Source organism: Pseudoalteromonas sp. S3260 (genome assembly GCF_005886925.1).
GTDB classification, from domain to species: domain Bacteria; phylum Pseudomonadota; class Gammaproteobacteria; order Enterobacterales; family Alteromonadaceae; genus Pseudoalteromonas; species Pseudoalteromonas tetraodonis.
Map to the genome: position 1 here is coordinate 1 of NZ_PNCV01000013.1, position 45,591 is coordinate 45,591.

General features: G+C 39.8%; 37 protein-coding genes and 1 pseudogene. 12 read left to right on the forward strand and 26 right to left on the reverse strand.

Going from position 1 to position 45,591, the window contains the following annotated elements; translation table 11 throughout:
• Positions 1 to 53: 53 nt before the first annotated feature.
• Positions 54 to 731, reverse strand: a complete 678-nt coding sequence (locus CWC14_RS02960) for a DUF4272 domain-containing protein (RefSeq protein ID WP_083238643.1) — start codon at positions 729 to 731, stop codon at positions 54 to 56.
• 242 nt (positions 732 to 973) lie between these two features.
• Here CWC14_RS02960 and CWC14_RS02965 point away from each other — a divergent pair, with 242 nt between their 5' ends.
• Positions 974 to 1,942 (forward strand): integron integrase, encoded by a 969-nt coding sequence (locus tag CWC14_RS02965; protein WP_076921749.1) that lies wholly within the window; start codon positions 974 to 976, stop codon positions 1,940 to 1,942.
• A gap of 173 nt (positions 1,943 to 2,115) precedes the next feature.
• Here CWC14_RS02965 and CWC14_RS02970 read toward each other — a convergent pair whose 3' ends face one another.
• The 5 genes from CWC14_RS02970 to CWC14_RS02990 all read right to left on the reverse strand — a co-directional run bounded on the left by CWC14_RS02970 (position 2,116) and on the right by CWC14_RS02990 (position 11,430).
• Entirely contained in the window at positions 2,116 to 4,371 is a 2,256-nt protein-coding gene (locus CWC14_RS02970; RefSeq protein ID WP_138561194.1) for an acyl-CoA dehydrogenase, read from the reverse strand.
• A 291-nt stretch (positions 4,372 to 4,662) separates the two neighbouring features.
• Entirely contained in the window at positions 4,663 to 5,688 is a 1,026-nt protein-coding gene (locus CWC14_RS02975) for a zinc-binding dehydrogenase (protein WP_138561196.1), read from the reverse strand.
• An 8-nt stretch (positions 5,689 to 5,696) separates the two neighbouring features.
• Complete coding sequence (locus CWC14_RS02980) at positions 5,697 to 7,109, reverse strand: TolC family protein (protein ID WP_138561198.1); 1,413 nt, start codon at positions 7,107 to 7,109, stop codon at positions 5,697 to 5,699.
• Positions 7,102 to 10,251 (reverse strand): efflux RND transporter permease subunit, encoded by a 3,150-nt coding sequence (locus CWC14_RS02985; protein ID WP_138561200.1) that lies wholly within the window; start codon positions 10,249 to 10,251, stop codon positions 7,102 to 7,104. The genes CWC14_RS02980 and CWC14_RS02985 overlap by 8 nt, the downstream gene beginning before the upstream one ends.
• A 9-nt stretch (positions 10,252 to 10,260) precedes the next feature.
• Positions 10,261 to 11,430 carry an efflux RND transporter periplasmic adaptor subunit gene (locus tag CWC14_RS02990; protein ID WP_138561202.1) on the reverse strand — a complete coding sequence of 390 codons (1,170 nt, stop codon included), beginning with the start codon at positions 11,428 to 11,430 and terminating at the stop codon, positions 10,261 to 10,263.
• 118 nt (positions 11,431 to 11,548) lie between these two features.
• Between CWC14_RS02990 and CWC14_RS02995 the strand changes: the two genes are divergently transcribed.
• The gene (locus CWC14_RS02995) at positions 11,549 to 12,487 is read left to right on the forward strand and encodes a LysR family transcriptional regulator (RefSeq protein WP_138561204.1); all 939 of its coding nucleotides are present in this window, start codon (positions 11,549 to 11,551) and stop codon (positions 12,485 to 12,487) included.
• On the opposite strand, the pseudogene CWC14_RS03000 reads toward CWC14_RS02995, so the two are convergent.
• Positions 12,484 to 13,447 (reverse strand): annotated as a pseudogene (locus tag CWC14_RS03000) (GGDEF domain-containing protein). The gene CWC14_RS02995 and the pseudogene CWC14_RS03000 sit on opposite strands and share 4 nt — an antisense overlap.
• Before the next feature lie 168 nt (positions 13,448 to 13,615).
• A complete protein-coding gene (locus CWC14_RS03005) occupies positions 13,616 to 14,479 on the reverse strand; it encodes a DUF6279 family lipoprotein (protein ID WP_138561206.1) in 864 nt (287 codons plus the stop codon).
• A 316-nt stretch (positions 14,480 to 14,795) separates the two neighbouring features.
• Between CWC14_RS03005 and CWC14_RS03010 the strand changes: the two genes are divergently transcribed.
• Positions 14,796 to 15,521, forward strand: coding sequence for a tetratricopeptide repeat protein (locus CWC14_RS03010; protein WP_138561208.1), 726 nt, complete (start codon positions 14,796 to 14,798; stop codon positions 15,519 to 15,521).
• A gap of 63 nt (positions 15,522 to 15,584) precedes the next feature.
• Here the strand turns inward: CWC14_RS03010 and CWC14_RS03015 are convergent, their stop codons facing one another.
• The 11 genes from CWC14_RS03015 to dnaK form a co-directional block, all read right to left on the reverse strand.
• Positions 15,585 to 17,003, reverse strand: coding sequence for a coniferyl aldehyde dehydrogenase (locus tag CWC14_RS03015; RefSeq protein ID WP_138561209.1), 1,419 nt, complete (start codon positions 17,001 to 17,003; stop codon positions 15,585 to 15,587).
• A gap of 188 nt (positions 17,004 to 17,191) precedes the next feature.
• Positions 17,192 to 18,667: an SLC13 family permease gene (locus tag CWC14_RS03020; protein ID WP_036983914.1), complete on the reverse strand. Its 1,476-nt coding sequence runs from the start codon at positions 18,665 to 18,667 to the stop codon at positions 17,192 to 17,194.
• 11 nt (positions 18,668 to 18,678) lie between these two features.
• Positions 18,679 to 19,635 carry a porin gene (locus CWC14_RS03025; protein ID WP_036983913.1) on the reverse strand — a complete coding sequence of 319 codons (957 nt, stop codon included), beginning with the start codon at positions 19,633 to 19,635 and terminating at the stop codon, positions 18,679 to 18,681.
• 174 nt (positions 19,636 to 19,809) lie between these two features.
• Positions 19,810 to 21,171, reverse strand: coding sequence for a sigma-54-dependent transcriptional regulator (locus CWC14_RS03030; RefSeq protein WP_036983912.1), 1,362 nt, complete (start codon positions 21,169 to 21,171; stop codon positions 19,810 to 19,812).
• Positions 21,164 to 22,894, reverse strand: a complete 1,731-nt coding sequence (locus CWC14_RS03035; RefSeq protein ID WP_138561210.1) for a sensor histidine kinase — start codon at positions 22,892 to 22,894, stop codon at positions 21,164 to 21,166. The genes CWC14_RS03030 and CWC14_RS03035 overlap by 8 nt, the downstream gene beginning before the upstream one ends.
• 171 nt (positions 22,895 to 23,065) lie before the next feature.
• A complete protein-coding gene (locus CWC14_RS03040) occupies positions 23,066 to 23,329 on the reverse strand; it encodes a CBU_0592 family membrane protein (protein WP_008112375.1) in 264 nt (87 codons plus the stop codon).
• Between the two features lie 163 nt (positions 23,330 to 23,492).
• Positions 23,493 to 23,744 carry a hypothetical protein gene (locus CWC14_RS03045; protein WP_013463170.1) on the reverse strand — a complete coding sequence of 84 codons (252 nt, stop codon included), beginning with the start codon at positions 23,742 to 23,744 and terminating at the stop codon, positions 23,493 to 23,495.
• Between the two features lie 136 nt (positions 23,745 to 23,880).
• On the reverse strand, positions 23,881 to 24,249 hold the full coding sequence (locus CWC14_RS03050; protein WP_138561211.1) for a response regulator: 369 nt from the start codon (positions 24,247 to 24,249) through the stop codon (positions 23,881 to 23,883).
• 182 nt (positions 24,250 to 24,431) lie between these two features.
• Complete coding sequence (ybaK, locus tag CWC14_RS03055) at positions 24,432 to 24,893, reverse strand: Cys-tRNA(Pro) deacylase (protein WP_036983909.1); 462 nt, start codon at positions 24,891 to 24,893, stop codon at positions 24,432 to 24,434.
• A gap of 105 nt (positions 24,894 to 24,998) precedes the next feature.
• Positions 24,999 to 26,138 (reverse strand): molecular chaperone DnaJ, encoded by a 1,140-nt coding sequence (gene dnaJ, locus CWC14_RS03060; RefSeq protein ID WP_138561237.1) that lies wholly within the window; start codon positions 26,136 to 26,138, stop codon positions 24,999 to 25,001.
• A 215-nt stretch (positions 26,139 to 26,353) separates the two neighbouring features.
• A complete protein-coding gene (gene dnaK, locus CWC14_RS03065; RefSeq protein ID WP_036983907.1) occupies positions 26,354 to 28,270 on the reverse strand; it encodes a molecular chaperone DnaK in 1,917 nt (638 codons plus the stop codon).
• Between the two features lie 239 nt (positions 28,271 to 28,509).
• Here dnaK and CWC14_RS03070 point away from each other — a divergent pair, with 239 nt between their 5' ends.
• Positions 28,510 to 29,319, forward strand: a complete 810-nt coding sequence (locus CWC14_RS03070) for an acyl-CoA thioesterase (RefSeq protein ID WP_036983906.1) — start codon at positions 28,510 to 28,512, stop codon at positions 29,317 to 29,319.
• A 21-nt stretch (positions 29,320 to 29,340) separates the two neighbouring features.
• On the opposite strand, the gene CWC14_RS03075 is transcribed toward CWC14_RS03070, so the two are convergent.
• Positions 29,341 to 29,883, reverse strand: coding sequence for a type 2 periplasmic-binding domain-containing protein (locus CWC14_RS03075; protein WP_138561212.1), 543 nt, complete (start codon positions 29,881 to 29,883; stop codon positions 29,341 to 29,343).
• Positions 29,884 to 29,898: 15 nt separating this feature from the next.
• On the reverse strand, positions 29,899 to 30,090 hold the full coding sequence (locus CWC14_RS03080; RefSeq protein ID WP_138561213.1) for a hypothetical protein: 192 nt from the start codon (positions 30,088 to 30,090) through the stop codon (positions 29,899 to 29,901).
• A gap of 130 nt (positions 30,091 to 30,220) precedes the next feature.
• Between CWC14_RS03080 and CWC14_RS03085 the strand changes: the two genes are divergently transcribed.
• The 3 genes from CWC14_RS03085 to CWC14_RS03095 are packed head-to-tail and all read left to right on the forward strand — an operon-like array spanning position 30,221 to position 33,709.
• The gene (locus CWC14_RS03085) at positions 30,221 to 31,453 is read left to right on the forward strand and encodes a paraquat-inducible protein A (protein ID WP_036983904.1); all 1,233 of its coding nucleotides are present in this window, start codon (positions 30,221 to 30,223) and stop codon (positions 31,451 to 31,453) included.
• Positions 31,446 to 33,101, forward strand: a complete 1,656-nt coding sequence (gene pqiB, locus CWC14_RS03090) for an intermembrane transport protein PqiB (RefSeq protein WP_036983903.1) — start codon at positions 31,446 to 31,448, stop codon at positions 33,099 to 33,101. The genes CWC14_RS03085 and pqiB overlap by 8 nt, the downstream gene beginning before the upstream one ends.
• Positions 33,101 to 33,709 carry a PqiC family protein gene (locus tag CWC14_RS03095; protein ID WP_138561215.1) on the forward strand — a complete coding sequence of 203 codons (609 nt, stop codon included), beginning with the start codon at positions 33,101 to 33,103 and terminating at the stop codon, positions 33,707 to 33,709. The genes pqiB and CWC14_RS03095 overlap by 1 nt, the downstream gene beginning before the upstream one ends.
• On the opposite strand, the gene CWC14_RS03100 is transcribed toward CWC14_RS03095, so the two are convergent.
• Complete coding sequence (locus tag CWC14_RS03100; protein ID WP_138561217.1) at positions 33,706 to 34,221, reverse strand: GNAT family N-acetyltransferase; 516 nt, start codon at positions 34,219 to 34,221, stop codon at positions 33,706 to 33,708. The two genes, CWC14_RS03095 and CWC14_RS03100, sit on opposite strands and share 4 nt — an antisense overlap.
• A 303-nt stretch (positions 34,222 to 34,524) precedes the next feature.
• On the opposite strand from CWC14_RS03100, the gene CWC14_RS03105 reads away from it, so the two are divergent.
• On the forward strand, positions 34,525 to 35,907 hold the full coding sequence (locus CWC14_RS03105; RefSeq protein ID WP_138561219.1) for a Na+/H+ antiporter NhaC family protein: 1,383 nt from the start codon (positions 34,525 to 34,527) through the stop codon (positions 35,905 to 35,907).
• A 102-nt stretch (positions 35,908 to 36,009) separates the two neighbouring features.
• Here the strand turns inward: CWC14_RS03105 and CWC14_RS03110 are convergent, their stop codons facing one another.
• Entirely contained in the window at positions 36,010 to 38,892 is a 2,883-nt protein-coding gene (locus tag CWC14_RS03110; protein ID WP_138561221.1) for an insulinase family protein, read from the reverse strand.
• Between the two features lie 153 nt (positions 38,893 to 39,045).
• On the opposite strand from CWC14_RS03110, the gene CWC14_RS03115 reads away from it, so the two are divergent.
• Positions 39,046 to 39,465 (forward strand): MAPEG family protein, encoded by a 420-nt coding sequence (locus tag CWC14_RS03115; RefSeq protein ID WP_138561223.1) that lies wholly within the window; start codon positions 39,046 to 39,048, stop codon positions 39,463 to 39,465.
• A 40-nt stretch (positions 39,466 to 39,505) separates the two neighbouring features.
• Here the strand turns inward: CWC14_RS03115 and CWC14_RS03120 are convergent, their stop codons facing one another.
• Complete coding sequence (locus tag CWC14_RS03120) at positions 39,506 to 40,249, reverse strand: peptidylprolyl isomerase (protein WP_138561225.1); 744 nt, start codon at positions 40,247 to 40,249, stop codon at positions 39,506 to 39,508.
• A 295-nt stretch (positions 40,250 to 40,544) separates the two neighbouring features.
• Here CWC14_RS03120 and CWC14_RS03125 point away from each other — a divergent pair, with 295 nt between their 5' ends.
• Positions 40,545 to 40,736 carry a hypothetical protein gene (locus CWC14_RS03125; RefSeq protein ID WP_138561227.1) on the forward strand — a complete coding sequence of 64 codons (192 nt, stop codon included), beginning with the start codon at positions 40,545 to 40,547 and terminating at the stop codon, positions 40,734 to 40,736.
• A gap of 79 nt (positions 40,737 to 40,815) precedes the next feature.
• The gene (gene ushA / locus CWC14_RS03130; RefSeq protein WP_138561229.1) at positions 40,816 to 42,435 is read left to right on the forward strand and encodes a bifunctional UDP-sugar hydrolase/5'-nucleotidase UshA; all 1,620 of its coding nucleotides are present in this window, start codon (positions 40,816 to 40,818) and stop codon (positions 42,433 to 42,435) included.
• A 125-nt stretch (positions 42,436 to 42,560) separates the two neighbouring features.
• Here ushA and CWC14_RS03135 read toward each other — a convergent pair whose 3' ends face one another.
• Positions 42,561 to 43,508 carry a hypothetical protein gene (locus CWC14_RS03135; RefSeq protein ID WP_138561231.1) on the reverse strand — a complete coding sequence of 316 codons (948 nt, stop codon included), beginning with the start codon at positions 43,506 to 43,508 and terminating at the stop codon, positions 42,561 to 42,563.
• 2 nt (positions 43,509 to 43,510) lie between these two features.
• Positions 43,511 to 44,377 (reverse strand): type 2 periplasmic-binding domain-containing protein, encoded by an 867-nt coding sequence (locus CWC14_RS03140; RefSeq protein ID WP_138561233.1) that lies wholly within the window; start codon positions 44,375 to 44,377, stop codon positions 43,511 to 43,513.
• 236 nt (positions 44,378 to 44,613) lie between these two features.
• Here CWC14_RS03140 and CWC14_RS03145 point away from each other — a divergent pair, with 236 nt between their 5' ends.
• A complete protein-coding gene (locus CWC14_RS03145) occupies positions 44,614 to 45,468 on the forward strand; it encodes a S1/P1 nuclease (protein ID WP_138561235.1) in 855 nt (284 codons plus the stop codon).
• Positions 45,469 to 45,591: the final 123 nt, after the last annotated feature.

A 45,591-nucleotide genomic window follows, 5' to 3' on the forward strand; every position in this document is an offset into this window, starting at 1 on the left:
AGATGGGTGTCTGTTTTAGTGCTCTTCCCAGGTATCCGTCTTCATTTTCTTTGTTAAGTATCTGTCGTAATTTCATCCCATTCCTGCCCACAGTAACCTATCAGCCAATTTATAGCATGATGTCTCTCTTGCACAATACTTGAATCTATTTCTACTGGTATGGGTTGATGATTGATTGTAGCGTCTCTAACTTTCCAATGAGAATCATAAATTAGTTCATTTGCATCAAATATCTCATCATCTGAACGTAACTCAGCGTTTTCTATAAAATTTTTGGATTCTTTCAAGTAAAAGTCACAAGCATTCTTTATAGCGTCGAGATCGCATAACTCACTGAAGTTATTGAATGCTGGTAGCTTGTAGAGCGCCCATAGCAATATAGCCAATGATTCTATTCTCCAAGTAGCATTAATAACACTTCGCTTAGTGAGCTGTTGAGATTCAAAAAATGCTTTTTCTTCTTCGGTAACGTACTCCCAAAGAGCTTCTTTTTTTAGCCAAGCTACAATTGCATCGCGATCTTCGCCATTACCTGCTGACACAAGTCCGAAAAGGATTACACTCCGTTGAGCGCACTCAACGCTGCTGCGGATTTCGTCTTCCGTTTCAAGTTCGTCATCATTCTCTTCAATCAACTGTAAAACGTATGAATTATCAAATCCGCAGCAATCACACACAGGATCTTTTAACGATAGACTATCACTTTCTTTGTCGCAGTTAGTGCAGAACAAACAACCTCCTAAAGATACTTAACAATTTTATAGTGCGCTCGTCGCGTATATTTCTACCAACGTTACGCTAATATATTTATTAATTACTTTTTAACAAATAACTTAACTCATTACCAGCTATAATTTTTTCTTGGTACTAAATAGAATAAGAAAGAAGAAAGTGCGCTCGGCGCGCATTTTCTTGAATATGTGAGCAAAACAACTAAGCTGTATATAAACACAGTATTCTTATTGGTGAAAATATGAAAACGCGTTCCCCATTTTTAAATTATATCGCTGAATATATGTTAGTGCGTCAGTATTCATTACGTACCGTAGATACTTACCTGAGGTGGATTGCATCTTATATTCATTTTCATAATAAGCGCCACCCCGCCTCAATGGGAGACAATGAAGTCGAACGCTATCTAGAACACTTAGTGTTAAAGCAAAATGTTGCACCACGAACGCAAGCCACAGCACTTAATTCATTGTCATTTTTATACAAGCACATAATAAAAAGTGAATTATCGTTAAACTTAAATTTTGCCCACAGTAAAAAACAAGCAAAGCTCCCTGTAGTTATGACCCCAGAGGAAGTTAAGCTGCTTATGACTCATTTAAATAAGCGCTATTATCTTATTGCAGGCCTTATGTATGGTAGCGGTTTAAGAGTAATGGAAGCGGTGCAGTTAAGGGTGAAAGATATTGATTTTGATTATAAGTGTATTCAAGTATGGAATGGGAAAGGTAATAAACACCGTATTGTAACGCTGGCCACAGAGCTAATTCCTATGCTGAGAAATCAAATTTTGAACGTTGATGACTATTTAAAACTTGATTTAAATAATACGGAATATGCGGGTGTGTGGATGCCATATGCTTTAACAAAAAAATTCCCTAGCGCCTCAAAATCACTTGCGTGGCAGTATTTATTTCCTTCTCATATATTAAGTTCAGATCCTCAAAGTGGTGAAATAAGACGACATCATTTTCATCACTCTTGTATTAGAAAAGAGGTTAAAAAAGCCGTCCAAAAATCAGGATTAACAAAAATTATAACACCGCATACCTTGCGTCATTCATTTGCAACGCATCTATTGCAAAATGGCGCCGATATCAGAACAGTTCAAGCTCAGCTTGGCCATTCTGATGTTAAAACCACACAAATATATACCCATGTACTGCAACAAGGTGCCAACGGGGTTGTTAGCCCTTTTTCAAGATTATAAGCGTCTCTTTTTAATCCTCTATGCATACATATTCGCTTTAAGACCAATACCGCTATCTATTTCTACTTTGAAAAACATAAAAAAGCCCCGCTTGATGTTACTCAAGCAGGGCTCCACACTAATTTTGTATCAATAAAAGCGCCTAAACTGCAGGCGCTTTGCATTATTGAATTTTATTGGTTAACCACGCTTTTAAGCGGATTAACTGGCTGTGCGTTGTCGTCTAGGATGTTCATATCGAAGTCGAACTCATCAACACGAATCGCTTTTTCACGCTTTTTGTTGTAATCACTTAACTGAACAAATTCAGCGTCGTTAATTACTTTTGCAGCAAGTGCATTTTCAAGCGTGATTGAAAAACGCGTACCCGGCTTAAAGGTTTTAGCACGTAGCGCTTTTTTCACTTTAGCTAATAGCTCAAGTGACGCCATTTTAGCTTTGTAAGCTTGCTCATTGATGTGATGACCATCACCTTCAATTGGCTTAACTAAATGCGTTATTTGCGCTTTAAATGCCGTATCAAGCTGAGCTTGTTTTGCTAATTCACGAATTAAATCATCGCTAATTTTTGGCATTTTAGTTGAGTAGTTCATGGTAATAAGACGAATGAACTTACGAGTACCACTTGCAGGGAAGTTGTCTAAGAACTTGTGCAATGCTTCTTCTGCACTTTGTAGTGCAAAACGAGTCGCATAATGGAAGTAAGGAGCCGCTTGCTCACGCTCGCTGCTTGCTACTTTTTGCTCGTAATACTTAATAGATGCCATAGCTGCATACAAGAAGCTCATTACATCGCCTAAACGTGCTGAAAGCATTTCAGCTTGCTTTAATTTACCGCCAAGTACTAGTAACGAGAAGTCAGCATAGACAGCTAATTTAGCTGATAGTTTATGTACTGCTTTTTCGTAGTCACGTACTTCTGGTAATGCAGAGCTTGCGCCAGCAGTAAATGGTAGTACACCTAAACGGAATGCACGTAAGCTATTTGCTGTGCTGTAACCAACCGTTTTACGTAAAATACCGTTAAATTCTGCATCTGCGTTTTTGTCATCGCTGTGGATAGACTCAACCATAGACTGTAGGTATGGGTGACAACGCATGACACCTTGACCAAAGATCATCAGGTTACGGGTAAGAATGTTCGCGCCCTCTACCGTAATGGCAATTGGCTGCGCCACATAACCGCTAGCAAGTGTATTTTGAGGACCGTTCTGAATTGCTTTACCCGCTTGAATATCCATTGCTGAGTCAAGTACATCACGACCAAGCTCTGTCATATGGTATTTAGCAATTGCAGTTACTACCGATGGTTTTAAGCCCATGCCTAAGCCTTCAGTTGTCAATACTCGCATTGCTTCTTGTAGGTATGTTTTACCTGCAATGTCAGCTAGCTTTTCTTGAATACCTTCAAATTGACCAATTGATAAACCAAACTGTTCACGCACTGCTGCGTACTCAGAAGCAGATTTAAATGCAACTTGTGCTGTACTTACACCTAATGCTGGTAATGAAATACCACGACCAGCGCCTAAACAGCTAACTAGCATTTGCCAACCGCGACCGATGTTTTTCTGACCACCGATAATAAAGTCCATTGGTACAAATACCTTGTTACCACGTGTAGTACCGTTGTAAAAACGGATACCCATAGGATCATGACGGTTACCAAGTTCTACACCAGGGTGCTCTTTTGGAATAAGTGCACAAGTAATACCTAGGTTTTCTTTGCCACCTAGTAGACCATCAGGGTCAACTACTTTAAACGCTAAACCAAGTACAGTAGCAATTGGCGCGAGTGTGATGTAGCGCTTGTCCCATGTAATTTCTAGGCCAAGTACTTCTTCACCGTTATACATGCCTTTAGTAACAGTACCTACATCAGGAATACCGCCTGCATCAGAACCTGCTTCTGGGCTGGTTAATGCAAAACATGGAATGTCTGTACCATTTGCTAAACGTGGTAAGTAATGTGCTTGTTGCTCATCTGTACCGAAGTGAAGTAGTAACTCACCCGGGCCCAACGAGTTTGGTACCATTACGGTTACCGCAACCGCTGAGCTTTTAGTAGCAATTGTACCTACAATTGTTGAGTTAGCGTATGGGCTGAACTCTAAACCGCCAAACGATTTAGGGATGATCAGCGAGAAGAAACGCTCTTTTTTCAAAAACTCTAAAATGTCGTTTGGTAAATGAATACCATTTTGAATGACTGAATCGTCAATCATGCCAAGTAATTCTTGTACTGGGCCATCTAGGAACGCTTGCTCGTCTGCGGTTAATTTAGCCGCAGGTACGTCGCGTAGCGCGCTGAAATCTGGTTTACCTCGATAGATAGACCCTTCTAGCCATACATCACCAGCGTCTAACGCTTCTTGCTCAGTAACTGAAATGCTTGGTAGTACTTTTTTTAATTTTGTACGTAAACTCATAACGAACTCATCCGACCAGATAAATAATACCTACATTACGTCATAAAAATCGCTTTAGATCAATTACTCTATTCAATTAATTAACAGTTTTTGCAATTTATTTTCTTTACCTGAACGTAAACTGTTGAAATAAAAAGGCTTGCACCTGTACGCTGAATTGTTATTTTTTTTGTTAAAAATTTAATAATTCTGGTTGTTGGCGCCGCAAATACGGATTTGGTAATAAAGTAGAAACAAAAAAACGCAGCCTAAAATTAGGCTGCGTTTTTTAATACAAGAATTTGGGTGAAATTAGCTTATTTTAACCACTTGTTTACCTGTAAAACCACCTGCTAACTGATTGTTTAATGCAGCCGAAACAGCCTTTGCGTTAAAATCAACAGCTAATACTTCTGGAGGAATTATCTCGCCATTTGCTACCTTTTCAAGCAACAAATTGCCCATAAAACTCATCCGCTGCTGCGCACATAAGCTGTTAGCTAGCCACGCACCTCCTAAGGAGACAATACTAATATTAGGCGCACGCCGATACATTAGCTGCTGTTCAAAGTTAGGAAGTGGATTTAAACAAGCAATACGACCACAAAAACGCATTAGTTCGATATTTTGAATGGTCGATTCCCCCCCCATAATATCAATAATAGCGTCAAACCCTTGTGGACCTAACTCTCGACGAATTTTGTCACATAAGGCTTTATCGTTGTAATCAAAGACCACATCGGCGCCGAGTTGCTTAACTAACTTATGATTGCGCTTAGAGGCGGTGGTAAATACATCTGCACCGCGCTGCTTGACAAACTGAATAGCAAATTGCCCTACAGCGCCAGCGCCACCTTCAACAAAGAGCGTATCGCCCTCAGTTACTGATAGTTTATCTAAGCTGATCAATGCCGCCATTCCGGCGCAGGGTAAAGTTGCAGCTTTGTCACTGGCTAATTGCTGAGGAAGGATAGACACCGCATAATTAGGCACTTTTGCGTATTCGCTCAGTACCCCTTGCTCACCTACGCTGGCGTGCCACATAACACGCTCCCCTACCCCCGGAAAAATACCTTTGCCCGCTTTAACCACTGTCCCCACTGCATCCAAACCTAAAACATGCGGGTATTGCCACGTACAAAAGCCAGACTTGGCAAATTGTGCATCCACCGGGTTTAAACCAACGTACTCTACTTTTACTAATAACTCATTCCCTGTGCACTGAGGCACAGGTAACAGAGTATCCGATAAGTTAATATCCTCATTGGGCTCATTTAACACAATAGAGCGCATTAATGTAGGAATAGTATTTGGGTTTGTATCTGCAGTATTAGGCATCAAAAACTCTACTTGTTAGTATTACTTAACGCGTAACTCCATCGCCCATTAAATGACTGGTAGGCATTTACTTTGGCAAGTAGCGATGAAATAGTTGAATCAACGGCATTTTCTTGCGCTATTAAAACATCCTGACGCGCATCTAACAACTCTAAGTAAGGAATTTGCCCTTCTTCGTACATTGCTTGTGCTTGTAAAAATGCATTATTAGCAAATTGATAACGCTCATCAGCAAAGCGCGATTGCTGTGCTTGATTGGCCAATAATTGCAGAGAAAGTTCACTCTCGTTAATCGCTTTTAATACCACTTGCTGGTAGTCAGTATACGCTGCTTGGCTTAAAAACTGCTGCGCATCGCGTTGTGCTAAAAGCGCAGGGTAACTTAATAATGACCACTGCAATTGCGGCGCTACTTGCCATTGCTGCTGGGTATCACTAAAACCGTTGCTCCCTAAACTTAACACGCCTGCAAAGCCGCTTAAGCTAATATCCGGCAATAAAGCTTTACTGGCTGCTACACTCAGGCTATTTGCCTGGCTAAAATCAAATAAAGCACGACTTATATCAGGTCTTAGTGCTATTGCATCATTAGGCTTTGCCAATGACACCGCAAATGCCTTAGTTAATATAGTACGTTCATCATTAATGATCAGTGATTGCGTAGTTTGCGCGCTTAATACGGCCAAAGTAGATAAGTCACGGTACTTCGCATATTTAATTGCCGGCACCAAGGCTTGCTGCTGCCTAAGTTGCGCCATAGTGCGGTTTAAGTCGAGCTCATTGGCCACACCTTCATCAACTTGGGCCTGCAGCACTTGAATGCTTTGTTCAAGCGCTTCTATTTGCATTTCAATAATTTGCTGCTTTTGCAGATTACCTTGATAACTCACAAAGCCTTTAACCACAGCCGACACCACTTCAATTTGCAATAACCTAACTTGCTCAGCTTGGCTCATTGCTTGAGAATTCGCGGCATCGACTAACGCAGTAATTCGACCAAATAAGTCGAGCTGCCAATCAAGTGCTACATTCGCACTTGATTGTCGGCTATTGGTATTGCCTAGCCCGCTTCGCTTTGCACCAACCTCAACACCGCCTTGCGGTAAGTATTGCGCTTGTTGCTCGCCAATACGCGCCAAAGCGCTTTTTAATACCAGCTGACTTGTTTGTAAGTCGTAATTATTAGCAAGTGCGTTGCTCAGCAGTTGGTTTAGCTGCGCTGAGCCCAGCTTATGCCACCAGTTTTGCTCATCTTCACCCATAAACTGCTCTGCAGATATTGCCTTGGCAACAAACTCATCAACCTGTTGTTGCTGAGCAGCTGTGTCAATTTTACTCGCACAACCTGATAACACAGCAACCGCTAATGCAGAACTCAACCATGGCGATAATTTAAGGGCGCTTAAGTTAAATTTAGTCATGCGAAGACTCCTTAACGCGCGGCTTTTTTACCACCAGCATATAAAACACCGGTGTAAATAATAGTCCAAACACAGTTACTCCAATCATGCCTGAGAATACTGCGTTACCCATTGCGTGTCGCATTTCGGCGCCCGCACCGGTGGCAAGTACTAACGGTACAACACCTGCTGTAAATGCAATTGACGTCATTAATATTGGGCGCAAGCGCATACGACATGCCTCAAGTATTGCCTCTAAGTGCGATAAGCCTGAGTCGTGTCTGTCTTTTGCAAACTCAACCATCAATATTGCATTTTTAGAAGCCAACGCGACCAGTACTATTAACGCTATTTGGGTGAATATGTTGTTGTCAGAGCCGACAAACCACACACCTAACAAGGCTGAGAAAATAGTCATTGGTACAATTAATATAATTGCCAGTGGTAAACGTAAGCTCTCGTACTGCGCTGCAAGTACCATAAATACAAGTAATACAACTAACGGGAATACATAAACCATGGTGTTACCGGCAAGTACTTGTTGGTACGTTACTTCAGTCCACTCATATTCAATACCTGTTGGTAGTGTGTCTGCGAGTACTTTTTCAATAGCAACTTGTGCTTGATCAGAACTATAACCTGGCGCTGGGCTACCATTTAGTTCTGCACTTGGGTATCCGTTGTAATGCATAACACGGTCAGGACCAATTGTTGGTGTTACTGTTAATACAGAGCCTAATGGCACCATATTACCTGAGCGATTACGTACTTTTAAATTAAGTATTTGATCAGGGTCTAAGCGGTAGTCAGCATCAGCCTGTGCATTTACTTGGTACGTACGACCAAACATATTAAAGTCATTTACGTACACAGAGCCTAAGTAAATTTGCAGTGCATTAAATACTTCATCAAGTGGAATACCTTGAATAAGCGCTTGTTCGCGGTCAATATCAATATCCATTTGTGGAACTTGGATACGGAAACTTGAGTACAGACCCATTAATGCAGGGTCTTGTTGCGCTTTACCAATAACGGCTTGCAGGCTATTAAATAGTGCTTCAAACCCTTTATTAGCTCTGTCTTCTATTTGCAGTTTAAAACCACCTGTAGTGCCCAAACCTTGAATTGGCGGCGGTGGAAATACCGCTACAAATGCCTCATCAATGGCGGCAAAACGTTTATTCAACTGCGCCGCTATCGCCATCGCTGATTGGCTTGGATCGGTACGTTTGTCAAAGCTTTCAAGTGGTATTTCTACAATGCCGCTGTTAGGGCTGTTGGTAAAACCATTAACCGATAACCCCGGAAAGGCAACCGTATGTGCAACGCCGGGCACTTCTAGCGCTATTTGTTGCATTTGTTTAATAACCGCTTCGGTACGATCTAGGCTCGCAGCATCAGGAAGTTGTGCAATTGCCACTAAATACTGTTTATCTTGCTGTGGAATAAAACCACCGGGTACAGAGTCAAATAACTTAATAGTACCGCCCACTAAAGCAACGTAAGCAACCATGACCACCACGCTCATGCGGATCAGCTTTTGTACCAGTTTTTCGTAGCCTTTAGCACCACGATTAAACACGCGATTAAAGGGTGCAAATAACCAACGGCCAAATAGTTTATTTAACAACCGCGTAAAAGCGTCTGGCTTTGCGTCATGGGGTTTTAATAATAATGCAGCGAGTGCTGGGGATAAAGTCAGCGAGTTAAAAGCTGAAATAATAGTAGAAATAGTAATGGTTAAGGCAAATTGCTTATAAAACTGCCCAGACAACCCGGTAATAAACGCTGTAGGAATAAATACCGCACTAAGTACCAAGGCAATTGCAATAATAGGGCCGGTTACTTCACTCATGGCAACGCGGGTTGCTTCAAGTGGCGACAGACCTTTTTCAATATTACGCTCAACGTTTTCTACCACTACTATGGCATCATCTACCACAATACCTATGGCCAATACTAAACCAAACAGCGACAAGGTATTAATAGACACTCCCAGCAACTGCATCACTGCAAAAGTACCAATGAGTGAAACAGGCACCGCAATCAATGGAATTATAGATGCACGCCATGTTTGTAAAAATACAATCACCACAATAACAACCAATGCGATTGCTTCTAGCAAGGTAGTAATTACCGCATCGATAGAGCCGCGTACAAATACTGTAGGGTCGTACACTATGTCGTATTCAACACCGGTAGGAAAGTCTTTCGCTAAACGCGCCATGGTTTCGCGTACTTGATCAGAGAGCTCAATTGCATTAGAACCCGGGCGTTGGAATATTGGCATTGCAAGTGCCGGTTGATTATCAAGCTCTGCACGCAGTGCGTAAGTGTCTTGGCCTAAATCAACACGGGCTATATCAGATAAACGCGTTAACTGACCTTCGTCGCCTACTTTAATAATAACGTTTTCAAATTCTTCAATACTGTTTAAACGTCCTTTAACGTTTAAGAGTATTTGAAATTGGCTATCGTTTGAAATTGGCTGCGCACCTAAGCTACCCGCTGCAACTTGTTGGTTTTGCGAGCGAAGGGCAGCAACTACATCTGTTGCTGTTAATTCCCGTGCAGCAAGAGCATCTGGGTTTAGCCATACGCGCATTGAGTATTTGCCACCACCAAATAAACGAATATCACCTACGCCTGGTAAGCGTGCAATTTCATCTTTAATGTTTAAATCAGCATAATTAGATAAGTAAGCTGTGTCGTGCGTTTTTTCAGGCGAATATAAGTGCACCACCATGGTTAAATTGGGTGATGATTTTTCGGCTACAACACCTAAACGTTGTACTTCTTCTGGCAAACGTGGCAATGCACTGTTTACACGGTTTTGTACTTGTACTTGAGCACGATCTAAATCGGTACCTAAAGCAAAAGTTACCGTTAGTGTCATGCGTCCATCGCTTGTACCTTGCGAAAACATATACAACATGTTTTCAGTACCGTTAATTTCTTGCTCCAGCGGTGTTGCCACTGTTTGCGCGATAACGGTTGGGTTTGCACCCGGGTAACTTGCAGTCACAACCACTGTTGGTGGTACGACTTCTGGGTATTCACTGACCGGCAGCTGAAATAATGAAATGCTACCTGCAATTAAAATAATCAACGACAGCATGGCCGCAAAAATCGGTCGCTGTATAAAAAAGTGTGAAAATTTCATCTAATAACCTTATTGCTTAGTAACTAAATCGGCAGGGTTAGCACTTAGCGTAAATGCCACGCCTTGGGTATTAATTGCCACTTTATTTGGTGATATCGGCATACCGGGTCCTACACGAGCAGGGCCGTTTACAGCAATAATATCGCCTTGCTCAAGTCCTGATGTGATGGCTCGTAACGATCCATAGCGCTCACCTACTGTTACAAGCTTATACTGCAGCACATTGTTTTCGCCTACCGTTAACACAAAGCGATTTTTTAAATCTGTGCCTATGGCTCTGTCTGGAATAATGACAGTTTCACGCACTGCATTAGCAGCTAACTTAATGCGTGCAAATGAGCCCGAACGCAGCTCGTTACTGCGATCATCAAATACCGCACGAACGCGTAAAGTGCCTGTAGATGCGTTAATTTGATTATCTATAAAGTTAATATGGCCGCTATAGTTAAAATCGTCTTGCCCTACTTTTTGCATTACAACAGGCTGTTTGCTTGCAGCTGTTACTTCGTCAAATGCGCTATTCCAAGTACGTTCATCTACATCAAAGTAAGCGTACATTTTGTCATTAGAAACAATTGAAGTAAGCACGCTTTGCCCTGCAAGTACGTTGTTACCTTTGGTAATATTTGCGCGAGAAATCACGCCATCAATAGGAGAAACCACTGACGTAAACTCTAAACCGAGCTTTGCAGCTTTAAGCTGCGCTTGCAGTGCAGCAAGTTGTGCTTCACGCTGACGCAGAGTCGATGTACGCGCTTGTGCTTGCTCAGTCGAAATGGCTTTTCGCTCAGTTAAGCGTACCGCACGCGATGCTTCGCTTTTTGCTTGTTCAAGTGCTGCTTGAGCACTTTTTACCTGAGCGCTTAAACTGTCAACGGTTGCAGCGAATGAGCGATCGTCTAAACGAAATAATACATCGCCTTGTTTAACGCTATCCCCTTCTTTAAATTCAATTTGCTCAATAATGCCGGATACACGCGGCATTAATGCCACTTTCTGCGGTGACTCTAAGCGTGTTGTATAGGTATGCCAACTTTGAACTGGCTTAACCAAGACTTCGGCTACATCAATAGCTTGTTGTTGCTGTGCGGGGGCTGATTGCGCTGTACTTTCATCGGCACAACCGGCCAGTGTGATTAATGCAACAGATAGTGCTGTAGCAATTAAGTGTTTGTTCATAACGACGCTCCTTTTAATTTAGCATTGCATAATACGGAACATACTTGATGACAAAAACAATAGATTTTTAAATTCATTAGTGCCAAAATGGCATCAATACTCACTAAGTGATGAAATAATGGATACAACCAGTCGACTATTAATGCTGCTTGAAGTGGTAGAGCAAGGCTCATTTGCAAAAGCAGCCGAAATACGAAATATTGACCGCTCAGTGATCTCTAAGCAAATTAGTCGGTTAGAGGATGAACTTGGAGTAAGGCTATTGAACAGAACAACCCGCTCATTCTCTCTTACAGCAGCGGGCGCTGAAATGATAAAAAAAGCAGGTGAGCTACGAAGTCTGCTTGGCGAAACGGTGCGCATGGCAGAAAACTACCACCAAGAGCCACGCGGCGTATTAAAAGTAACCGCATCTACTTTAATTTGTCGGCGTTATTTACAGCCAGTGATCAACGATTTCCAAAAACGCTTTCCGCAAGTGGAAGTAGAACTGCGTTTAGATGACCGATTGGTTGATATTGTATCTGAAGGATTTGATTTAGCGTTTAGAGTGGGTGAACCCAAAGACTCATCATTAATTGCTCGTAAAATTGCCCGTAATCGTTTGTTACTATTAGCCGCGCCAGCGTTTATAGAAACATACGGTATGCCTACAACAATCACTGATTTGGCACAATTGCCAGCGGCCAGTTATGCCAGCAACTCACTGCGGGTAGAGGGCATAAATTACTATAACCACACTGGCGAGCACTGCGCGCAAAAAATAAAAAGTGTGTTTAGAGCAAACGATGCAGAAGTGTTACTGATGAAAACTCTCTCTGGCACCACCTACTTTTTAGCGCCGGCATTTATTTTAGATAAAGAAGTGATTGATGGGCAACTGGTGCCCTTACTTACGGATGTAAAATTAATGGAACATAATGCAATGTATGCTGTATACCCACACCGAGATTTACCGGTAAGAACACGATTGTTTTTTGATGCCGTGCGTGAATACATTGGCAAAGAAAGACCGATTTGGGAGAACAGTATTCCTAATTTTGATCAAATGTATTAAGCCGCATCTGCACAGAGGTTAATATCAGAAAAAACCGCATTGCGCCCCGCATCTTTTGCCTTATAAAGCTGCTTACCTGTTTGCGCTATTAATTCAGCCAAATTTAGTTGTTGGTACTTAACTACGCCAACACGGGCTGTTAAATTTATGGTTATACCATTGGCTTTAATATATTTATTTGCAACAGCTTGTCTAAGATTTTCAGCCATTGCCAGCGCGGGTTGTGCACTATCAAAATTGCTCATTAAAAAAATTCTTCACCCTCCACCCTAAACACATACCCTTTTGCAAAAGTAATCCTAAATAGAGTTGCCAACTCAACCAGTACTTTATCTCCTACATCATGGCCGTATTCATCATTTATTTGTTTAAAGTGGTCAAGATCAATTAAAAACAAGTATAACTGTGACTTGTCTTTTATCTCCACTTCAAAATAATGACTCATAGATAAACGGTTTCCTGCGCCCGTAAGAGGATCAAGTAAAGCCAAGTTTTTAAGTCGCTTAGAAAATTCGGCCCTATTTTCTTCAAAAACATGAGAAATGACCCATATAATAATATAAATAAACAGTAAGTTGAGCGCTTGGTTAAAAGAGGAAAAAGAAGGGCTTGGTAATTTATAAAGCAATACTGATGATTGCATAACCAAAAGTGTGGCCGATAACACAATACCGTATTTTCGACCAAGAAGTAGATAATACAAAATGGGTAAAGAAAACGCCCACAAAAACAAACCATTTTTAAGTGGTGCCAAAAAGGTTCCACATAATATAACGAGCGTTACAGTCATACAAACCGTTATGGCATACCAATTTCGTTGCTTGTTTTTAACCAATGGTATAAAAACATAAAAACAAAGTACGGAAATTACACTTCTAAGCCACCTACAATATAAAAATGATTTTTTGATAGGTTAAACACAGCAAAAATAAATGACAGCAAACCTAAAAATAAACACATCCATTTTAAGACATGCTTACGTAATATTTTTGTACTGTTGAGAGCGGCTATATCCATAAAAAACTTAAATCAAAGCTACTGGTTTAAATTAACCCTGAAATGCAATAATCACAACTTTACGCTTAACAACCGCCTTTAAAATAAGTAAAAAGGACTGGTTAAATGCAGCTATTCTGTAAGCAATTCATTAACTGTGCCAACCAAGTCAGCAAACTCCTCATCAACATGTGCAATTTGTTTAGGGCTTAAGGTTTGATTTAATTTAACCAGCAACTGTGCGTATGCCCTTAAATTTTCCTCATTTCTCTCAATGAGTTCAGCACTCATAAACAGCTCTCGTTCTGTAATGATAGTGCGTAACTGCTGCGCAAATTGGGCATCATCAAGGGTTTGCTGATTAAACAGTGCCTCAAGTGCACCTAACCGAGTTAGTTTATAGTCATACCATAAATTGCTGGTGCTGATATATTCACTGTTGGCTTGTGACACTAGCGTTCGCTGCTCTGAGGTGAGCTTACCAAGCCATTGTTCGTAATAGTCTAGTTGCCTGTCTAAACGAGACTGCTGATGCTCCTCTTTGGTTAATGAAGCGTGCTTTTTTATTTCGTCATTAATTTGATCGCGAATGTTTTCTATCATTTCACTGCGTTGTGATGGAGTTAACGTTTTTGCCAGCTCGATTAAGGGATCACTCGCGTACAAAAGTAAATTGCGCCAATGCTGCTTTACCTGCGTTATTTTTGCCATTAACTGCGCTGTATCGGCTTGTTTATCGAGCAACTGCCTTAAGTCGAGTAAATCGGCTTTATATTTTGGTAACTCAACCTCTCGATGCCAATCTCGGGTGTTATTAATAATCACTTTTAACTGCGTTGATTGGCTTTTGTTTAAGTCGACATAATCGTCTATCCAAAACGAAGACAGCCAACCAAGGTTGTTATAAGCAAAGGAGGTAGAACAACTGGCAATAAACAATAAACTGGTTATAAAAATAATTTTGCTTAGTTTTATATTTTTTAAATTATTTAACATTAACAGACCCCGTTTTATGATGCTTTGGTTGCCAAAAATCATCATAAGTAATTATGTAAGCTATTGCTCGCTTTTATTTTTTTCATTTTTCTATAGAATCGCAAGCTAATGCAATTTATATCATGACTATATGCTTAAGTTTAGAATTTTTGAGCTATAGTTAAAGCTACTTTTTAATACGTTTGTATACCTAGGTTATAAACGTTGGCGTTATTAATTTAGCTCATAATTTTTTACCTATCCCTAATAGATTCACTAGGTAAGTTTTACTTTTATGGCGCTTACATAGAACGACAACTAATTTGGAGACATGCTTATGTCACAGTCTAATTTTAAAGCACTGCTACTGGCCGGTATTATGCTCGCTACCCCTCTTGCCCAAGCTGGACTAGAAGAAGGGATCAGAGCTGCTAATGCGGGTGAATTTGAAGAAGCACTTAAAGAGTTTAATTATTTAGCTGACAAAGGCTATGCACCGGGTATTTACGAATTAGGTAAGCTATACGAAGGTGGCCATGGCGTTACCCGTGATTATTACAAAGCAGCTGAGCTGTACCAACAAGCCGTTAAAAAGAACCATGTAGATTCAATGTTTGCACTTGCGGTTTTATATGACGAAGGCAATGGCGTTAAATTAGACAAACAAATGGCCATAACCTTATTTGAAAAAGCAGCAAATAAGAACCTTCCCGCAGCACAGTATAACTTAGGTGTAATGTACGCAAATGGCGATGGTGTTAGCCAAGATTATAAAGCCGCCAGAACATGGTATGAAAAAGCCGCTGCTAATAATTACACATTGGCGCAGTTTAATTTAGCACTGATGTATTTTGAAGGCTTAGGAATGCCAAAAAATCTTGAAATGTCGTATGTGTGGAATACCATTGCCGAGTATAACGGCAACATGCAAGCCAGTCACAGCCGTAAACTTGATGAACGTACTATGCTTCCTAAAGAGGTAGCTGAGGCCAAAGAAAAAGCCGATGCAATTTATACCAAAATTTTAGCGGGAACGTATGCTGGCGAAGGACGCCTGTTTTAAGTTAGCTATTAAAAAAGCTGAATGAAGTGATTCATTCAGCTTTTTTATTTTAAGTACTACAGGCTATTTTACATAAAGCCACTTTAGCACTTTGATCAGTAATTTATTTTGTTTAAGTAATAAACCAATGCGCGGGTTAACCGAGCCAGAGACTAAGGTATTTTTTGCATGGCTAAAGGTGAGAAAACCTTCTTTGCCGTGATAATGCCCCATCCCCGAATGCCCCACGCCACCAAACGGCACATCATCGGCAGCTACTTGTATTAATGTGTCGTTTACCGCAACTGTTCCGCTAAGTGTTTGCTTAATAATGTACTGTTGCGCCTGTTTATCTTGACCTAAAATGTAAAGGGCTAATGGGTGGTCGCGTAATCGAATATAATTAAGCACGTCCTCTAATTTGTCGTAACTCATAATGGGTAAAATGGGACCAAATAGCTCTTCTTGCATTAATGTCATCTCATCTGTTACGTGTGTAACAATATGCAGACCCATACGATGCTTTTCGCCATCTTGCTGGTTTTGTTCAAGCGGTTTAGTAATTTTAGCGCCTTGCTCTTGTGCTTGCTCTAAATAACCTAACAAACGTTGATAATGTGCAGGGCTTATAATCGAGGTCAGGTTTTTCCCTTCAACACCTTGCTTAAAGTGCTTTTTATAAAGTGTGCACAAAGCTTTAATAAACTGATGTTCTAGTGCTTTAGGAACAAATACGTAGTCAGGAGCCACACATATTTGCCCTGCATTGGCCATTTTGCCAAATAATAGAGCACGCGCGGCTTTATTTACATCGGCTTTTTCTAACACAATGACTGGCGATTTTCCGCCTAGTTCTAAAGTGACTGGTGTTAAATTTTTACTGGCCGCGGCCATAACTAACTTGCCAACAGCCGTCGAGCCTGTAAACAGTAAATGCGCAAACGGCAATGATGAAAACTCACTTGCCACGTCGCTACCACCTTGAATAATGGTGCAGTGTTGCCTTAATTCACCTGCAAATATTTTTTCAATAACGGCATTGGTGTTAGGCGTAAATTCACTGAGCTTTAACATCACCCTGTTACCCGCTGCAATCGCAGTAATAACAGGTACCAATGCTAGTTGAATAGGATAGTTCCATGGTGCAATCACACCCACCACACCAATAGGCTGATAGGTGACACTTACTTTTGAGGGCCATAAGCTTAACCCCGCGCTGCGATGACTAGGCTTAGACCAGCGAGGTAGCTTTTTAATAATATGCGCAAGCCCCTGCATGGTGGGCAAAATATCACCTACTAAGGTATCAAAGGCCGTTCGGTAACCAAAATCTTTAGATACTGCAGCAATTAAGTCTTGCTCTAACGTTACAATGTTAGCGCGTACTTGCTTAAGTAAAGCAAGGCGTTGCTCAATGGGTAAGTAAGGGGTGTCTTCAAAAGAGTGCTTTAGTTCATTAAATTGTGAACGCAAAGTCCCTGTAGATAATGTATCAGTGGTCAAAATAGGCTACTCGATTTATAACGTTTTCAAGACTATAACCTTGATCTGTTACACGAGCAATAAAGAGTGATTTTGCAACATAATGAAAAGCGTTGCAAAAACACTCATAAGGTTGGTTGGAACGCATACCGATGCACTGCTTTTGTGTGCATCGGTTATCTGTTTTGTTAGTTGATTAAAGTGGGTTATTAAAAACCAAAAACCTGAGCTGCTATGGTCATTGTTACTAAGGTAATTAAAACAATAGCGACAATATTTAACACAAAGCCAGCACGGATCATGTCTTTCATTTTAATTTCACCCGAGCCAAACACAATCGCATTGGGTGGTGTGGCTACTGGCATCATAAACGCACAACTACACGCAATCGCAGCTGGAATAACCCACACTAACGGGCTGCCTGTTACTGACTCAGCAACGGGGCCTAGCAGTGGTAAAAAGCCTGCTGCAGTTGCCGTATTACTGGTTATTTCAGTTAGGAACGTAATCAGCGCAACCACAACAAGAATGCTCATTACTAATGGAATAGTACTCGCCCCTTCAATCATATTAGCAATGTAATCAGCTAATCCTGATGACTTTATTTGCGAGGCAAGTGTTAATCCGCCACCAAATAAAAGCAACACACCCCACGGCACTTTAGCGGCACTTTCCCAATCTAAAATACGCGCATCGCTGCCTTTATTTGCCGGTAGTACAAACAGTAGTAATGCTGCAGCAATAGCAATACCGGTATCTGAAATTTTAAGCCCGGTAACATCACCTAATAAAGGTCTAAATATCCAACAAATAGCGGCAAGCACAAATACAAACAACACGCCCTTTTCAGCACGCTGCATTAGACCTAAGTCTTTTAATTGTGAAGAGAATACCGCTTTGGTATCAATACGCTTGTTCGCTTGTACATTCGCATCGACTTTATAAGTGAATTTAGTTAACCAAATCCAGCTGATCAGCAACATACCGAGCGCTAATGGCACACCAACAATCATCCACTCGGCAAAGCCAATTTCAATCTGATAACTGTCTGATAGGTACGCAGCCATTAATGCATTTGGTGGAGTACCAATTAATGTAGCAATACCACCAATACTTGCGCCATAAGCAATCGACAGTAAAAGGGCTTTACCAAAACCTTCATTACTAGGATCTGAGCTTTTAACTAAATGGGTAATAGATAAAGCGATAGGAAGCATCATTACTGCGGTAGCGGTATTAGACATCCACATTGATAAAAATGCAGTCACTAACATCATCGCTAAAATTTGTAAGCTTGGTTTTTTACCTGCATAACGCATTGTTTTTAATGCAATACGCTTGTGTAACCCCCAACGCTCCATCGCTATTGAGATTAAAAAGCCACCTAAAAATAAAAAGATCAGCGGATGCGCATAAGGCGCTGCAACACTTTTTATCGCTGCTATATCAACAATTGGCGAAATCACTAAAGGGAGTAACGCAGTAGCAGGAATAGGCACTACCTCACTCACCCACCACGAGGCCATCCAAAATGCTAAGCCTGCGGTTTTAAACGCTGCCGCCGACATCCCTACTGGCGGCTCAACTAAGCAAGTAAGTAGCATGACACATGGACCAAGTAACAATAACAGCCATTGCATAAATGGCTTTTTATTCGCGTTATTTTCTAAAATACGTTTTGTCATTTGTTTAGCCCTTAAAATTTATATTTAAGACCAAGTGCAACACTGCTATCAGCATTTTCTTCTAGGTCGAGGTCAGTGTATAAAAGGTAAGCTGTGGTTTGCTTGTCAAATACATAATCTACACCCGTGGTCCACTGGGTAGCGTCTGATGTTTGACGTAGTTTTGAATCATCTTTTGCAAATTGTACTTTAGGTACCCATTTGTCTAACTTATAGCTTGCGCTTAGTACATAACCGTTGCCAGACTTAGCGCCGTCAATCGATTCTGAATGCTGGTACAATGCCCCTAATTGTAATTTTTCAAACTTATACACACCCGCAATACGGCTTGCTTTTATGTTATTAAGCGAATCAACATGGCTGATTGAAATAGAGTAAGGTGTTTTATTTAAATTACGGTCGCCGTAAATTAGCGTAGCAGCAAATCCTGCTTCGTTATCTTTGTTGTCATCTTTTGGTGCATAGGTAAATGAAAACTGCGCGTTATGCCAATACTTAGAGGTATAGGTGATGGTATCGCCTAAGCGGTCTTGCCCTGCAATTACTTGAGCAATATCAGCTTGGGTTTCGTTAAAATTATCAAGCTTACCTTCTGAATATTTAAAGCGCGTGTCGTTTCGCCCAACCACCACTTCACCAAATGCGCCTTTTAGGCCCAAGTAAGTATTGCGTGCTGCAAAAGGCTCATTGGTGTCGTCGTGTTCAAAACCTTTTACTTGAACTTCGTATTTAAATACCGCGGTAAAATACTCATTTAATTTATGGTCACCTTTAATGCCAATACGCGAAAAAGGGGCATCTATTTGCGTGCCTTCGTCAGCGTAACGCATTATGCCTGTATCGGTGTTAGCAATTTGTACTTCGGCTTTACCATACACTGTGTAGTCTGCAGCAAAAGTGGTTGCAGGTAACGTGGCAGCACTGCATAACGCAGCAAGTACTGAACCTTGGAATATATTGTTTTTCATTATGTGTCCTAATTATGTGATGCTACTTGTTGTCTGCACCTACAAAGCAAGAACATGACCAACTAAAAAATAATAAATACTTTCAGTAAGTTAAAAAATAAAGGTTTAAAAATAAACATTGAAATGTGCGGGTTTCCACACATAAAAAACACTCAATATCACCATTTCCACCCATTAATCGGTGAACATATCTCGATTAAGGTTATATTTACTCATTTTATCGTAGAGGGTTTTACGCGCTATTTGTAAGGTTGTCATGGTGTCTTTAATGCTGCCATGGTTAAGCTCTAGCGCCTCTTCAATTAAGGAGTGCTCATAAAAGCTGACCTTTTCGGCTAGGCTCAAATCTAATGATAGCGTGCTGTTGCTTGAATCACTTTGTGCAAATGCCAGATCGGGGCCTAGCAATACCGCGCGCTCGGCTTGATTTCTCAATTCCCGCACATTGCCAGGCCAATCGTGCGCTAGTAAACGTTGTTGTAGTTCTATATTGAGCGCCCCTAACGGTTTATGAAAGCGGGTCGCAGCAATAGAACTAAAATGCTTAAATAACAGTGGAATATCTGCCTTTCTGTCTCTCAATGCAGGAATACTGACTTTTACTAAACTCAATCGGTAATATAAATCGGCTCTAAACTCACCTTTTTCTACCAGCGAAAGTAAATCGACTTTGGTGGCTGCGACAATACGAATATCAAGCTCTATCGCTTTATTAGCACCAACGGGGGTTACTTTTCGCTCTTCAAGCACCCGTAGTAATTTAACTTGAAGTGATAAAGGAGTGCTTTCAATTTCATCTAAAAAAACGGTGCCGCCTTGAGCAAACTCAAATTTACCTTTGCGATCGTGTGTTGCGCCAGTAAAGGCTCCGCTAATAGCCCCAAACAGTTCGCTTTCTATTAATTGCTCTGGGACTGCGCCACAGTTAATAGCCACAAACTGACAGCTTGAACGGTTACTATGATCGTGTAAATAGCGAGCAACCAATTCTTTACCTGTGCCAGTTTCACCTTCAATCAGCACATCAGCTGGTGTATCAATCACCGTGTTGAGTAGGTTCATCATGTGCTGCATTTTAAGCGTATCACCTAAAATACGCACACCGGGCGCCGACGTTTTCTCAACCGCGCGCTTCAGCGCTCTGTTTTCCATTACTAAAGCACGTTTATCTGAGGCTCTGGCAATACAATCTAATAAATTTTCGTTCAGTGGTTTTTCAAATAAATCATACGCGCCTAGTTGCATCGCTTTTACCGCAACAGAAACATCAGCATAACCGGTTAAAAATATCACTGGTAGTTCGCTATCGAATGCTTTTACCTGCTCAATAAAGGTTAAACCATCCATAGTGGGCATGTTTATGTCACTAAGTACAATGCCACAAAAACTGCGATTTAAGCGACTTAAGGCAACACTTGCATCACTAAAACACTGTACCTCATACCCCTCGAGCGTTAATAGCTGATTCAATGAATCGCGGATCATCGCTTCATCATCAATAACAATAATCTGTTTGCAAACAACGGCTTCAATCATTTTTAGTGGCCTCTATGCTTGATAAACTAATAATAAATTGCGCACCGCCTTCAGGGCGATTATGTGCAGTTAAGTAACCATTAAATGATTCAATAATTTGCTTTGAAATCGATAAGCCCAGCCCTAACCCGTTACTTGATTTGGTACTATAAAAAGGTTCAAAAATAGACCCCAGCACATGATACTCAATACCAGGGCCACTATCTAATATAGAAAGCTTAACGCGCTCTTCAAAGCATTCAACATCAAAACTGAGCTCTCTAACTGGCTCACCTTTCATTGCCTGTGATGCATTGGTGATCACATTAACCAATACTTGTTCAAACTTTAACGCATCGACCCACACCGTGATCTCTTGCGAAAACTGCGGTGCACTTACGTTAACATCGTCTTGTTTAAGTTGCGGATGGGTGATCATCAACGCATTGTTTAATAACGCCGACAATGGATGAGGCCGAAGTTGCATGGTCGCCGGTTTACTAAAGTGTTTAAGCTGCGCCACTATTTTATGCACCCGCTCTACCAAATTCTCAATAATGATTAAGTTTTCACTTAATGCGTTAAGCCTTCCCTTTTTTAGGAAAATTTTAGCACTGGCTAAATAGGTGTTCATTGCGCTGAGCGGTTGGTTAATTTCGTGATTAATGCCCGCACTCAATTGCCCAATAGTGGCTAATTTTGCCGACTGTACTAATGCGGTTTGGGCTTTTTCGAGTGCTTGAGTACGCTCTAGTACTTCGAGCTCTAAACTGTGACGCGAATACAGTAATTTTTTATACCCGGCAAAGCGTGCCAATAAGCTATATCCAACAAAAATAAACACCCAATAAAATAACACTAGCCATAGTAATCTAGGCACCTGTAAGGCGTTAATGTTTGAAATATCAACAAGCACTGTCATGGTTGCATTCAGATGAGTTAAGGGTCTTGAGGCGGCAACGTATTCATCTTCAGCAATTTTAAATTGCTCAATGCCTTGGCTTTTGTAGCGCTGTTGCTTAATTTGTAGCGGTTGATGATCTAAGTAAGCACGGCGCTGTTTAATATCACGACGCGCGGTAATATCAAGCTCTGTAAAACTATTTAAACGCCATGCGGGTTCATCTGACATGGCAATAATATTATCGGCAAGTTGCAAATAAAAGTGGCTTCCTTTTGAGGTATTTAAAAGCGAACGATCGTTTTCAAATTTAGCGACATTAGTTTTAAGCGCCACCACGCCAATGGCTTTTCCATCTAGGTAAATAGCTTGGGAAAAATAAATTCCGCGCTCTTTTGAGCGCTGACCAAGTGCAAAGTATGCGACCTTTTCACCGGCAAACGCTTGTTTAAAATAAGGTCTAAATGCAAAGTTACTACCTAAAAATGTATAGTCGGTTTGCCAGTTACTACTGGCAATAACATCGCCATGAGTATCTAGTATGTATACATCTGAGGCACCACTGGCTTGTTGAATATCAGCAAGGTAATTGTTAATTGCATTAAAGTGTTGTGATTCATTATTAGTAAAACGAATCAATACGTTATTTTCAATTAGCAGCTGAGGGATAGCCGCAAATCGAGCGAGTTCGTTATCGATATAATTATTTAATTGGATGACTTGTTGATCAGCTTGAATTTTGGCTTGCCCTAAATCATAAGCACGACCAAACGAAAAGGTGATCACCAATAATAGTACTAACAATATACAGGCAAAAATAATTTTTTTGGGGATGGAGAACATAAACGCCTATGACAACTATGATGCCAATAATAAGTAATAGCCAATATTGTAACGAGTTATCCCCCTTTGCAGAAGAAACTTTTTGTTAACAATTATACTGAAACTAAAAAACCGTGAAATATTACATTCCACGGTTTAATCACCTTTTAAGGTGTGCTGTTTTAGCTTAATTTACGCTTTTGCAACGACAGGTTTGTCTTTAAAATATTTGTATAAGCCAATTAATGAGGCTGCAATCCAAAATATTTCAATCACAAAGCTTGCTAAGTTAAAGTTATAACAAAGGCTAATAAGTAACAAAATAGCGCCACTTAAATTCATTAAGTTATACGTTAAACTTTTAGGTGAAACTTTATTTAGTTGCAGCAAAAAAAATGAACCAACCACTAAAAAAGTACCACTCATACCAACAATATCAAATAAAAGTGCGATCACACGTCTATCCTTTTCCATTTTAAAACCCAACTGACTGGCCCAATCCATGGGGAGGGTTTTTTTCAATCATTGAAACAGCAAAACCAGCGAAGCTTACCAGTGAAATAAAAGCAAACAAGGGCTTATGTCCGCCCCGCACTACTTTAGGCTATAAACGAAAGGTTTATTTAAAAGTAACTTTACCACCAATCATTTTATAGGCAGGGGTTCCTCTTATAATTGTAGGGCGGGCAAAAGGTCGTTCACAGCCTGGGCATACGCATTCAGTATGGGTGTGATCTTGGGTTATTCTTTCTATAAAACATTTTACTAAAGCACCTTTGCCACCTTTACGGTATTTGAATAACGGTGCCTTACACGCAGAACAAAATATATCGACCGTTTTTGTAGGCCCTTTTTTATTGGGCTTAGCCATACTTCCTCAATAATTACTTTACGATTAGTTAATAGCATAATGCTATCACATCAGCGGTAGAAAATAATGAATGGCTGTTGCGCTAATATATTTTTTAAACAGTCGGTAGATAACTCTACTTTATAAACGATTCGCTTTAGGCTTTTATCGATAAACGGGTTAATTTAGCTGATAACACATTCATATTAAAAGGCTTTACGATAAAGCCTGACACTTTAGCATTAATCGCTTTTTTGACAGTCGAAGAACTATCTTCACAGGTCACCATAAGTACAGGAAGGTTTTTCAGCTCGGCATCTTTTCTAATATTATCAAGTAAAGTAATGCCATCCATTTTAGGCATATGAAGATCTGTTATAACCAAATCAAACATTTGATTTTGCAGTATGTTTAATGCTTGAAGCCCATCTGTGGCTTCAACAATATCGATATAATCCAACCTCCTTAACATATTAATTAATACATGACGCATTAACGGCATATCATCAACAACAAGTATTTTCATGCGTATGTTTTACCAAAATAGCTGCGAGCAAATTTTCATTAAAACAAAGTAAAGGCGACACGTCAATCCAAAAGGTATTAACAAAAACGTGTTATGTGTAGTAACAACATTAGTTAACAATACCTATTGCCGCAAGTAATCAGATGGATACTTGTATCCCCTTATTTTAGCTAAACAAAAATTTAAAAAATTCCAAACGAAGCTTGGGTTATATGTGCTAAGCTTTTTGCACTTAGTGTTACTTCTAACCCGCGTTTTCCGGCACTAACATATATCATTTCAAAATCTAACGCACTGGAGTGTATGTATGTTTTTAGCCGCTTTTTTTGGCCAACGGGGCTAACTCCTCCCAAAATATAACCGGTACTCGCCTGCACTTTTTGTGGGTCTGCCATCATCACTTTTTTTACTGCACAAAGCTTCGCAAGCTGTTTTAAATTAACCTGCTGAGTGACGGGAGTCACCGCTACAATAAGCTGTTGCTCTGAGGTTTCTAGCACTAGGGTTTTAAATACTTGGGCGCTGTTAAGATTAAGCTTTTCAACCGCTTCGAGGCCGTAATTAGTATTGTTTATATCGTGCTCGTAACTAAGTATGTCAAACTTAATATCGCTTTTTTTTAGCTGCTCTATAGCGGGGGTCATCTGATAAAGTCCAAAAATAAATTTCCCTAATAATTTAGCACATTAAACATAAAAAAACGGCGCTAAAAAAGCGCCGTTTTTACTAAGGTCTATTGATCCTGCTCATTACTTAGTTAAGTCATCAAAAAACTTTTTAACCCCATCAAAAAAGCCTTGCTCTCTAGGGCGGTTTTTTGAGCTGTCTTTGCCCATACTTTCATCTAATTCTTTAAGTAAGGCACGTTGACGCTCGTTTAAATTAACTGGCGTTTCAATCACAACCTTACAAATTAAATCGCCTTGAGCGCCACTGCGTACTGACTTAACACCTTTGCCACGCATACGGAACATTTTGCCCGTTTGTGTTTCTGACGGTATTTTAAGCTTTGCACGGCCATCAAGCGTTGGTACTTCAATTTCACCGCCAAGGCCTGCGGTGGTAAAGCTTATTGGTACTTCACAATATAAATTGTTGGCTTCACGAACAAATATTTTGTGTTCACGAACAGATACTTGCACATACAAGTCACCTGCTGGTGCACCATGCATGCCTGCTTCGCCTTCACCTGATAAGCGAATACGATCGCCAGTATCTACGCCTGCCGGGATTTTAACCGATAGCGTTTTAGTTTTTTCTACACGGCCTTGCCCATGACATTTATTACAAGGATCTGAAATGATCTGACCTTGTCCATGACATGTCGGACAGGTTTGCTGCACGGCAAAAAAACCTTGGCGCATTTGTACTTGGCCTGCACCATTACAGGTTGTACATGTCTTTGGCTTTGAACCCGCTTTAGCACCACTGCCATCACATGGTTCACAACTAACCCAAGTAGGTACTTTAATCTCAACGTCTTTACCACGAACTGCTTCTTCTAAACTTAAGTCCATGTTGTAACGTAAATCTGAGCCACGTTGCTGACGTGATTGACGTCGACCACCGCCGCCACCAAAAATATCACCAAATACGTCACCAAAAATATCACCAAAATCACCTTGGCCGCCGCCAAAGCCACCGTGACCACCGCCACCACCTTGTTCGAAGGCTGCATGGCCGTATTGGTCATACATTTGACGCTTTTGCGCATCAGTCAGTATTTCGTAAGCTTCTTTAACTTCCTTGAATTTAGTTTCAAGGTCTTTATCACCGGCGGTACGATCGGGGTGATATTTCATCGCTAAGCGTTTATACGCTTTTTTTATGTCTCGCTCACTCGCATCTTTGCTTACGCCGAGGACTTCGTAATAATCGCGTTTTGACATATCTATCACACTACTCTTTTCTATTTACAGCGTTAGCTGCTGGACAAACCGATAAATCATATCGATTTATCATTGAATTTTTAAAGCGTTTTATTCGCTTCTCTTTACATGCAAAAGGCGCGTTAAGCTTTAGCCTACGCGCCTCATGTGTTCATCCTAACTCAAACACTTGATTTGGTCATGTGTTTTAAATTAGCGAGAAGCGTTAGCAACAATTACTTGTCGTCTTTAACTTCTTCGAACTCTGCATCAACAACATCGTCATCTTGTTTAGCTGACTGTTGTTGTTCACCAGCGTCACCACCAGCTTGTTGTGCTTTAGCTTGAGCGATTTCCATTAGCTTTTGAGACTTTTCAACAAGCGCTTGCGTTTTCGCTTCAATCTCAGCTTTGTCGTCACTCTTAATCGCTGCTTCTAGGTCAACAACAGCCGCTTCAATCGCGTCTTTGTCTTCGCTTGGCAGAGCATCACCCGCTTCTTCAATTTGCTTACGTGTACCGTGAACAAGTGCGTCAGCTTGGTTACGTGCAGCTACTAACTCTTCAAACTTTTTATCGTCTTCAGCATGCGCTTCTGCATCACGAACCATCTTTTCAACTTCTTCATCGCTTAAACCAGAAGATGCTTGAATAGTGATTTTTTGCTCTTTACCTGTATCTTTATCTTTTGCAGATACATGTAAGATACCATCGGCATCAACATCGAATGTTACTTCGATTTGTGGTGTACCACGTTGTGCCGGGCGGATACCTTCTAGGTTAAATTGACCCAGAGATTTGTTGTCGCTAGCACGCTTACGCTCACCTTGTAACACATGAATGGTTACTGCAGATTGGTTGTCTTCTGCTGTTGAGAATATTTGCGATTTCTTAGTAGGAATCGTGGTGTTTTTCTCAATTAGCGCTGTCATTACAGAGCCCATTGTCTCAATACCTAGCGATAATGGAGACACGTCTAGTAATAGTACGTCTTTCACGTCACCTGCAAGTACACCACCTTGAATTGCCGCACCCACAGCTACCGCTTCATCCGGGTTAACATCTTTACGTGGCTCTTTACCAAAGAACTCAGCAACTGTTTTTTGAACAAGTGGCATACGTGTTTGACCACCTACTAAAATGATATCGTTAATATCATTTACAGATAAATCAGCATCCGCTAATGCACGTTTAAGTGGTTCAATTGACTTAGTTACTAAGTCTTCAACTAATGACTCAAGTTTAGCACGCGTTAGTTTAACGTTCATGTGCTTAGGACCTGATGCATCGGCAGTTACGTACGGAAGGTTAACTTCTGTAGATTGTGCTGATGAAAGCTCAATTTTCGCTTTCTCTGCCGCTTCTTTAACACGTTGCATAGCAAGCGGATCATTTTGTAAATCGATACCTTGGTCTTTCTTAAATTCAGCTACTAAGTAGTTGATTACACGGTTATCGAAATCTTCACCACCTAAGTGAGTGTCACCATTTGTCGCAAGTACTTCAAATGTGTGCTCACCTTCAACTTCATCAATTTCAATGATTGATAAATCGAAAGTACCACCACCTAAGTCGTATACCGCTACTACGTTTTCGCCACGGTTTTTATCCATACCGTATGCAAGGGCTGCAGCTGTTGGCTCGTTGATAATACGTTTTACTTCAAGACCCGCAATACGGCCCGCATCTTTTGTAGCTTGACGTTGTGAATCGTTAAAGTATGCCGGTACTGTGATTACCGCTTCAGTTACTTCTTCACCTAAGAAGTCTTCAGCCGTTTTTTTCATTTTTTTCAATACTTCAGCAGAAATTTGTGGTGCAGCGCGTTTTTCACCGCCTGCTTCTACCCATGCATCGCCGTTATCAGCTTTGATGATTTTGAACGGCATAATACCGATATCGCGTTGTACTTCTTCGTCTTCAAAGCGACGACCAATTAAACGTTTGATTGCAAATAACGTGTTTGTTGGGTTAGTTACCGCTTGACGTTTTGCAGGTTGACCTACTAACGTTTCACCGTCTTGCGTATAAGCAATAATAGACGGGGTTGTGCGATCGCCTTCCGCATTTTCAATAACACGTGCTTTATCACCATCAAGTACTGCAACACAAGAGTTAGTAGTACCTAAATCGATTCCAATAATTCTACCCATGAATCTTCTCCAACTTCTAAATTCGTTAATACATTCGATGACTAGTTAATAGGGATGCCACAAAGTTAATTCAACTGTAAAAATGAAAAAAAACGCATTTTTTTTAATTTATTTACTAAATAACCCTAAAAAGAGTAGGGATTGCTGATTTTTTGTAATTTGGGAGCTTATTTTTTGTCTAGTCTGATGAGTTTGGGTGTGATATAAATTTAGCAAATAACAGCAAAAGGACATTATTTGTGCACTTTGAACAATTATTAAAACAAGCTGCCCAAGCGAGTCAGGAAACTGACCCGTTAACCAATACCATGCAGTTTCCTGCTAACTGGTGCCAAGGTCGTACTGCTTTTGGTGGCCTCTCTGCTGCGTTACTTTATCAAGCAATGCGCAATAAAGTTGATTCATCAAGAAGATTGCTTTCTTTAAGTACAAACTTTGTAGGGCCATTATTGGCTGAAAAACCGTTTTCATTATCGGTAGAAATATTACGTGAAGGTAAAAGCAGTACCCAAGTGCTCGCCAAGGCTATTCAAGATGATGCGGTGTGTGTCATCGTGCAGGCTTGTTTTGCAAAAAATCGTAACTCATCAATTAATGTGCCGGTATCAAAGTCGTTAACCTTACACCCTGTAAACGAAGGCCATTGTTTAGGCTTTGTCCCTGGGAAAATGCCAGAGTTTTTTCAGCATGTTGATTTATGCCCACAGCAAGGCGCCATGCCGTTTAGTAGTGCGCAAACCTCTCACCTTGGTGGTTGGATGCGATTTAAACACAAGCCTGAAGAAATTACAGAAGCTCATGTTATTGCTCTTACTGACGCATGGCCGCCAACATTACTACAAATGTTTAAGCAACCAGCACCGGCTAGTAGCATGTCGTGGTATTTAGAGTTTGTACAAGCGCCTAATTTAGTGCCAGGTGAATGGTTGGGTTTTGAAGCAATCACTCATCATTCAAAAGATGGCTACGGCTTAGAAGATGGCTGTATTTGGTCACAATCGGGGGAGCTTATTGCACTCACCCGTCAAACTGTTGCCTTATTTGATTAATTAAAGAGCAGTGAAGTCGCGCTAAGTATATTGCTTATCTAAGTTAAGCATGATGATGCGATATTCACCACTTTGAATTATGTTGGCCAAGCCTTTATCAAACTGCAGTCTCAGCAAATCATTGTTAAAATACGCAGGCCTTGCCACAGATGGAAAAATAGCATGAATAACAAAATCTTTAGTGGCATTGGCTTTTTGATATTCCTTTAAATAGTGAAGAAATATAAGTCTATCGAGAATAATCGTATCAACCCACCCTGCCATTAAATGGTGTATCTGCGCTTGTTGATTGAATACTTCTTCATAGCCTCTCAAGTTCTCTAAGTTTTGACCAAATTCTTTAGGTAAATAAGCAGGCGCATTTTGAAATGCTAAAACACTTTTAGTCGCCAGATCGTAAATAGCATTAATAGTGAAGTTACTCTTTTTAAGACTCACTACCACATTCTCATAACTAACAACCGATTGGCTTCGATATATGCCAGCAATTAAAATACCCGAGTAATTCAATGCAATATCAACATGGCCTTGGTTCAATAAAGCATCTGCACGCTGATTTGACATGTAATGTACATCAACCTAATTTATGTCTTGATTATTAAGTGCTGTCTTTACAATCTCGAGCTGAATACCTGAATCATTTTCACTTATTACATAAGGCGCAACAGTCGGGTTAGCCGCAATAATGACTTGGTGCTGCTTAATACCATAAACAAATGCAAAACTATCGCCACATAAACACACTAAGGCCAATAAAAATACAATTTTCACTCTTTCACCTAATCCGTTTTTATTTTCAGTTATTGGGGTTACTTTTCTTTAGTAATTTAGCCGCAGCGTTTGTATTTAACTCTTATTTATAGCAATATTTAAATTATTGAATTAATTACAAGCTAACATTTTGCAAACTGCCTGCCCAAGCTGTGATCTTATCATTGATATTCCCGAGATTAATGCCAAACAAGTGGCATTGTGCCCACGCTGTAGCCATAAGATCCGCGGTATTAACATAAACCATGACACTGAAATAGTCGCACTGAGTTTAAGCGCATTATTAATGTTGCTCAGCAGTATGTTTTATCCGTTTATCTCTTTTAGTAGTAATGGCATTACCCAAACTATTACCCTGCCCGACGCAGCACGGATTTTATTTAACTATGATAGTGACCTACTTGGCTTATTTATCGATATCAGCATTATTATTTTACCTATGAGTTTGCTGATTATTTTGATCCCTTTGCATTTAGGCGCACTCAAAGCACTGCCGCAAGCAGTTGCAAGAAAGCTATTAAAATTCACTTTAACGCTGGAGCCTTGGATCATGTCAGAAATATTTTTGATTGGTGTTTTAGTTAGCATGGTAAAAATAATGTCATTGGCTGAGGTTAGCTTTGGTATCAGCTTTTTTGCCTATGTGGGATTTGTTATTTTTTATATTAGTGCATTAACGCGTTTAAATCGTGCTAGGCTGTGGTCACAAGTAAGCCCTGTCACTACACTTCAAAATACTTCAAACACTGAGCGGGCTATTGATGAGAATATAAAAGCCTGCCATGTTTGCCATCAACTGAGCGTTGAATCAATCTGTCCTCGTTGCCACAGTAAAACGTATTTAAGAAACCCCTACAGCGTACAAAAAGCGGCTGCATGGTTAGTTACTTCTCTGATTTGTTATATTCCTGCGAATTTGCTCCCTATTATGTACACTATTAGCCTAGGGGATGAAACACCTGCAACCCTTATTTCGGGTGTTATTACGTTATGGAATAGCGGCTCATACCCTATTGCTATTATTATATTTTTTGCCAGTGTGGTGGTACCGTTAGCCAAAGCACTTATTTTGAGCTTTTTGTGCTTTATGGTTACAAAACCTGCCAACCTGCATACAAAAGGTTACACAAAAGTGTATCAACTTACTGAATTTATAGGTAAATGGTCTATGATTGATGTGTTTGTTGTGGCTATATTAGTTGCACTAGTGCAGCTAGGAAACTTAATGTCGGTTACACCCGGTTTGGGCATCGTCTTTTTTACCGTTATGGTATTATGCCAAATGATGGCGGCACACGCATTTGACCCTCGCCTACTGTGGGACTCACCAAAAATAATAACGCAGAGAATAAAGCATGATTAAAACAGCTAACGTAGCACAAAAACCAAGTATTTCTGCAATTTGGATCATTCCTGTGGTTGCCTTATTTGTTGGTGTTTGGATGCTTTATCAGTATCAATTAAATAAAGGGCAAACAATCTACATCACTATGCCCCAAGCCGAGGGGATTATTGCTGGTAAAACAGAAATTAAAGTGCGAAGTGTCAAAATAGGTCAAATTGATCACGTCCGCCTTTCTGATAGCCAAGACAGTGTAATAGCCCGAGCACAAATAGATAAAAACTATGATAATTTACTCACCGAAGATGCCAGTATTTGGGTAGTAAAACCACGCATTGATGAAACTGGGATCAGTGGTATGAGCACCCTACTTTCAGGGGTTTATTTAGAGTTTTCACCGGGAGAAAGTAGCCAACTTAAAAAACGCTTTACCCTGCAAGAAGAGCCCGCATTAATTGGTAAAGATGTTCAAGGTGGGCGCTTTAAGTTACTCAGTTACAATGCTGAAGTACTTGATGTGAGTACTGGCATATTTTTTAAAAACTACAAAATAGGCCAAATAGAAACCGCCACCTTTGATTGGAAAAACCAAGCAATGCAATACGGTATTTTTATTAAAGCCCCCTATGAGAACCTGATCACCTTAAACTCTATTTTTTGGGTTAACTCAGGTATTGAAATAGATCTCTCTGCTGATGGCATAAATATTAACACCGGTTCACTAAGCAAATTATTAAAAGGCGGTATTTCTGTTGGCTTACCTGATCAGCAAGCCCCTGGCGATTTAGCACAAGATGGTCATAGCTTTTCTTTGAGTCAAAGTTATAAGCAAGCTTTAGAAGAGCGTTTTTATGATTTTGATTATTACCTTATTGAATTCGAACAATCGATTAGAGGACTCCGTGTTGGTGCGCCAGTTGAGTATAGAGGTACACGCGTCGGCACAGTGGTTGAAGCGCCCACCAATGTAATTATAGATGGGAAACCGGCTCATTTTCGCGCCAAAAATACCGCAGTTCCAGTATTGATAAAAGTAGAATATGGTCGTTTATACCATATCACCTCGGTAGCAAAAGAGTATTGGAAAACAAGCGTTAACGAGTGGATTAAAAATGGCATGAGAGCGTCACTTAAACCGGGTAATTTGCTAACCGGTGCAGTTTACGTCGATTTTGACTTTTATACCGACACCCCAAAAAGCGAGCTTAAAAAACTTGCTCAATACGATGTGTTTCCTAGTGTATCGAGCGGTATAACGGTACTTGCCGATCAAGTATCGGATGTACTTAATAAAGTGAATAACTTAAAAATTGAAGACAGTTTAGCCAAAATGCAAACTACGTTCAGCGAGTATCAAGCTCTGGCCAGTGAGATGCGCACATTATTAAATAAGCCCGATACACAAAATTTACCTGGCGACTTTAATCGTAATCTCGAAAAAATAACCAAAAGTATGGAACAATTTGAAATAACCATGCGCCAGTTTGACAAAACCATGGCAAGCTATCAAGCAGGCTCTCAAATGCACTACCAACTTGAGCAAACACTGCTACAAATTAAGCGTTTAACAGAAGAGTTTCAGCCTCTTACTCGTGGCTTGAACGAGCAACCTAATATGCTCATTTTTGACAAATCACTACCTAACGATCCACAACCGAGGAAGCAATAATGAAAGCACTATTTTTACTTTTAACGGGTGTGATCTTTATCAGTGGTTGCAGCTCTGCTATTCAAACAACAATTCAGTATTACCAATTTGAGCAGCCCATTAATGACTCTTCGCGAAATGTGCAAGATACACAGGCACAACTGCGCGTGCAAACAGTTACCCTAAGAGGCGCATTGAATAATCGGGGTATTGCTATGAAAGTAGATAGTAATCAAATCCATGCTGCTAATTATCATCTATGGGGTGAGTCGCCAGATATTATGCTCAGTGCCAGCGCGCAGCAAACATTATTTAATACCATGACAAACTGGATGGTTATTAAAGGCTTACCCGTTATTACCGACCAACAGCAACAAACATTTTACGAATTAGAATACGAACTACACCACTTTAACGGTGATCTGCAAGGTAATGCAGATATTTCAGGTCTATGGCGTTTATACTACACTCACCCAGAATCGGGTAGGCGTTTACTAAGCATCCATAATTTCTCATCTGTTATGCCAATCGATGCTGATGGCTATGATTCATTGGTGGCTACTCTTGAAAAAATGTGGCAACAAATCAACATCCTTGCGGCAAAAGAAGTTGAAAAAGCGCGAATTTAATTTCGCTCTGTATCAAGTAAATATACATCTACCGCAATGTTAGTGCTTTCTATTATAACTTGACCTTGGGTTTTAAAACCGAGCTTTTGTAATACATTTTTTGATGCGCGGTTATCACAGCGGGCGATCGCCGTAACCTGTTTAATCCCCAAGTTTTGTCTATGGTTTAGCAAGGTATTTGCCGCTTCAAAAATATAGCCCTTTTTTTCAAAACCGTCTTTTAGCGCATACCCTAAGTCGAAATATTGCAGAACAGCTCGCTGATAAAACCCAACAATACCAACTAGTGTTTCATCATGTAATGCGATTATATAAGGCCCAAAGCCATGCTGCTTATTGGCAGATATAAAACTGTCTTTGATGTATTTTTTAGCGTCGTCTAAGGTATAAATACCTTTATCACCAATGTATTTAGTGAAATTAGCCTGATTAACCAACTTAAGTAACTCCGCCGCATCTGCTATTTGTGAAAAGCGTATGTGTAAGCGCTCTGTTGTAAAAGCAATATTCAAAATAACTCCTGATAATATTTTTCACGACCCGATATTTTTTTATTGACTGAAATAAAAAAGAAGATTATTTTTGCGCCGATGTTTTTAAAGGCACAACAATAGCGGCATGCATTCCTTGCGCCGGCTGGCGCCAAAGCCAACGCGTTTCACTAAAACTATTAATTTAACATAATTTTTTAAGTGCCCTTCACGCGTGCAAAAGCAGTGACTTGGAAGATGATTTAACAACGAACTTATCATCTTCTTTGTTTTTGTATAAGCAGTTTACTTTTTAAATCTGCTTTTAATTTTGTGATCTTATAAATGCTTGAACCTTCTGCGTTAACTCTACTGCCGCCTGCGGTAGTGGTTGTATTGGCTGTTGTTTTACGCCGCCCTATTTTATCGTTGCTGATTGGTGCATTAGTTGGCTTTATTTTAGCTGACCCTAGCAAAGTTCTCTCAAATTTTGCCAGCACATCACTCAAAGTAATGACAGATGAAACCATTGGTTGGTTAATACTTGTGTGTGGCGGCTTTGGTGCGCTTATTGCCTTATTAGTGCGTACTGGAGGGGCTTCTGCGTTTGGTAGTTTGGCTTTAAAGTACACCCGAGGTAAACGATCCTCCTTATTTATGACCTTTTGTTTGGGTGTCGTGATATTTATTGACGATTATTTAAACGCGCTTACCGTGGGTGAAACCATGAAGCGGATCACCGACAAATTTAAAGTGAGTCGTGAAATGCTCGCTTACGTTGTTGATTCAACGGCAGCGCCTATTTGTGTACTCGTCCCTTTGTCAACGTGGGCTGTATTTTTTGGTGGCCTGTTAGTGGATAACGGCATCGCAGAAGAAGGCAAAGGCATTGCCGTTTATATTCAAGCCATTCCGTACATGTTTTATGCCTGGTTTGCGGTGTTGACTGTGGTGCTGGTTATTGCCGGCGTGATCCCTACTTTTGGCCCAATGAAAAAAGCCGAGCAACAGGCGCTAAGTCACGCTCCTATTTTAGAACCTGCGATTTATACTCAAGTACAAACCGCCGATGAATATGCAGTAAAAGCAGCGGAAGAACACTTTGAAGATGCGGATCCTAAAGGTAAGTTATATAACTTTTTGTTGCCGATTATTTTATTAGTTGCATTTACCGTATATTTTGAAATAGATGTGTACAAAGGTCTATTAGCGACAATGGCTGTCACTTTGCCATTTTATGCGTTACAAAAATTAATGAGCTTCAGCGAAATGATTGAGCGCATGCTTGATGGCTTTAAAAGTATGATCCCCGCAATTGGAACCGTGATTGCCGCCTTTATTTTTAAAGATGTATGCGACTTAATTGGCTTGCCACAATTTGTGATTGGCAGCTTAAGCCCGTATATGACCGCTGGCTATTTACCTGCGGTGGTATTTATTGCGATGTCGATATTAGCGTTTGCGACGGGTTCAAGTTGGGGGATTTTTGCGGTTTCAATTCCTATTGTCATGCCCCTTGCGACGGCGGTTGATGCAAATATTCCATTGGTGATTGGCGCATTGCTTTCAGCGTCTTCATTTGGTAGCCAAGCCTGTTTTTACTCTGATTCAACCGTACTAGCAGCACAAGGCTCTGGCTGTAATTTGATCACTCATGCTATAACGCAATTACCTTATACCTTAATTGCTGCAGGCTTTGCCATCATTGGCTTTTTACTTATGGCCTAACATGGCAATGGTAGCCATTTTACTAAAACCATAATTAACGCCGTTAAAACAAAACCCAGTCAACAATGGCTGGGTTTTGTTTGGTTTTTGAGTAATTTCAACTTACTTTTGCAATTTTATATCGCTGTAGTAAGCATCTAAACTTGTCACTTTAGTTTGGTTTGGCAAATCAGCAAACTCGCTATCACTAAACTTACTGCCACGTAATTGCACATTTAAGCGTGCTGCTTGTGGATTTAACATGGTTTGCTGGTAGTAGTCTTTAATATCAGCAAGGGTGACTTTTTCTACTTCTGCAATTAACTTTTGTTTTGAATCAAAATCAAAGTTCTCACGGTACCAATCGTTAATCAATGGACTCATTTCGTCGCTTAAATTCTTTGGCTGTTCTTTTAACGAAACCAAAGTTGCATTTTTAAGCTGTGCAAATGTTTCTTCACTCATAGCATTAAGCTCAGAAGCGTACTCTTTTTTGAACTTATCAAAGCGTACTTGAATTTCTTTTGGCCCTTTAACCGGTGTTTGAATAAACAAACCAATACCAGAGTAATCCTCAATAGGACGCGCTAACGCCCCTACCGCATAAGCTAGTTGTTCTTCGGTACGCATTTTGTCAAACGCGATTGTTCTAAAGTGTCCTTGTAAAACCGCCGCCTGCGCTTTTTGTTTGTAACCTGGCGTTGGGTGAATGGTCATATCGACAACGGCTACATCGGCTACATCAATATCTTTGTGTAATACGCGCGCTTCACCTTGTTGCGGTAACCACGCTTTACTGCGAGCAAACTCAGATTTTGTATGATTATTTGGTAAGATAGCCGTTAATTCAGCAGCAATGGCATCAATATCTTTTTGATCATAGTTACCAAAGCTAAATACACGTAAGTTATTATTCGCTAAGGTGCTTTGTTTTAATGCTTGTAAATCAGCGAGTGTCAGTGATTGAGCTGCCTTAATAAGCGCGTCAGTATCAAAACTACCGGTTCTAGTCAGTTTTGAATATTCACTAAACGCTTGTGCATACGGGAACTGTTTTTGCTGATTGAGTAAATCACGTTGATAACGGTCAATCGCTTGATTAAATGCTTGCGCTGAAATTTCATCGTCAAATCCAGCTAACGCTTGTTTAAGTAAAGTATCTTGTTTATCGGTAAAACCACTTAATGATAAAACTAAGCCATTGCTTGAGCTTAAATTAACATTCATACCGGCAATAGCCGCTTCGGTTCGTAGCTGACTTAATTGGGTGTTATATAAATCTGCCCACACAGAATAAAGGACGGTTGAGTTAATATCACGCAACCCTGTTTGTGTGTTTATATACACCTCAACTAAACCTTTAGGCTGCTCTGCAAACTGCTGGCTTGCTTGGCGCCAGATTTTTACACCGTTTTTATCATAGCTAAGCTCAGGGTGTTTTTGCTCTTTAAAAGCCTGCGTTTTAATTGCAAAACTCTCTGGCAGTAAATTGTTAACACTTGGTAAGGCTAAATTAAATTCACTTGGTTTTTCCCAGCTGGCAATTTCTGCGTCGCTAATATCGTTAATTTTATATTTGCCATCGTAAAAATGCAGCTCAGAATCTGTATCTTCCTGTTGAGAAATATACCAAATGCGCAGTGTATTGGCATTAAGTTGCTTAAGTACATTGTTCACCGCATCAGCGTCAAACTTAGCATAGTAGTACGGTGCGTTTATCGCATGATTTAACGGATAATCTTGCATGCTTTGAGTCAGCGCACTGACGTAGCTAAACTCATCGCCCTTTTCTAAAAATTTAAACTGATTATTTAAAGAAGTGCGAATTTCATTAAAGTACTTACTATTAACGCCCTCACGCTTAATCAAGTCAATATATTGCATGATTGTCGCGACAATTGATTCGCGGTTTTTCATGCCTTCATCAGTCAGCTCTATGTTCACATTTAAAGAGCCATAGTTACCATATTGATTTGGTGAAGCAGACGCGGATAACTGCGATACCCAGCCTTTATCACGTAATATTTGTGCTGGGCTACCTAGCATTTCATTGCTAAGTAAATAGGCAACAAAACGATTAGGTTTTACTGCAAATTCAGTTTGATTATTAGTAATTGTGAAATCGAGTTGTAATTGTTTAACGTCTTCGTTTGGCGAGTAAAAAACACGTTTACCACCGGCATTATCAAAATCTAGCTTGGCTGATACTTTTGGCTTTTCAATATTTTTATTTTTAATATCAGCGAAGTATTTTTCTGCTTTTTTCTGCATTTCTTCAAGCGGTAAATTAGAAATTAACGCCACTTTCATAATATTTGATGAATAATATTTATTATAAAAATCAACAGTTTCTTTGTGTAATGAACTATCAGCTTTATCGCCTAACGTTTCAAGGTTACCAATTAAGAATCGATTAGCTGGGTGTTCACCCATCATTTTACGTGCAAGTTTAAATTGGCCAAAAAAGTCCATTTCACGACGCATTGACCACTCAGCATTCACTGCGTTTTTTTCTTTTTCTGTGTATTCTGGGTAAAGCTTAGGGGCTTTAAAAAAGTCTGAAAAGCGGTCTAAGCCTTCATCAAACGCATCGTTATTAATTTTAAACATGTAGTTTGTAATATCGAGCCACGTATAGGCATTATGCGCCCCGCCGTTTTTAGTCATAAAATCGGAGTACCCTTTAGTGTCAGGGTAGCGCTCAGTGCCTAAAAACAACATATGTTCTAAATAATGCGCCATTCCTTGTTGGCTCATTGGGTCGTGCAGCAGGCCGACACCGACACTCAATGAAGCAGCTGATTTTTCTGCGCTTGGATCAGAAACTAAAATCACTTCAATATCATTGGCAAGTGTTAGTGTTTTGTATTCACGATTATCGTTAGGGCTTACAACAAGCGTTGGTGATAAAAGTGATGTTTGTGATGATTGAGAAAGAGTGGCGGTATTCGAACAACCGCTTAATATTGCCAGTGCAATTGCACTTAAGCCGATGATGTGTTTCATTTTAGTTATATCCATTGCTGTTAAATATGGGCTTAGTGTTATAAAAAGACTAAATCACTTATAAACTACCATTATCTATTAATACTATGCTACTAATTAGCACTTAATTGTGTAACACATTGTGAATAGTTAATATAAATAATAAGGTAAGTTATGGAAAAGATAATAATAATGGCCATGTTTGTTCAGGTAACACTTTCATTAGTTGTGATGGTAATAATGGGAAAACGACGTTTTGCGGCGGCTAAAAACAAACACATACAGCTAAGTGACTTTGCTGCTATGCGCCTTGATAATGCGGGCGATCATGTCAGAGTCGCTGATCGTAATTTTAGTAATCAATTTGAAATACCTGTGCTTTTTTATGCGGGATGTTTGCTTGCTTTACAGCTTAATATGGCGAGTGTCCCTATTGCAGTATTGGCGTGTATATTTGTAGCGACACGCATTATTCATAGCCTCATTCACCTTGGTAGTAATCATTTAAGAGCCCGTTTTAGAGTATTTTTGCTAGGCTGCTTAGCTGTGTTTGTAATGTGGGTAATGCTACTGGTGAGCGTACTTTACAACTAAAAAAACGGCGGCTATGATAAGTCGCCGTTATTTTTACGGCTTATTTAGTGCGTTTTAACCTAGGTGCTACAAGCAATAGTGCGCCTAATAACCATGCCATACTGCCACTAGAGTCTGAACTTTGTGGTGGTGTCACTTCTACGTTATCAATTAATGTATTCTCTTTAGGTGTTAAATTTTGTGCTGAATTAGGATCGTCATCAAGCACAACCACCGTTTGTATTGATACTAAGTTTTGATTACTAATAACCACATTTTCATCTGAACATTGCTCTTTAGTAATACCAACCAATGGTACCTTTGCACAATGAACTAAGGCCGCTATTTTATCTAAAGTTTCTTGGCTTTGTGCTGTTATTTGTCCGAAAACGGTAAACCCACCATTTTGTAAATCTAAGTTTTGGCTGTTATCACTCATATTAAAAAACCATTGGCTAGTGGCGCTGTTTTCATTGCCGCCCTGCTTTGCCATGGCAATTGTGCCTTTTACATTTGAGTAAACAGGTTCGTTAATAACCGCTGGCTTGGTTGTAATGGGATCCATTTCATCAGAAAAAGTAAAACCTCCTCCTTGAATGACAAACTTATCAACAGAGCGGTGTATTACTGTTTGATTATACGCTGCATCATTAACATAACTTAGGAAGTTTGCTACTGTTTTAGGTGTTTGTTGATCAAACAAGTTAATTTCTATCGTTCCTTGGCTCGTTTGCATTTCGACTATGGTTGCTGCGCTTGAAAAGCTCGCTACAGTTAAAATTGACGCTAAGATAAGCTTCTTCATTATTATTCCTATTTTTTATTGTCATTAGGCGTCATAGAATAGTGTGATTCATTTTATAAATCGATACGTAAGCACTTAACGCTACAATTCATATCAAAGTAATTACACTGCAGTTACAACTGTTTACATTTTAATTTTAAACACGTTATGGTGAGTTAATTGTCTGAGAGCCTTGCAATACATCAAGGTGACTCTTTTTTAATTAACTTTAAGCCTAGCAAGGTACTTAAAAAGCCCCTTATTAATCACTCTTTTTTTGTTATTATCAGCCTACACAGTGATAGGAGTAAATATAATGGCAAACAACACGACTATTTGTGACTTTGGGCTACACCAAGGTGAACCATACACCCAACTTCCCGTCAGCTTTTTGAAATGGATGATTGATGTAAATCATCAAAAATCTCAATACGCATATGATGAGCTCGCACGCAGAAAACGGGTTGTAGAGCAGCAACGTGAAGCCTCATTGGCTGAAAAAACATGAAGAAGTGCGTTTTTTTAAACTCGAACTAGTTTAAACTAGCCGCCTACTATACTGAGTTTTGTTAATCGATAGGTATTTTATGCGTACTCTTGTTTTTCTCATTTTATTTCTTGGTTTATATGGCTGTGCCAGTGACTCTGTCAATAAACCTGCAGTACACTACTTAACTGTTCTTCATACCAATGATAATCATGGTCGTTTTTGGCATAATGAAAAAGGCGAATATGGTATGGCTGCGCGTAAAACCCTAATCGATCAGCTAAGAGCCGATGCAAAAGCACAAGGGCATCAGGTGTTATTATTATCAGGTGGTGATATTAATACTGGTATCCCTGAATCAGACCTGCAATTTGCTGAGCCTGATTTTAGAGGCATGTCGAAAATTGGCTATGACGCAATGGCACTAGGTAATCATGAGTTTGATAATCCATTAAGTGTATTAAGACAGCAACAGCAATGGGCTAACTTCCCTCTTTTATCGGCTAATATCTTTGATAAACAAACTAACGAAACTATTTTTGAACGTTATAAAATATTCAACAAAGGCGGCTTAACCATTGCCGTAATTGGGTTAACAACGACAGACACCGCTAAAATTGGTAACCCGCAATACATTGGTCACTTAGATTTTAAAGATCCGGTTGAGATAACCGCCTCACTTACCCAAACATTAAAAGCAAAATACAATCCCGATATTACTATTGCGGTAACGCACATGGGGCATTATGTAGATGCCAATTATGGGATCAATGCCCCAGGTGATGTTACGCTTGCTCGTTCTTTAGATAGAAACGCCCTTGATATGATCATTGGTGGCCATTCCCAAGAGCCAGTGTGTATGGCTGCAGAAAATGTCACAGATGAGAATTTTAAGCCAGGTTTAGCCTGTAAACCTGATCAGCAAAATGGAACTTGGATAATGCAAGCCCATGAATGGGGCAAGTATGTGGGAAAAGCGGAGTTTAAATTAGAAAGCGGCCAATTATCACTGCTTAGTTATCAATTATTACCGGTTAATTTATACGTAGATAAAAAGCAAAAAGATGGGAGCGTAAAATCCGTTCTTGCTGCAAATTACATTAAACCAGATCCAGAACTGCAAACCTTTTTAGCGACGTACCAACAAAAAGGGGCAAAGCAAATTGAAGGTAAAATTGGCTTTGTGAATGACAGACTCGAGGGTGATCGTAACAAAGTACGCTTTGAACAAACTAACCTTGCTCGGGTAATTATTCAAGCGCAAATGAATACCGTAGGTGCCGATTTTGGCATTATCAGTGGTGGCGGTGTTCGCGATAGCATCAATGCGGGTGACGTGAGTTATAAAGACATACTCAAAGTACAGCCTTTTAAAAACCGTGTCGCCTATATCGATTTCAAAGGCAATGATATTTTAACCTATTTAAATGTCGTGACGCGTTTCCCACCAGACTCTGGAGCCTACATGCAATACCACAACCTAGCCTTTGAACTTAGAGAGGATCAAGTAACTAACGTGTTCATCGCCGGCAAGCCGCTTGATATAAACAAAACATACCGCATGAGTATTAATGAATATAATGCTTCTGGTGGCGATAGTTACCCTAAAATTACTCACATGAAAGGATTCGTAAGCACCGATGAAACGGACGCTCAGGCATTAAAACGATTTTTTGCAGAGCACAGCCCTGTTGATGCACATGAGTTTGCACCTAAATAGTAATCTGTATTGAACAACGATGAGTGTCATTGATATAGTAATGACACTCATCGTTGAGATTTATGTGCTATCCAGGCCAATTTAAGCTCTCTTAATCAGAGTTATGGTTAAGTAGCAAACCACGATTACTTTCCTATTATTTCTATATTTCCTTGACCCACATTTGCTAACCCATAACTGTGCATTCGTGAGCGTGAGCCCTCTCCAAATGCTTTCGGTGGGTAGTATAATCCCTTTTGTTCAGGGCAATCATTTAACACGTCATCCAGTGCGGCACGAATTTCACTTAATGTTTTCTCTAGACTGTTATTAAAGTTTGGACGCTTTCTTACTGTATGACCAAGCTCAACTAAACGATAGAAATACTTATTGGCAAGCTCTATCAATTCCTCGGGTACATTCTTGTTATGATTAAGCTTGATCTCTGAATTGTTAGTGCAATATTCAACAAGCGCTAAATAAAAACATAGAGGTTTGTTTGCCAAAGCCACTTGGTGATCCAAAGAAACGCTACTCGATAAGGTTTTACTTTTTAAGTCAATGATCAGGGTTAATGGTTTTGACTCTGTAGTATTTGATTCTGCGTGAATAACCTGCTTATCATCATTTTTGTTGATATAAGCTAATTTTATTAAGTATGTTAGTAATATGCTAAGAATAAAAAGCATCCCATAAATAGCCACCACATCATGCTTAAAATACGGCTGCCTCAAAGACAAAACAATAAACACCACACCATTATTACTATTTAACTCTCGAATAAACTCTGTGGAAGTTTTTAAAGAAGCATCAAATTCATGTTGTGGCGTTATAGCTACAACCTCAATACCGGTTCTATCAATAAAGGTGTTTAAGATTTGAATATAATTAAGTAAAGCTGCTTTATTACCTGAGTGTTTAAGCAGCTCATTTGATAAATCTAACAAAGGTAAGTCTAAAGCGATTCGTTTTTCTATTTGTATTATTTGTAATTTATTTACTTGCTGTTGTTTTTGCATTGTCGAAACATAAAAAACAGACGAGAAAACCAAGAATAAAAAAATTGTGCATATTATCCATATTAACCTATTCATTACTACTCCCCTAAAAAGGTAACGGGGTAACTATTGCACTGCCAATATGGCTCAACATCTTGATAATATTGAAACGATTGTTCTTTAGACATACTCAATAAGTGAGACTGTACAGCACAGAGTAAATCAGTATTGTTGTGCTGCATTTTTAAGTACCAACGGGTGCCTGCCACATTACTACTAATAGGCGTAATATAATTTTTTGAAAAACGCTGACTGTCACTTTCTCTCCAAAAAGAGGCAATAAGGTCTACTTCCCCGTTCGCCAATAATTCTCTCAACTCATTGTGTGAACTCGCATAGGTTATTTTTAGATGAGCAATGTTTAGGCCTAGCTCTTTAAAGGCTTGTTTGGGTAAAATGTGCCCTGAGCGACTCGTTGGATAATCTAACAGACCGATTTTTTTATCTAAAAAATATTGTTTGCTGATCTTTGGTTTTTCTTTTGAAGAGATAAAAAACGCAGTGTAATCAGAAAAGCCAACCACAGGCTGATAGTTGTAAGTAGATTCAGCCTTAAACGCATCCATAATATTATTTTTCGCTAAAATTAAATCTGCAATACCTTTACCTACAAACTCTAAGCTATCAACGGTTCTATACCCCCAATAGCCAATGACAGAGCCATACTGTTTTGCCACTACTTTGTCACCACAGAGATTTTGAGTAAGTAATTGAGCAACGTATTTTGAGGGGGTAAATACTATAAGTTGACTCTTATTAGCTGTTGCCGTTGTTTGACATGTCGTTGATGTCTCAATTATTACTGGAAACGTTATATCTTCCTCGCCCACAATAACTTGACCTGAAAACCAACTTAGCAACACGCCCAGAAACATAAATGTAACAATCGCTGTTTTATGCAACATTAACTTCTTAATATTCAAAAAACACCCGTTTAAATTAGAGTAATAACTCATTTGAACAATTTTAATTACTTATTTCAACAGGTAATTTTACTCATTAAACACAACCCATTGAATATAAATAATTTTAAATAAGAAAGTATGAATTTTATTGAGTCCTTTCTATCAACTAAAAAAATGAGGACAATTGACCTTACTAGCGTTTACCAAATAAATGTCACACTAACTAGGATGCTTCAATGTACAAAAATGTAAAATATTCGCTTTCTTTAACACTTTTAATTAGTGCAATATTTGCAAGCACAGATTGTAATGCTTGGGGCCAAAACGGGCATCGTGTAGTGGGTAAAATTGCAGAGTCGCACATAAGCGAAACTACTAAGACTGCACTTATCCCCTATCTCAATGGCGAATCTTTAGCTCAGATTTCAACATGGCCTGACGAAATGCGATCTGCACCAGGTGACTTTTGGCAAAAAAAATCATCTCGTTGGCATTACATTAATGCTGATGACAACGCGACCTTTAGTTTTGACCACGACCACACTAAACACAAAGAATCAGTAACAAACATATTAGAAGGCATTCACTACTCTATCCGCGTGTTGAAAGATGATAAATCAAGCCTCGCGGCCAAACAGTTTAGCTTGCGTTTTTTGGTGCATTTAGTGGGTGACAGCCATCAACCATTTCATGCAGGAAGAGCAGAAGATAGAGGCGGCAATCGCGTTAAGGTTTCTTTTTTTAATCAACAGACCAACCTACATAGCTTATGGGACACCAAACTAGTTGAAAACGAAAACTTATCTTTTACTGAGTACGCTCAGTTTATAAATACCAACAACAGCGAGCTAATTAGTGAATATTTACAAAGTACACCAACAAGCTGGCTTGAAGAGTCGCACAACTTAGCCCTAAAAGTATATGAATCAACAGAAGAACAGATTAGTTACGACTATATCTACAACAACACCCCTATTGTGAAAACACGCTTGCAACAAGCGGGAATTCGCTTGGCTGGATTGTTAAATACATTATTTGATCCTGCTAACACGCAATCAAAAATGGCCTTAACGCAGCAAACACAAAATTAAATTTAGTTTCTAACTTAAATCATCTACATGGGAAATCAACATTATGACTAAGCTTCGCCTTTCGAAATTAACTGGGGCTGTAATTCTAGCTCTAGGAGTTTCAATCGGGTAGCCGGAGGTCTC

Coding starts and splice junctions, on each gene's coding strand:
- CWC14_RS02965 (WP_076921749.1), top strand. CDS start 974: ATGAAAACGCGTTCCCCATTTTTAAATTATATCGCTGAATATATGTTA.
- CWC14_RS02970 (WP_138561194.1), bottom strand. CDS start 4,371: ATGAGTTTACGTACAAAATTAAAAAAAGTACTACCAAGCATTTCAGTT.
- CWC14_RS02975 (WP_138561196.1), bottom strand. CDS start 5,688: ATGCCTAATACTGCAGATACAAACCCAAATACTATTCCTACATTAATG.
- CWC14_RS02980 (WP_138561198.1), bottom strand. CDS start 7,109: ATGACTAAATTTAACTTAAGCGCCCTTAAATTATCGCCATGGTTGAGT.
- CWC14_RS02985 (WP_138561200.1), bottom strand. CDS start 10,251: ATGAAATTTTCACACTTTTTTATACAGCGACCGATTTTTGCGGCCATG.
- CWC14_RS02990 (WP_138561202.1), bottom strand. CDS start 11,430: ATGAACAAACACTTAATTGCTACAGCACTATCTGTTGCATTAATCACA.
- CWC14_RS02995 (WP_138561204.1), top strand. CDS start 11,549: ATGGATACAACCAGTCGACTATTAATGCTGCTTGAAGTGGTAGAGCAA.
- CWC14_RS03005 (WP_138561206.1), bottom strand. CDS start 14,479: ATGTTAAATAATTTAAAAAATATAAAACTAAGCAAAATTATTTTTATA.
- CWC14_RS03010 (WP_138561208.1), top strand. CDS start 14,796: ATGTCACAGTCTAATTTTAAAGCACTGCTACTGGCCGGTATTATGCTC.
- CWC14_RS03020 (WP_036983914.1), bottom strand. CDS start 18,667: ATGACAAAACGTATTTTAGAAAATAACGCGAATAAAAAGCCATTTATG.
- CWC14_RS03025 (WP_036983913.1), bottom strand. CDS start 19,635: ATGAAAAACAATATATTCCAAGGTTCAGTACTTGCTGCGTTATGCAGT.
- CWC14_RS03030 (WP_036983912.1), bottom strand. CDS start 21,171: ATGATTGAAGCCGTTGTTTGCAAACAGATTATTGTTATTGATGATGAA.
- CWC14_RS03035 (WP_138561210.1), bottom strand. CDS start 22,894: ATGTTCTCCATCCCCAAAAAAATTATTTTTGCCTGTATATTGTTAGTA.
- CWC14_RS03045 (WP_013463170.1), bottom strand. CDS start 23,744: ATGGCTAAGCCCAATAAAAAAGGGCCTACAAAAACGGTCGATATATTT.
- CWC14_RS03050 (WP_138561211.1), bottom strand. CDS start 24,249: ATGAAAATACTTGTTGTTGATGATATGCCGTTAATGCGTCATGTATTA.
- ybaK (WP_036983909.1), bottom strand. CDS start 24,893: ATGACCCCCGCTATAGAGCAGCTAAAAAAAAGCGATATTAAGTTTGAC.
- dnaJ (WP_138561237.1), bottom strand. CDS start 26,138: ATGTCAAAACGCGATTATTACGAAGTCCTCGGCGTAAGCAAAGATGCG.
- dnaK (WP_036983907.1), bottom strand. CDS start 28,270: ATGGGTAGAATTATTGGAATCGATTTAGGTACTACTAACTCTTGTGTT.
- CWC14_RS03075 (WP_138561212.1), bottom strand. CDS start 29,883: ATGTCAAATCAGCGTGCAGATGCTTTATTGAACCAAGGCCATGTTGAT.
- pqiB (WP_036983903.1), top strand. CDS start 31,446: ATGATTAAAACAGCTAACGTAGCACAAAAACCAAGTATTTCTGCAATT.
- CWC14_RS03095 (WP_138561215.1), top strand. CDS start 33,101: ATGAAAGCACTATTTTTACTTTTAACGGGTGTGATCTTTATCAGTGGT.
- CWC14_RS03105 (WP_138561219.1), top strand. CDS start 34,525: ATGCTTGAACCTTCTGCGTTAACTCTACTGCCGCCTGCGGTAGTGGTT.
- CWC14_RS03110 (WP_138561221.1), bottom strand. CDS start 38,892: ATGAAACACATCATCGGCTTAAGTGCAATTGCACTGGCAATATTAAGC.
- CWC14_RS03115 (WP_138561223.1), top strand. CDS start 39,046: ATGGAAAAGATAATAATAATGGCCATGTTTGTTCAGGTAACACTTTCA.
- CWC14_RS03120 (WP_138561225.1), bottom strand. CDS start 40,249: ATGAAGAAGCTTATCTTAGCGTCAATTTTAACTGTAGCGAGCTTTTCA.
- CWC14_RS03125 (WP_138561227.1), top strand. CDS start 40,545: ATGGCAAACAACACGACTATTTGTGACTTTGGGCTACACCAAGGTGAA.
- ushA (WP_138561229.1), top strand. CDS start 40,816: ATGCGTACTCTTGTTTTTCTCATTTTATTTCTTGGTTTATATGGCTGT.
- CWC14_RS03135 (WP_138561231.1), bottom strand. CDS start 43,508: ATGAATAGGTTAATATGGATAATATGCACAATTTTTTTATTCTTGGTT.
- CWC14_RS03140 (WP_138561233.1), bottom strand. CDS start 44,377: ATGTTGCATAAAACAGCGATTGTTACATTTATGTTTCTGGGCGTGTTG.
- CWC14_RS03145 (WP_138561235.1), top strand. CDS start 44,614: ATGTACAAAAATGTAAAATATTCGCTTTCTTTAACACTTTTAATTAGT.